45 protein-coding genes, 1 pseudogene and 1 riboswitch (2 of these 47 cut by a window edge) are annotated in these 57,671 nt (G+C 70.0%); of the genes and pseudogenes, 33 read left to right on the forward strand and 13 right to left on the reverse strand.

The genetic code is table 11. The features are described 5' to 3' along the window. The 5 genes from Ate02nite_RS30950 to Ate02nite_RS30970 all read left to right on the forward strand — a co-directional run. Positions 1 to 298: the 3' end of a hypothetical protein gene (locus Ate02nite_RS30950; protein WP_203811389.1), read on the forward strand. It extends 791 nt beyond the left edge of the window; 298 of the gene's 1,089 nt are visible here — the last part of the coding sequence; its start codon lies off the left edge, out of view; its stop codon occupies positions 296 to 298. Between the two features lie 10 nt (positions 299 to 308). After that, the gene (locus Ate02nite_RS30955) at positions 309 to 584 is read left to right on the forward strand and encodes a hypothetical protein (protein ID WP_203811390.1); all 276 of its coding nucleotides are present in this window, start codon (positions 309 to 311) and stop codon (positions 582 to 584) included. Continuing rightward, complete coding sequence (locus tag Ate02nite_RS30960) at positions 581 to 880, forward strand: hypothetical protein (RefSeq protein ID WP_203811391.1); 300 nt, start codon at positions 581 to 583, stop codon at positions 878 to 880. Before Ate02nite_RS30955 ends, Ate02nite_RS30960 begins: the two co-directional genes overlap by 4 nt. A 100-nt stretch (positions 881 to 980) precedes the next feature. Beyond that, positions 981 to 2,030 carry a carboxypeptidase regulatory-like domain-containing protein gene (locus Ate02nite_RS30965; protein ID WP_203811392.1) on the forward strand — a complete coding sequence of 350 codons (1,050 nt, stop codon included), beginning with the start codon at positions 981 to 983 and terminating at the stop codon, positions 2,028 to 2,030. Positions 2,031 to 2,051: 21 nt separating this feature from the next. Then, on the forward strand, positions 2,052 to 2,393 hold the full coding sequence (locus Ate02nite_RS30970) for a phosphatase PAP2 family protein (RefSeq protein WP_275422974.1): 342 nt from the start codon (positions 2,052 to 2,054) through the stop codon (positions 2,391 to 2,393). On the opposite strand, the gene Ate02nite_RS30975 is transcribed toward Ate02nite_RS30970, so the two are convergent. Genes Ate02nite_RS30975 through Ate02nite_RS30985 form a run of 3 tightly spaced genes read right to left on the reverse strand, consistent with a single transcriptional unit; the run spans position 2,320 to position 5,086 of the window. Beyond that, positions 2,320 to 3,594, reverse strand: coding sequence for a TRAP transporter large permease (locus Ate02nite_RS30975; RefSeq protein ID WP_203811394.1), 1,275 nt, complete (start codon positions 3,592 to 3,594; stop codon positions 2,320 to 2,322). The two genes, Ate02nite_RS30970 and Ate02nite_RS30975, sit on opposite strands and share 74 nt — an antisense overlap. Beyond that, on the reverse strand, positions 3,591 to 4,094 hold the full coding sequence (locus Ate02nite_RS30980; protein WP_203811395.1) for a TRAP transporter small permease: 504 nt from the start codon (positions 4,092 to 4,094) through the stop codon (positions 3,591 to 3,593). The genes Ate02nite_RS30975 and Ate02nite_RS30980 overlap by 4 nt, the downstream gene beginning before the upstream one ends. Further along, positions 4,091 to 5,086 (reverse strand): TRAP transporter substrate-binding protein, encoded by a 996-nt coding sequence (locus Ate02nite_RS30985; protein ID WP_203811396.1) that lies wholly within the window; start codon positions 5,084 to 5,086, stop codon positions 4,091 to 4,093. The genes Ate02nite_RS30980 and Ate02nite_RS30985 overlap by 4 nt, the downstream gene beginning before the upstream one ends. A gap of 374 nt (positions 5,087 to 5,460) precedes the next feature. On the opposite strand from Ate02nite_RS30985, the gene Ate02nite_RS30990 reads away from it, so the two are divergent. The 5 genes and pseudogenes from Ate02nite_RS30990 (at position 5,461) to Ate02nite_RS31010 (ending at position 10,331) form a co-directional block, all read left to right on the forward strand. Continuing rightward, positions 5,461 to 6,429, forward strand: a complete 969-nt coding sequence (locus Ate02nite_RS30990; RefSeq protein ID WP_203811397.1) for a pectinesterase family protein — start codon at positions 5,461 to 5,463, stop codon at positions 6,427 to 6,429. A gap of 167 nt (positions 6,430 to 6,596) precedes the next feature. After that, positions 6,597 to 6,788 (forward strand): annotated as a pseudogene (locus Ate02nite_RS30995) (response regulator transcription factor); the annotation flags it as partial. A 79-nt stretch (positions 6,789 to 6,867) separates the two neighbouring features. Next, positions 6,868 to 7,764, forward strand: coding sequence for an ABC transporter ATP-binding protein (locus Ate02nite_RS31000; protein WP_203811398.1), 897 nt, complete (start codon positions 6,868 to 6,870; stop codon positions 7,762 to 7,764). Next, positions 7,761 to 8,828 (forward strand): ABC transporter permease, encoded by a 1,068-nt coding sequence (locus tag Ate02nite_RS31005; protein WP_203811399.1) that lies wholly within the window; start codon positions 7,761 to 7,763, stop codon positions 8,826 to 8,828. The genes Ate02nite_RS31000 and Ate02nite_RS31005 overlap by 4 nt, the downstream gene beginning before the upstream one ends. Before the next feature lie 147 nt (positions 8,829 to 8,975). Then, positions 8,976 to 10,331: an FUSC family protein gene (locus Ate02nite_RS31010; protein ID WP_203811400.1), complete on the forward strand. Its 1,356-nt coding sequence runs from the start codon at positions 8,976 to 8,978 to the stop codon at positions 10,329 to 10,331. A 1,286-nt stretch (positions 10,332 to 11,617) separates the two neighbouring features. Here Ate02nite_RS31010 and Ate02nite_RS31015 read toward each other — a convergent pair. The 3 genes from Ate02nite_RS31015 to Ate02nite_RS31025 all read right to left on the reverse strand — a co-directional run bounded on the left by Ate02nite_RS31015 (position 11,618) and on the right by Ate02nite_RS31025 (position 14,130). Beyond that, the gene (locus Ate02nite_RS31015; RefSeq protein ID WP_203811401.1) at positions 11,618 to 12,175 is read right to left on the reverse strand and encodes an SUKH-4 family immunity protein; all 558 of its coding nucleotides are present in this window, start codon (positions 12,173 to 12,175) and stop codon (positions 11,618 to 11,620) included. Between the two features lie 362 nt (positions 12,176 to 12,537). Beyond that, complete coding sequence (locus tag Ate02nite_RS31020) at positions 12,538 to 13,479, reverse strand: SDR family oxidoreductase (protein ID WP_203811402.1); 942 nt, start codon at positions 13,477 to 13,479, stop codon at positions 12,538 to 12,540. Between the two features lie 27 nt (positions 13,480 to 13,506). Next, entirely contained in the window at positions 13,507 to 14,130 is a 624-nt protein-coding gene (locus Ate02nite_RS31025; protein WP_239147819.1) for an NADPH-dependent F420 reductase, read from the reverse strand. Between the two features lie 128 nt (positions 14,131 to 14,258). Between Ate02nite_RS31025 and Ate02nite_RS31030 the strand changes: the two genes are divergently transcribed. From Ate02nite_RS31030 to Ate02nite_RS31045, 4 genes are all read left to right on the forward strand, one after another. Beyond that, on the forward strand, positions 14,259 to 15,161 hold the full coding sequence (locus Ate02nite_RS31030) for a LysR family transcriptional regulator (RefSeq protein WP_203811404.1): 903 nt from the start codon (positions 14,259 to 14,261) through the stop codon (positions 15,159 to 15,161). A gap of 110 nt (positions 15,162 to 15,271) precedes the next feature. Further along, positions 15,272 to 21,304, forward strand: coding sequence for an RHS repeat-associated core domain-containing protein (locus Ate02nite_RS31035; RefSeq protein WP_203811405.1), 6,033 nt, complete (start codon positions 15,272 to 15,274; stop codon positions 21,302 to 21,304). A gap of 150 nt (positions 21,305 to 21,454) precedes the next feature. Then, positions 21,455 to 21,667: riboswitch (cobalamin riboswitch) on the forward strand. Positions 21,668 to 21,737: 70 nt separating this feature from the next. Beyond that, the gene (locus Ate02nite_RS31040) at positions 21,738 to 24,098 is read left to right on the forward strand and encodes a ribonucleoside-diphosphate reductase subunit alpha (protein WP_438871270.1); all 2,361 of its coding nucleotides are present in this window, start codon (positions 21,738 to 21,740) and stop codon (positions 24,096 to 24,098) included. Between the two features lie 38 nt (positions 24,099 to 24,136). Further along, complete coding sequence (locus Ate02nite_RS31045) at positions 24,137 to 25,132, forward strand: ribonucleotide-diphosphate reductase subunit beta (RefSeq protein ID WP_203811648.1); 996 nt, start codon at positions 24,137 to 24,139, stop codon at positions 25,130 to 25,132. A gap of 9 nt (positions 25,133 to 25,141) precedes the next feature. Here Ate02nite_RS31045 and Ate02nite_RS31050 read toward each other — a convergent pair whose 3' ends face one another. Beyond that, complete coding sequence (locus Ate02nite_RS31050; protein WP_203811407.1) at positions 25,142 to 26,536, reverse strand: short-chain fatty acyl-CoA regulator family protein; 1,395 nt, start codon at positions 26,534 to 26,536, stop codon at positions 25,142 to 25,144. A gap of 152 nt (positions 26,537 to 26,688) precedes the next feature. Here Ate02nite_RS31050 and Ate02nite_RS31055 point away from each other — a divergent pair, with 152 nt between their 5' ends. The 3 genes from Ate02nite_RS31055 to meaB are packed head-to-tail and all read left to right on the forward strand — an operon-like array spanning position 26,689 to position 31,597. Further along, positions 26,689 to 28,461: a methylmalonyl-CoA mutase subunit beta gene (locus tag Ate02nite_RS31055; protein ID WP_239147820.1), complete on the forward strand. Its 1,773-nt coding sequence runs from the start codon at positions 26,689 to 26,691 to the stop codon at positions 28,459 to 28,461. Further along, positions 28,458 to 30,605 (forward strand): methylmalonyl-CoA mutase, encoded by a 2,148-nt coding sequence (gene scpA / locus Ate02nite_RS31060; RefSeq protein ID WP_203811408.1) that lies wholly within the window; start codon positions 28,458 to 28,460, stop codon positions 30,603 to 30,605. The genes Ate02nite_RS31055 and scpA overlap by 4 nt, the downstream gene beginning before the upstream one ends. Then, the gene (gene meaB, locus Ate02nite_RS31065) at positions 30,602 to 31,597 is read left to right on the forward strand and encodes a methylmalonyl Co-A mutase-associated GTPase MeaB (protein WP_239147821.1); all 996 of its coding nucleotides are present in this window, start codon (positions 30,602 to 30,604) and stop codon (positions 31,595 to 31,597) included. Before scpA ends, meaB begins: the two co-directional genes overlap by 4 nt. A 2-nt stretch (positions 31,598 to 31,599) precedes the next feature. Here meaB and Ate02nite_RS31070 read toward each other — a convergent pair whose 3' ends face one another. Next, positions 31,600 to 33,861, reverse strand: a complete 2,262-nt coding sequence (locus Ate02nite_RS31070) for a putative bifunctional diguanylate cyclase/phosphodiesterase (RefSeq protein ID WP_203811409.1) — start codon at positions 33,859 to 33,861, stop codon at positions 31,600 to 31,602. 93 nt (positions 33,862 to 33,954) lie between these two features. Next, the gene (locus Ate02nite_RS31075) at positions 33,955 to 34,845 is read right to left on the reverse strand and encodes a LysR family transcriptional regulator (protein WP_203811410.1); all 891 of its coding nucleotides are present in this window, start codon (positions 34,843 to 34,845) and stop codon (positions 33,955 to 33,957) included. Between the two features lie 72 nt (positions 34,846 to 34,917). On the opposite strand from Ate02nite_RS31075, the gene Ate02nite_RS31080 reads away from it, so the two are divergent. Next, positions 34,918 to 35,796 carry a DMT family transporter gene (locus Ate02nite_RS31080; protein ID WP_203811411.1) on the forward strand — a complete coding sequence of 293 codons (879 nt, stop codon included), beginning with the start codon at positions 34,918 to 34,920 and terminating at the stop codon, positions 35,794 to 35,796. 26 nt (positions 35,797 to 35,822) lie between these two features. On the opposite strand, the gene Ate02nite_RS31085 is transcribed toward Ate02nite_RS31080, so the two are convergent. Beyond that, positions 35,823 to 37,010 carry a hypothetical protein gene (locus Ate02nite_RS31085; RefSeq protein ID WP_203811412.1) on the reverse strand — a complete coding sequence of 396 codons (1,188 nt, stop codon included), beginning with the start codon at positions 37,008 to 37,010 and terminating at the stop codon, positions 35,823 to 35,825. Next, positions 36,997 to 37,530: a SigE family RNA polymerase sigma factor gene (locus tag Ate02nite_RS31090; RefSeq protein ID WP_203811413.1), complete on the reverse strand. Its 534-nt coding sequence runs from the start codon at positions 37,528 to 37,530 to the stop codon at positions 36,997 to 36,999. The genes Ate02nite_RS31085 and Ate02nite_RS31090 overlap by 14 nt, the downstream gene beginning before the upstream one ends. A 262-nt stretch (positions 37,531 to 37,792) precedes the next feature. Between Ate02nite_RS31090 and Ate02nite_RS31095 the strand changes: the two genes are divergently transcribed. The 13 genes from Ate02nite_RS31095 (at position 37,793) to Ate02nite_RS31155 (ending at position 52,720) form a co-directional block, all read left to right on the forward strand. Continuing rightward, positions 37,793 to 38,785: an ABC transporter permease gene (locus Ate02nite_RS31095; RefSeq protein ID WP_203811414.1), complete on the forward strand. Its 993-nt coding sequence runs from the start codon at positions 37,793 to 37,795 to the stop codon at positions 38,783 to 38,785. Further along, entirely contained in the window at positions 38,772 to 39,668 is an 897-nt protein-coding gene (locus tag Ate02nite_RS31100; protein WP_203811415.1) for a carbohydrate ABC transporter permease, read from the forward strand. The genes Ate02nite_RS31095 and Ate02nite_RS31100 overlap by 14 nt, the downstream gene beginning before the upstream one ends. An 18-nt stretch (positions 39,669 to 39,686) precedes the next feature. Beyond that, positions 39,687 to 41,228 carry a DUF3502 domain-containing protein gene (locus Ate02nite_RS31105; RefSeq protein ID WP_203811416.1) on the forward strand — a complete coding sequence of 514 codons (1,542 nt, stop codon included), beginning with the start codon at positions 39,687 to 39,689 and terminating at the stop codon, positions 41,226 to 41,228. After that, positions 41,225 to 41,860, forward strand: coding sequence for a YesL family protein (locus Ate02nite_RS31110; protein ID WP_203811417.1), 636 nt, complete (start codon positions 41,225 to 41,227; stop codon positions 41,858 to 41,860). The genes Ate02nite_RS31105 and Ate02nite_RS31110 overlap by 4 nt, the downstream gene beginning before the upstream one ends. A 26-nt stretch (positions 41,861 to 41,886) precedes the next feature. After that, positions 41,887 to 44,187 carry a glycoside hydrolase family 2 TIM barrel-domain containing protein gene (locus tag Ate02nite_RS31115; RefSeq protein ID WP_203811418.1) on the forward strand — a complete coding sequence of 767 codons (2,301 nt, stop codon included), beginning with the start codon at positions 41,887 to 41,889 and terminating at the stop codon, positions 44,185 to 44,187. 2 nt (positions 44,188 to 44,189) lie between these two features. Next, the gene (locus Ate02nite_RS31120) at positions 44,190 to 45,569 is read left to right on the forward strand and encodes a ricin-type beta-trefoil lectin domain protein (protein WP_203811419.1); all 1,380 of its coding nucleotides are present in this window, start codon (positions 44,190 to 44,192) and stop codon (positions 45,567 to 45,569) included. A 10-nt stretch (positions 45,570 to 45,579) separates the two neighbouring features. Beyond that, positions 45,580 to 46,785: an ROK family transcriptional regulator gene (locus tag Ate02nite_RS31125; protein WP_203811420.1), complete on the forward strand. Its 1,206-nt coding sequence runs from the start codon at positions 45,580 to 45,582 to the stop codon at positions 46,783 to 46,785. Beyond that, a complete protein-coding gene (locus Ate02nite_RS31130) occupies positions 46,782 to 48,260 on the forward strand; it encodes a hypothetical protein (RefSeq protein ID WP_203811421.1) in 1,479 nt (492 codons plus the stop codon). Before Ate02nite_RS31125 ends, Ate02nite_RS31130 begins: the two co-directional genes overlap by 4 nt. Then, positions 48,257 to 49,828, forward strand: a complete 1,572-nt coding sequence (locus tag Ate02nite_RS31135; RefSeq protein WP_203811422.1) for an amylo-alpha-1,6-glucosidase — start codon at positions 48,257 to 48,259, stop codon at positions 49,826 to 49,828. The genes Ate02nite_RS31130 and Ate02nite_RS31135 overlap by 4 nt, the downstream gene beginning before the upstream one ends. Positions 49,829 to 49,851: 23 nt before the next feature. Next, positions 49,852 to 50,775: a serine hydrolase gene (locus tag Ate02nite_RS31140; protein ID WP_239147822.1), complete on the forward strand. Its 924-nt coding sequence runs from the start codon at positions 49,852 to 49,854 to the stop codon at positions 50,773 to 50,775. 165 nt (positions 50,776 to 50,940) lie between these two features. Then, positions 50,941 to 51,321, forward strand: coding sequence for a hypothetical protein (locus Ate02nite_RS31145; RefSeq protein WP_203811423.1), 381 nt, complete (start codon positions 50,941 to 50,943; stop codon positions 51,319 to 51,321). Next, positions 51,318 to 51,839 carry a DUF6036 family nucleotidyltransferase gene (locus tag Ate02nite_RS31150; protein WP_203811424.1) on the forward strand — a complete coding sequence of 174 codons (522 nt, stop codon included), beginning with the start codon at positions 51,318 to 51,320 and terminating at the stop codon, positions 51,837 to 51,839. The genes Ate02nite_RS31145 and Ate02nite_RS31150 overlap by 4 nt, the downstream gene beginning before the upstream one ends. 89 nt (positions 51,840 to 51,928) lie before the next feature. Further along, positions 51,929 to 52,720, forward strand: a complete 792-nt coding sequence (locus Ate02nite_RS31155; protein ID WP_203811425.1) for an alpha/beta hydrolase — start codon at positions 51,929 to 51,931, stop codon at positions 52,718 to 52,720. On the opposite strand, the gene Ate02nite_RS31160 is transcribed toward Ate02nite_RS31155, so the two are convergent. Together Ate02nite_RS31160 and Ate02nite_RS31165 are read right to left on the reverse strand one after the other, a co-directional pair. Then, positions 52,721 to 55,369, reverse strand: coding sequence for a helix-turn-helix transcriptional regulator (locus tag Ate02nite_RS31160; protein ID WP_239147861.1), 2,649 nt, complete (start codon positions 55,367 to 55,369; stop codon positions 52,721 to 52,723). 69 nt (positions 55,370 to 55,438) lie between these two features. Beyond that, entirely contained in the window at positions 55,439 to 56,251 is an 813-nt protein-coding gene (locus Ate02nite_RS31165) for an Lrp/AsnC family transcriptional regulator (RefSeq protein WP_239147823.1), read from the reverse strand. On the opposite strand from Ate02nite_RS31165, the gene Ate02nite_RS31170 reads away from it, so the two are divergent. Further along, on the forward strand, positions 56,211 to 57,176 hold the full coding sequence (locus Ate02nite_RS31170; protein WP_239147824.1) for an MFS transporter: 966 nt from the start codon (positions 56,211 to 56,213) through the stop codon (positions 57,174 to 57,176). The two genes, Ate02nite_RS31165 and Ate02nite_RS31170, sit on opposite strands and share 41 nt — an antisense overlap. Positions 57,177 to 57,282: 106 nt before the next feature. After that, a protein-coding gene (locus Ate02nite_RS31175; protein ID WP_203811429.1) for a metal ABC transporter substrate-binding protein crosses the window boundary here: on the forward strand, positions 57,283 to 57,671 show its beginning. 523 nt of this gene lie beyond the right edge of the window; 389 of the gene's 912 nt are visible here — the first part of the coding sequence; its start codon is at positions 57,283 to 57,285; the stop codon falls past the right edge of the window.

Below are 57,671 nucleotides of genomic sequence, written 5' to 3' on the forward strand. Positions count from 1 at the left end.
GTTCGAGGTGGTCAGTGGGCTGATGAGCCAGCTCATCGACGTCCTGATCATCGTCAACGTCGCCGGCGCGGTCGGCACCGCGACGATCGAGACCGGCGTCGGCCCGGTGATCGGCTACAGCGTGGCCGCCTTCTACATCTGGCAGGCCTACAAACTCTACGAAGAGATCTCCAAGTTCTTCGGCACCGCCGACAACGTCATCAAGGCCCTCGCCGGCACCGTCGAATCGGTCCAGGCCAAACTGGCCGTCGACGACCTGCCCGACACCAAGCCCTACCACCACCCCGCCGGCTACTGAAGGGACGACCATGAACGGTGACATCACCGAACAGCCCCTGGCCAAGGCGGTGCTGAAACACCTGGCCGGCACCCGCGGCAGCAGCGACCCACTCGGCTCGTTCGCCCGCACGGTGCTCAGCGGTGAGGCCACCCTGCGCGGCGCGGCCAACTTCCCCTGGCACAGCGACGCCCTCGCCACCGCGGCCGCCAAAGCCCAACAGGAACAACAAAAAATGACCCCAGAACAACGAGCCGAGTACGACCGTACGGCCCAGCAGTTGCGCGAGAACCAGGACCAGCCGTGAAGACCGCGCACCGGCTCCGCCTGGCCGCCCCGCTGATCGGCCTGACCGGACTCACCTTCGGTGCCGCCCTGATCGGCGCCGTCGGCCTGTGGGACGACTACACCGGCGGCGAGCGCGCCATCACCGCGTTCCTGTGCCTGATGACCGGCCTGACCCTCGGCCTCAGCGTCTGGATCGCCGCCGACCGGCGCGTCGAAAGCGTGCCATGGTGGCGGATCGCCACGATCGCCGGTCTCCTGCTCCTGGCCTGCGGCGTTGCCCTGGTCCGGCGTGCTCTGGTCCTCGACGGCCTGTAGGAACCGGGGTCATCCGGGTCGCGCGATCCGCCCCCGAAGGGGCATAGTGTCGCGCGGCGCCATCGATCGATGTCGTCCTCCTCGGCGAAGGTGGTTGGAAGTGACGACGCGCATAGGTGTCCGATGGGCCCGGGCCGCCGCATTGATAACGCTGGCCGGGGGCACTCTCGCGGTGTCCGCCGGGGCGCCCGCGATGGCCGCTCCGGAGACCGTGAGAATCCTGAGCGTGTCGGCGGAGAACGTGCAGCCCGGCGAGACGGTGCGCGTGCAGTTCCGCGTCACCAACACCGGGAGCGGCTCCGAAACGGCGATCGTGGTGGTCGGCGGGGGCCTGCGCTGCACCGACGGATGCCGGGCCGAGCCCAAGCTGGCACCGGGCGCGAGCCAGACCTTCGACGCGACGCTCGTCGCCCCCGACGCGGCCCCGGGCGAGACCATCGGCCTCAACATCTCGATCGGCGTACGGCTCGGCGGGCAGAACAGCTTCGCCTACCAGATGGTCTACGTCCACGGGCCGGGCGCGGGCGCGTCGACGCCCGGCGCGGACAAGCCGGCCACGGGCGTCAGCCGGGTCTCCGGCCGGGTCCGCGACGCCGACGGGAAGGCGATCCCCGGCGTGGGCCTGACCATCCGGGACAGCGCCGGACACGAATACCGGACGACAAGCGACCGCAGCGGCCAGTTCTCGATCACGTCGAGCGCCGCCAAGACGATCACCGCCGGCACCATCACGGTGGACGCGGCCATGGACGGCTACCGCACCGCCCGCAAAACCGTCCGGGGCACCGACGGCAAGGCCGCGACCGTGCGGCTGACCCTGTCCGCCGTGGCCACCCCCACCACGACGCCGCCGACATCCGCCGCGGCGGCAAGCCCGCTCACCGCCGCGGCCGACGCCCCCGGCACGGTGCCGCCCACCCTCCAGGCCGTCAGCGACGACAGCAGCAGTTCGCCGCTGTTCTTCGCCCTGGGCGGCGTGCTGGTCGCGGCCGGCCTGAGCGCGCTCGCCCTGTTGGCGATCCGCCGGCGGAAGGCACCGCACGAGCCGGCCGAGGCAATGGCGCCGGCCGGCGGATACTCGGCCGACGCCCCGACCGCGATCCTGCGCACCGGTCCGGCCGGCATCCAGCCGAACCGCCACCGAGGGTAACGGCGCAGACATCTGGGGTCATTGGCCGGCTGGGACCTGGTCATGGGGCTGGCGATCGCGGCCGCGTCCCGGCACGTGCTGTTGCGGCTGATCGCGGTCACCCTGCCGGTGGCCATGGTGATCACCGTGCTGTGCACCGCGAACCACTACCTCGTCGACGCGATCGCCGGGGCAACGCTGACCGCCCTGTGCTGGCTGGTCGTCGGATCGGTGCGCCGAGCCGGCCCGGTGGAACCGCGGCCGGTGGAGAACGTCGAGCGGGCGCCGGCCCTGGCGGCCGGCGCTGAGCTCAGCGGACCAGCGAGGGCAGCCATTCGGAGAAGGCCGGTACGTACGCCAGCAGCAGAATGGTCGCGAACATGACGGCCATGAACGGCAGCATCGGGCGGATCAGGTCGACCACCCGGATCTTGGCCAGGCCGGTGACGATGAAGCTGGCCGAACCGAGCGGTGGGGTGACCAGGGAGATGCCGAACACCGCCAGGCTGAAGATGGCGAAGTGCAGCTCGCCCATCCCGGCCTGGGCGGCCAGCGGCAGGAACAGCGGGATCAGTACGACCAGGGCGGGGATGCCGTCGAGCAGGGCGCCGAGAATCCAGAACAGGACCATGAGGATGGTGACGAAGACCAGGTAGTTGCCGGTGAATTGGCTGGTCCACTCGGCCAGTTCGTCGCCGACCTGGTCGTAGGCGAGCATGAAGGCGAGCAGTTGCGCGACCCCGACCAGGGACAGCACCACACCGCTGATGCGACCGGCGTTGACCAGGATGGTCTGCCAGTCGGATCGGGACACGCTGCGGTAGCCGACCGCCAGCAGCGCGGCGTAGAGAACGGCGACCGCGGCGGCCTCGGTGGCGGTGAAGATGCCGGCCAGGATGCCACCGAGAATGATCACCGGGGCGCCGAGCGGCAGCATCGCCGACACCGCAGCCCGGCCGAGCGCTTTCGCGGTGACCTCGACCCGTTCACCGGTCGGCTCGACGTACTTGGCATAGACGTAGATGACCACGCCCTTGGCCAGCGCAACGACGGCCGCCGGGATGAGCGCCGCGAGGAACAGGTCGCGGATCGAGATCTGCGCGACCGTGCCCAGCACGATCATGGTGATCGAGGGTGGGATGAGGATGCCGGTGCCGGACGCGGCGGCCACGATGGCCGCGGCCCAGGGCCGCCGGTACCCGGCCTTGGCCATCGGCGGGATCATGGTGGCGCCGATGGCCGCGGCGTCGGCGTTGACCGAGCCGGAGAGACCGGAGAAGAGCATGGTGGACGCGACCACGCTCATCCCCAGACCGCCGGGCAGCCAGCCGACCAGCATGGTGACGAACCGGACCAGGCGTTCGGCGGCTCCGGAGCGGTGCAGGATCTCGCCGGTGAGCACGAACAGCGGGATGGCCAGCAGCGTGAAACTGTCCAGGCCGTGATAGACCGACTGCGCCGCCGCGGACAGGGGCAGGCCGTCCCACCAGGCCTGGGCCAGTCCGACCGTGCCCAGGGCGGCCACCACCGGGACGCCGATCAGGATGAGCGCGACAATGCCCAGGAAGCCGGCGGCGAGGGTCACACGCCACCTCCGACCATTTCGACGTCGTCGCTGACCTCGTCGGGCAGCGGCTGCGGCGCGATGAGTTCGACGACCGCGTGCAGCACGCCGAGCGCCGAACCGAGCGGGATGGCCAGCAGGATGGTCCACAGCGGAAGCCCGGCCGGAGTGGTCACGTCCCGCTGCTCGAGGATGTATTGGACGGTGCCGACGCCGAGCGCGACCAGGACGCCGCCGAGGAAGACGAGTTCGACCGAGCGGACGACGCGCCGGCCGCGGCCGGACAGCCGGCGTTCGTACAGGTTCAGGGTGACGTGGGCGTTGTCCCGCACCCCGATCGCGAAGCCGACGAACGCCACGTAGAGCAGCAGCCCGGTGGCCACCTCGGTGGACCACGACAGCGGTTGCGACAACGCGTACCGGAAGAGGACCTGGGCGAGGATCACCGCGACGATCGCGATGAGCAGGAGCCCGATGAGGATGTTCTCGGCGAGCGTGACCACCCGCAGTGCCGCTCTCATGCGACCGGAAGAAGCTTCATCAGGTCGCCGAACGTCGGCCGGTACTTGTCGAACACCGGTTTCAGGGCGGTCTGCATGGAGGCCACGTCGACGTCATCGTTGGACGTGGCCCCGGCGTCCTGTGCCTTCTTCACGAAGATGTCGGTCTGCGCGTTCCACAGCTCGCGTTCGTGATCCTGGGTCAGCTTGCCCGCCTGGACCAGCGCGTCCTGCACGTCGGCCGGCTGGTCGGCGAAGAACTTCTTGCTGACCATGAGCACGTCGACGCCTAGTTGGTGACGCGTCCAGGACCAGTGCTTCGCCTCCTCGACCTGCTTGCTGGAGACGTAGTAGATCGGGTTGTTCTCGGCGCCATCGATCACTCCCTGCTGCAGCGCCGAGTAGATCTCGGTGGCCGGCAACGGGGTGGCCTGCGCGCCGAGGGCGTTGAACGAATCGACGGTAACCGGGTTCTGCGGCACCCGGAGACGCAGGCCCTTGAGGTCGGCGGCAGCGTGTACCGGCCGCTTGGTGTTGTAGACGTTGCGGGTGCCGGTGTAGAACCACGACAGTACGGTCAGGCCGACGCCGTCCAGAATCTTCTTGCACTCGTCCCCGAGCGGGCCGGCCAGGGCGGTGAAGCCGTCCTCCGGTTTCGGGAACGCGTACGGCAGGGAGAGCACGCCGAGCCGCTTGTCGAACGCGGTGAGGTTACTGAACAGCGACTTCGACATCTGCAGGGTGCCGCTGCGGACTTGCTCGTTCATCCGGTTCGAGTCGCCCAGGGTGGCGTTCGGGAAGACCTTCACCTCGTATTTGCCGCCGGTCAGCGACTTCACCTGATCGCCGAACCAGCGTTCCGCCGCGATCTCCGGGTTGTCCTCGGCCACGTCGTCGCCGAGCCGGATCGTGGTGGCGCCACTGCCACCGCCACCGCTCCGGGGACGGCTGCAAGCGCTCAGACCGGCGGCCGTGACGGCCAACGAGAGCGACAGCACGCTTCGTCTGTTCATCGAACTCTCCCCACACTCTGTCTACATATGTGGACGGCGTCCTGCATAAGGAATTGAAGGCCAAAGTAGAGACTCGCGTCGATCCGGTCAAGCACAAGCACGTTGGCGTTATCCAGGCCATCGCCCGAGGGCCGCGTGTTCACATATGTGGATGCCGAGCACATGCTGAGCAAATCCGCCGTACGCCCTGGGTCGGGGGTTTGCATTTATTTGCATCGATTGACCTGATCGGTGGGCAGTCGTAGGGTTCGGGTTCTCCCCGACCGGTACCGGCGTATGGCGATGCTCCGCGATCCACCGTCACGAGGCATCGGCCGGCGTAATGCGACGGCGGTACCGCGAGTCCCGCTTCCGCACGACCGAGGAGATCCACCGTGTCCAGAATTGTGAAATGGTCGGCCGCGCTCGCCGTGGTCGTCAGCGGCACCGCCGCCATCGTCGGCGTGACCGCACTGTCCTCCGCGGCCGCCACCACACTGACCGTCGCGGCCGACGGCACCGGCCAGTACAAGACCGTGCAGGCCGCGGTCAACGCGGTCGCCGCCAACAACTCCAGCCGGGCCACCATCAACATCAAGGCCGGCACCTACCGGGAGATCGTCACCATCCCGTCCAACAAGCCGTACATCACGCTGAACGGCACCGGCTCCGGCCCGAGCAACGTGGTGATCGTCAACAACCGCAGCAATGCCGGCGGTTACGGCACCTTCGGCAGCGCCACGGTGACGGTCAACGCGAAGGAGTTCGTCGCGACCAACCTGACCTTCTCCAACGACTACGGCACCGGCAGCCAGGCCGTCGCGATCAACATGAACGGCGACAAGGGCATCTACAAGAACGTCCGGTTCCTCGGTAACCAGGACACCCTGCTGGCCAACACCCAACGGCAATACATCGCCAACTCGTACGTCGAGGGCACCGTCGACTTCATCTTCGGCGACGCCACCGCGGTCTTCAACGCGACGTCGATCTACGAGAAGCGCTCCACCGGCGGCCCGATCACGGCGGCCCGGACGCCGTCCGGCAACACCTACGGCTTCCTGATCTACAAATCCACGATCACCGGCGCGACGAACAACACCACCCAGCTCGGCCGCCCGTGGGGCGCGTCCGCTCAGGTGCTGTTCCGTGAGTCGTCGCTCAGCGCGACCATCGCGACCGCGCAGCCGTGGATCGACATGTCCAGCAACTCCTGGAAGAACGCCCGTTTCTACGAGTACAAGAACACCGGCTCGGGCGCGACCACCAACAGCAACCGGAAGCAGATGAGCGACTCGACGGCCGCCAGCTACACCCCGCAGAAATACCTGGCCGGATCGGACGGCTGGAACCCGGTCGGCTGATGTTGGACCGGCCGTGCTTTCCTCAGCGCATGAGGGAATGGGTACGGCCGGGGCCGACGGCCGAGCAGCGCCGGGCCGATCTCTGGATCGGCCTCGGCGTGGCCGCCGTGGCCGTGTTCAACGTCTTCGTCACGCGCAGCGCGGGCGTGCTGGCCAGTGCGGATGCTCCCGGTGTCGCCGAGGTGCTGGTGCTGCTGGCCGGCGGGGCCACCAACGCCGAGATCGCGGCCGCCCTGCACCTCGGCGAGACCACCGTGAAGACGCACGTGAGCCGGGTGCTGATGAAGCTCGGCACCCGGGACCGCACGCAGGCCGTCGTGCTCGCGTACGAGCTGGGGGTGGTCCGGCCCGGCTTGTAAGGTCCTCCGCAAGGAGGACCCCGGGTGGTCCTCCCCCGGCCGGACGACGCGCCCGGTCCGCCCCGCCTACGTTGATCACATGACCACCACCGTGCTCGACGTCGGGGCCGTCGACCGGTCGTTCGGTGACCGGCAGGTCCTCAAGGACGTGTCCTTCTCCGTGGCGGCCGGGCGCCTCACCGGTTTCGTCGGCGCCAACGGCGCCGGCAAGACCACCACCATGCGCATCATCCTGGGCGTGCTCGCCGCCGACTCGGGCACCGTGACCTGGCGCGGCGTGCCGGTCACCCGGGAGGCCCGGCAGCGCTTCGGGTACATGCCGGAGGAACGCGGGCTCTACCCCAAGATGACCGTTGCCGACCAGGTGGTCTACCTGGCCCGCCTGCACGGGCTGAGCGCCGCCGACGCGCGCCGGCGTACCACCGCCCTGCTGGACCGCTTGGAGTTGGGCCCGCGGGCCGGCGACCAGGTGGAGAAGCTGTCGCTCGGCAACCAGCAGCGGGTGCAGATCGCCGCCGCGCTGGTGCACGACCCGGAGCTGCTCGTCCTGGACGAGCCGTTCTCCGGCCTGGACCCGCTCGCCGCCGACTCGGTGGTCACCGTGCTGCGTGAGCGGGCCGCCGCCGGCGCCGCGGTGCTCTTCTCCAGCCACCAGCTGGAACTCGTCGAGCGCCTCTGCGACGACCTGGTGATCATCGCGGACGGCACCATCCGGGCCGCCGGCTCCCGCGACGAACTGCGCGGACAGCACACCCTGGCCCGGTACGCGATCGAGGTCGAGGCCGACGCCGGCTGGCTGCGCGACGAGCCCGGCGTCACGATCGTCGACCTGGACGGCGCACACGCGGTCCTGGAGCTCGCCCCCGGCACCGACGACCAGCACATACTCCGGGCCGCACTGGCCCACGGCCCGGTCCGCTCGTTCGGGCCGGTACGCCCCTCGCTCGCCGAGATCTTCCGAGAGGTGATCAAGTGACCACGTTCGCCGCCGCCCGGCTGGTCCTCGGCCGCGAGATCCGGGCCAAGCTGCGGGACAAGGCGTTCCTGTTCAGCACCGTCTCGTTCCTGTTCATCATCATCGCGTCGATTGCCATCCCGACCCTGATCGGCGGCGGTGCCACCAAGGTCGCGGCGGTCGACAGCGCCGCCGGTGCGGCGCTGCGGCAGGCCGGGTTCGAGATCGTGGAGGTCCCGGACGCGGCCGCCGCCGAGCGGCTGGTCCGCGACGGCGACGTGGAGGCGGCCGTCGTCGCCGGGCCACGCGTGATCGCCCTGGACGAGCAGCCGGACGAGGTGGTGAAGGCGCTCAGCACGGCGCCCGAGGTGCAGTTGCTCGACGAGCTCCCGTACAACCGGGCACTGGCGATCATCGTGCCGCTGGCCATCGCGATGCTCTGCTACCTCACCTCGCTCCTGTTCGGTCTGCAGATCGCGCAGAGCGTGGTCGAGGAGAAGGCGACCCGGATCGTGGAGATCCTGGTCTCCAGCGTGTCGCCGCGGGCCCTGCTGGCCGGCAAGGTCGGCGCCATGTCCATCCTGGCCTTCGCCCAGATCGCGCTGCTGGCGGTGGTGACCGTGGTGGGGCTGAAGGTGACCGGCACCGACGCCGGCCTGCTCGACGTGATAGCGCCGGCGCTCGGCTGGTTCCTGCCGTTCTTCGTGCTCGGCTTCGTCATGCTGGCCACCATCTGGGCCGCGGTGGGCGCGCTCGCCGCCCGGATGGAGGATCTCGGCAGCACCTCCGGGACCGCGCAGATGATCGTGCTCATCCCGTTCTTCGCGGTGATCTTCCTGCGCGACAACCCGGCCGCGCTGACGGCGCTTTCCTACTTCCCGCTCTCCTCGCCGATGGCCATGCCCATCCGGATCTTCCAGCAGGACGCGGCGGGCTGGGAACCGTTCCTGGCGCTGGCGATCGTCGCGGTCACGGCCGCCCTGTTGCTCGGCGTCGGCGCCCGGATCTACGAGGGCTCGCTGCTGCGCACCAACACCCGGACCTCGATCCTGGCGGCCTGGAAGACCCGCCCGACGGCCGGCTGAGCCGGCTCAGCCGGCCGAGCCGGCTCAGCCTCAAAAGCGCACATTGGCGACGCCCGTCACAGATCCTATATTTCCGGCATTTGGGGCGGCACGGTTGAGGATACTTTTCGCGTCCGGATCAGCCGTCGTGAAGAGGATGCCCCAGCGTTGCCGCAGTCGCCGATCGCGATCGTCGCCGCGAGCCTCGTGCTCTGCGCGGTGACCGCGGCGCTGCTGCGCCACAAGGTCAAGCCGGTCGTCGAGGCGGCGGCCCGGACCCTGCTCGACCGGGTGCGACCGCATCTACCGGCCGGGCTGCGCCGGGTGGCCCGCCGGTGGTACGAGCGGATCGACCCCGCCAACGCCCGCACGGTCCTGGTGGCGGCGATCGCGGCCGGCATCGCCTGGTTCACGGCCGACACGCTGCATCTGGTCGGTGCGGTCACCGCCTCGATCACGGCGATCCTGTCGGTGCACCTGAGTTCGCACGCCTCGGTACGGGACGGCACCCGGCGTCTGGTCGGCACCCTCGCCGGAGTCGGCTTCGCGGTGAGCGTGTGGGGTGTTTTCGGTCCGAGCCCGATGTCGATCGCCCTGATCGCCGGGTGCGGGCTGATTGTCGGCCGGCTGCTGCGCCTGGGCGACGGCGCGGTCACCGTGCCGGTGACCTCGCTGGGCGTACTCGTCGCCGGCGGCGCCGTCACCGGCACCGTCGCCTGGGAACGGGTCGGGGCGACCGGGCTGGGCATCGTGGTCGGCATCATCCTGTCACCGCTGGTCGGCGGGATGACCCCGCTGGAACGGGCACACGGCAAGCTGGCGTACCTGTCCACCGAGATCGCCCGCCTGCTCGGCGACCTAGGGGCCGGCGCGGCCCGCGGTTACGGCCGGGACCAGGCCACCCAGTGGCTGGCGCGGTCGCGGGCGCTCGGCGAGACCCTGGGCGAGGCGGTCGACGCCGTGGAGGACCTCGACCGGCAGGCCCGCTGGTCGCTCACCACCCCGATCGCCGAGGTGGCCCCCGTGCATCACACGTTCCGCGTCCTGGAGCACGGGGTGCAGCAGGTCAACTCGGTGGCCCGGTCGATGTTCGACGCCGCCGCGACCCCGAACCACCCCGGCGTACCGGACGAGATCGGCCCGCTGCTGGAGGCCGCCTCGGAGGCCTTCGCCGCCCACGCCTCCTTGGAGACCGACCCGGACGCCGACCCCACCCAGGACGCCGACAGCCTAGAAGAACTGCTCGACGACCTGCGCGAGGTCCGCCGCCAGACGCTGCACAAGATGCGCACCCGAATAGACGACACCGGCGTGCTGGTCCTGACCGGCTCGATCATTACCAACATCGACCGCATGACAGGCTCCCTGGAACGCTCAGCCCCGGCCCTCACCGTCGGCGCCCGAGAGACGGGCCCAGGCATCCCAGCGGTCTCGGAGGTCGTACCGGTAGTCCGCAGCTTCTGGGAGAAGGCCGTGGTCCCAAAGCCCGACCCAGACACCCCCAGCCGCCGACCAGACCGCTAGCCCCTCTGTCCTCGCCGGCAGGCTGGTCCTTCTCGTTCGAGTACGTGGCTTCATTCGCGAGACTGGGGCTCTTGGCGCGACATCCGCAGTCACCGTCCTTACAGGCGATCATGAACGACCCGTCGTGCTGGGTGCGCTGATCTGCCGATGTGAGTGCGCCCGGCAGGGCCGGGCGATAAGTCATTCTTGGCCCCCGGAAGAATCGGACCCCACACTCCCGCATAACGCCCTGTCGGAGGCGACGCTTCTCCACCAATTCTTTCACGTGCGGATCATTCCCTCCATTTCCTGGGAATCGCACCGGATAATTCAGCGGCGCATGCCGGCAGTGGCCGCGGCGGGCCCCTGGCGGCAGGCCGGCCGCGGCTGGTGATCCTGCGGTGTCGCGGCCGACCAGCCTCGCGGGCCGAGCGGCAACCGGACCCGAGCCGTGCGACAGCGCCGAACAGCTGAGGCTGCCCACCGTGTCCCATCCACCCACCCTGGCTGACCGGTCCGCTCCGGCGCACCGGCTCAACGCCGGCCGTATCGCCCACAGGGCTTGCATCGCGCACCCGGTCGGCCCGGATGGCGGGGCAGACCCGCGGCTCTGCGGCCTGCCGCCCAGACCCGGCCTGAGCAGCAGCATCTTCCTCGTGCGAAGACTCGGACCGGGCGGCAGCATCAGCCCGATGGCCGGCCGACTGCTCGCCGCCCGGCGACAGGTCGTTGTCGGTCGCAGCACCATGGCTGGGCGTCGCGGGTGACGGCTGCTGAAGGCAGGTCGCCTCCTCCGGCCAGATCAACGGCGGAACAGCCTCAAAATCATCGTGCAGACCCAACTCGCCGCACTCACGGGAGCAACCATCCGAACGGCATCGCTTCAACGCGTAACGGCGAACGAGTCCCCACCGCCGCTGCGGTGCCCGATCACGGCGGAATTCGTCGCCGGCCGGTGAATAGTTCCGTGCTTTTGTGCGGTCTCGCAGCGCAGTAGTTGTGGACCGATCGAATAGCTGAAGCTGCTGGTACCGCATGCCTATATTCTCGCGCGCTCGAATCGCGGCCGCTAAGAGTCGATCATGCCAATCCCGGAAATCATCGGCACCGAGAAAATAGGTTGCGTGACCAATCAACGAAACAGTTAGCCGCCGGTACGAGACCAGGAGTCCGAGTGCCGGTCGGAGCAACCGGATCGCTGGGATGCACGGACGCCAGCACCGTCTCGGCGAGTGGTCAATCTGCTGGGGGCGAACGACGAGGCCCCCGTAGCGCAGTCGATCACACCTTCCTGGTACGCAACACCGTCATCCCCAGGGGCGATCGAAGACGTAGCCCCAGAAATTGTCCGCACCACTCGTCAGAATCGGATCTCGCTGGATGAGGCGTCGCATCACAGTCTCTGCCCGTTTCATAGACTGTCGCTCTGGAATATCGGAGTTTTGTTGGGGCGATGATCCAGCTACTTTGTCGAGAAAGTAGTAGAAGAGCGCCAGAGTGGTGTTGACCGGGAGCCCGCCGCCGTCCCCGAACACCTGCCAGACACCACCATCGGCAGCACTAAGACCGAAGTATCCACACCCGCAGCGGAGATCGATGAACGGCTCGTGCTGATGTTCCTCAACCACCTCCCTGCCGAGGATGTAGAACGGCGGATACAACGGTTCCCCTGCCTCTTGAGGGCATCTCGCAAAGAAGGAATCCCATGCAGGCAGGCCAACCTCCGACAGGAGGATCCTTGCCTCGTCGTCCACGCGCCAGCCACCCACGGTGGCGTCATCAAGCTGTTCGACGATGCCACCGTCGGACCACCGGGCCATTTCCGCCCGCCAAGCCGATGGCGCCTTGCCTAGTACCTTCGCCACGACATCACTCTATGCGCGCGTCGGCAGCTGCCGTTCCCCGGCCGGAGATGATTTGGCATCCGCTTCTGCTGCGGACAAGGCGCGTCCTGCCTCTCAGCGCCATCACAGATTGTGAGCGAGGGACCAAGGACGGCCCGTACGGGGTCCCCACCTCGGCGTATTCGTCGCCTGCCGCCGACTGTCGGTCAGCTCGCCCGCGTCCACCACGTCGTACCCGATGGATTCGATGAATGCGGTTGCCGCCGCCTTCGGCTGCGGAGTCCGAGCATGGCGCCCAGGAGACAACGCAGCAGCTCACTCGAAGTGAGCGACTTGCTGTCAAGGTCCGGAATGGGCCCGTCACGCTCGGGCCGTTATTGCCGTCAGCCAGCGGGGAAGTAGTGGCCGTTGTCCAGGTCGGTGAGCAGGTCGGGCTGAGTGGGTTTCCAGCCGAGGGTCTGGCGGGTGATTTGGTTGGACGCCGGGTAGGTCTGCGTGACGATGTTCGCGAGGAAGCCGAAGTAGCCCGGCAGGACCAGTTCGTCCAGCGGGACGCTCACGGCGGGCAGGCCCAGACGGCTGCCGATGGCCTCGGCGATCTCGCGGAACGGGAGGCCCTCGTCCTGCACCGCGTGCCAGTACCGGCCGGCCGGGCCCTCCTCCAGCGCCAGGCGGAACAGGGAAGCCACATCGCGGATGTGCACGGCGTTCCAGCGGTTCGTGCCGTCTCCGGGGTAGCCGGCGAAGCCCTTCTCCTTCGCGAGCGCGATCAGCGCCGGGAGGAAGCCGGCCCGATCGGTCGTGTCGTGCGCGATGTTGGCGATCCGCACGATCGACGAGCGCACTCCCCGCTCGGCGAGGCCGATCACGGTGGTCTCCACGACGTTACGAGCGCGCAGGGTGCCGTTGTGCTCGTCGCCGCTGGGCAGGGCCGGGTCCTGCTCGGTGGCCGTCCGGCCCAGGAAGCCCTGCCCGGGCGAGCCGATGCTCCCCGCCGCGACCAGTGGCTTTCCGGTGCCCGCCAGGGCCTCGCCGTACGCCAGCATGATCGGGACCTCGGCGGCGGCCACGGCCTGGATCCCGCCGGAGAAGAGCAGGTCCTGCCGGTGCGCGACGTGGATGACGCCGTCGGCGGCCGCGGCCGCCTCCTTGAGCCCGTCGAGATCCTCGAGGTCGCCGCGACGCACCTTCGCGCCGAGCGCGGACAGCGCCGCCGCGGCCGTGTCCGACCGGGCCAGGCCGGTGACCTCGTGCCCGGCGGCGATGAGTTCGGGGACGATGTGCGAACCGGAATGGCCGGTCCCGCCAGTGACGAAAACGCGCATGCTGCTGTTCCTTATCAGTGCTGCTGCTCAGTGAAAATTGCTGACGCCGAGGGCGAAATTGAAGTCGCCTGCGCTGTGCCGGGCCAGGCTGACCATCAGCAGGCCCGTCCCTTCCAGCCAATGCGCCATGTCCAGTCCGCCGGCATCCAGCGGGCGTAGCCCCAGGCTCTCGATGAACGCCGACACGCTCGCCTTGGCCTGCGCGTCGTCGCCGGCGAAGAGCACGTCCAGCCGGCGGCCCGGGGTCAGGACGTGGCCGAAGACGGTGTTGAACGCCTTCACGACGTGCGCGCTCGCCGGGGCGGCCGTGGCGATCTCCTGCGCGGCGGACGTGCCGTCGGAGGTGGTCAGCCCGCTCGCGTCGGCCTTCATGGGGTTGGTGATGTCGACGATGACCTTGCCGGCCAGCGCGTTCCCGTACCGGGCGACGACCGGTACGGCGGCGGCGTTCGGCACGGCGAGGATGACGATGTCGCCGGCCGGGGCGGTGCCGAATGTCCCGGCCGTGGCGCCGCCGCCGAGCGCGGCGGCCAGGTCCTTGGCTTTGGCCGCGTCGCGGCCGACGACCTCCACGGTGTGGCCGCTCCCGACCGCGCGGGCGGCGATAGCGCGGCCCATTCCGCCCAGGCCGATAATGCTGATACTGCTCACGGATTTCCTGCTTTCCGGCGCGCTGATTCTCTTTATGGAATTCGAGAATGCCATTGGCCGGAATTAGTGTCCAAGACCTATTTCAGTGATCGCGATACCCTGAAGACATCGCCGTACCGGGAGGCCGCATGGACCTGGACCTGCGCAAGCTGCGCTACTTCGTCGCCGTCGCCGATCGGCTGCACTTCGGCCGCGCCGCCGAGGACCTGCACATCGCGCAGCCGGTGCTCAGCCGGCAGATCCGCGCGCTGGAACACGATCTGGGCACCCCGCTGCTGATCCGGGACAGCCACGGCGTGGCGCTGACCGACGCCGGCCGGCAGTTGCTCACCGACGCCGGCCCGCTGCTGGCCTCCGCGCACGCGGTCCGCCGCCGGGTAACCGCAGCCGCGGGCGGCAGCCGGCGGCTGATGGTCGGCTTCCGGGCGGGCATCACGGTCACCCCGGCGGTGCAGCGGTTCGCCACCCGGCATCCGGACGTCGTCGTCGACATGCAGCGCATCGAGTCCGACGACCAGGCCGCCATGCTGCTCGACGGCCGCATCGACATCGGCTACGTGCGGCTGCCGATCGACGAGACCGGGCTGCGGGTCACCCCGCTCTACACCGAGCCCTGGGTGGCGGTGCTGCCCACCGGCCACCGATTCGCCGGCAAGGAGCGGATCACCGAGGCCGACCTGGCCGGCGAGCCACTGCTCTGGCCTCCCGACCCCGGCACACAGCCCACCAAACACCCGCACCCCAACGCCGGATACCTGGTACGCGGGGTGGACGAAACGCTCGAACATGTCGCGGCCGGCCGGGGCATCTCGTTCCTGGCCCGCTCGGCCGCCGTGTTCTATTCACACCCGGAAGTCAGCTACGTGCCCGTCCCAGACCTGGCACCCGACCAGGTGTGCCTCGCGGTGGCGGCCGCACGGACCTCCTCGGTGGTCAGCGACTTCCTCGCCGCGGCGCACGCGACCGCCGAGATCACCGCCGAATGCGGGAACGACGAAATGTGGCAGCTCGCCCGCGACGCCGCTTCCTAGCGCCTGGTCCGGTCCTCCGGCGGGCCAATATATCGATCAACAACGATCCCACATGAAAACCGCAGGGACGGCGCGCGACGCTACCTCCACTTTGGAACATAGGGGGAACCGTGCACCTACCCAAGCACCGCTTCTATCGAGCATTCGTCCCGGCGGTCGCGTTGGCGACCGCGATGGCACAGAGCGTCTTCGTCCTGCCCGCACGGGCCGAGGCCACGCCGACGGTCCCGACGGCCACCACCGCCACGACTGCCACCCCGCCGCAGGTCCGGGACGACCTGGCGGCGGCCCGCATCACCGCGCGTGCCACCGGCCGGCCCGTCGAGGTCCTTCGCGAACGCACCGACGCGACGCAGGTTCTCGCGAATCCGGACGGAACGCTGACCATGGCGACGTCGGCCCGCCCGACCCGGGTGCGGCGCGGCGACGGCACGTGGGCTTCGATCGATACCACGCTCGCAGCCTCCGGGGACCGGGTCCGGCCGGCGGCCACGACCGTGGACATGACGTTCTCGCGGGGCGGGACCGGGGCGCTGGTGACCATCGCGTATCGCGGCGTGACGCTGGAGGTCCGGCCGCCGGCGCCGTTCGGGGCGCTGCCCGAGCCGGTGCTGGCCGGTGACAGCGCCACCTACCCGGAGGTGCTTCCCGGCGTCGACCTGCGGCTCACCGCGGACGGCCAGGGTTACTCCGAGGTGCTTGTCGTCAAGAACGCCGGGGCCGCCGCCGACCCCCGCCTGGCGAAGATCACCTTTCCGGTCTCGGTGACCGGCGGCGCGCTGACCGCCGACGCCCACGGCAACCTGCGGGTCCACGACAAGGCGCGGAAGCCGGTCTTCACCGGGGCCAAGCCGAGCATGTGGGACTCCTCCCCCGCGCGCCGCACGTCCTCCCTCCGAACCGCAATCGCTAAGAAGGCGCTCAGCATCACGCCGGACCGGGCGCTTCTCACCGATCCGGCCGCGGTCTACCCGATGTACATCGACCCGGGCGTGACCGTGGACACCGCGGCCTGGTCGCTGCTGGAGTCCGACGACCCGGACACGGCGTACTTCAACACCTCGTCGCAGGCGACGGTCGGTACCTACAACGACGGCGAGAGCATCTTCCGCTCGCTCTTCGGGATGGGCACGAACCCGCTGAACGGCACCCACGTCCTGTCGGCGTCGTTCCGGATCCACCAGACCGGCGCCTGGGACTGCGATGCGACGCCGTTCGAGCTCTGGTCGACGTCGGCGATCTCCTCGGCGACGACCTGGAACAACCAGCCGGCCTGGAACTCGCTGCTGGGCACCCAATCGTCGGGCGCGGGTGGCGACGCCTGCCCGGCCGCGGACGTCACCTTCCCGGTCACCTCGGCCGTCCAGGCCGCCGCCGACGCCGGCTCGTCGAGGACCTGGCTGGGGATCCGGGTGAATGCCGCGCACGAGTCCGACGTCGAGTACTACAAGCAGTTCGACAACAACCCGGTGCTGGACGTCACCTACAACACCAAGCCGACGCAGCCGCGCGGCCTGACCCTCTCGAACTGCTACATCAACTGCACGGACCCGCGGAAGATCTCGTCGGCCACGCCGCAGTTCTCGGCCATCGTCAAGGACGGCGACGCCGGGCAGCGGGTGCAGACCGAATTCCAGGTACGCCAGGGCAGCACCGTGATCACCAGCGGCCTGTCGGACTCGGGCACGAACGGCTCCTGGGTCTACTGGACACCCGCCACCGCGCTGACCGACGGCCAGTCGTACGCCGTACGCGTGCGGGGTTTTGACGGGGTTGACTATTCGGCGTGGTCGGCCGACGCCACCTTCAGCGTGGACACCACCGCCCCGGCCGCCGCCACGGTGACCAGCACCGACTATCCGTCCGGCGGGTGGTCGAAGGGCGCCGACCAGGCCGGCTCGTTCACGCTCGGCACGAGCAGCGACTTCGAGGGCTTCGTCTACGGGCTCGACCAGAACCCGCCGGCCACCGAGGTCCGCGCGATCTCCGGGGCGGCCACCGTCTCGCTGGCCCCCGACAGGGACGGCGCGCACACCCTCTACGTGCGCTCGCGGGACGCCGCCGGCAACTACGGGCCGCTGACCACGTACGCGTTCAACGCCGGCCAGGCCGCGCTCACCCTGCCGGTCAAGGGCCAACTGGTCACCGGCTCGACGGGGGTGCAGGCGGCAGCGCCGGCCACGGTCACCGGTTACACCCTGCAGTGGCGGCGTTCGGAGACCGACACCTGGGCGAACGTCCCGGTCACGGAGGTGAACGGGGCGACCTGGCCGCAGTCCCGGGAGTCGGGCACGTTCCCCAGGCTGACCTGGGACGTCGCGAAAACCGTCAACGACGCCGAGGCCGGCCCGACGGCGATCGACGGTCCCGTGCAGGCGCGGGTGCTGGCCTCGGACGGCTCGGGCGCCGCTTCCTCGCCGGTCAACTTCACGCTCGACCAGACCGCCGCGAACGCGGGTACCGCGGACGTCGGCGCGGGCACGGTCAACCTCATCACCGGCAACCTGGCCGTCTCCGCCACCGACGTGAGCGTCAACTCGTACGGCTCGGACCTCACCTTCGGACGCACGTTCAACTCCCGGCAGGCCGCCACCGCCGACCCGTCCGGCATGTTCGGTGCCGGCTGGATCAGCACCGCCGCGGTAAGGGCCGCCCAATCCGACTACACCGGGCTCGCGGTGACCGGATCGGTGGTCCAGGTCGGCCTGGCCGACGGAAACTCGATCGGCTTCACCGCCCGCAGCGGCGGCGGATACCACCCTCAGCTCGGCTACGAGACGATGACCCTCACCCACCCCGACGCGAACACCTATCGGCTCGCCGACCTCGACGGCAACGTCACCCGGTTCACCCTTCCGACCGGCTCGGCCGCCTGGAAGCCCACCGCGATCGACGTGCCCGGCAACGCGCAGACCACCACGACCTCGTACGAGACGGTGACCGCCGGCTCGACGACGGTGACCCGGCCGACCCGGATCCTCGCGCCGGTGCCGGCCGGGGTGACCTGCGGCGCCAGCACGTCCGGACTGGTCAAGGGCTGCCGGGCGTTGACCTTCACGTACGCGACGGCGACCACCGCGACCAGCAGCGTCGCCGGTGACTACGCCGGCCGGGTCGCGCAGGTCAGTCTCGTCGCCTGGGACCCCGACCTGGCCACTCCGGCGATGCGCACCGTGCCGGTCGCGAAGTACGCCTATGACAGCACCGGCCGGCTCGTGTCCGGGTGGGACCCGCGCCTGGACCACGACTCGGGTCAGCACCTGGCCGTGACGTACGCGTACGCCGGCGACGGGATCCTGACCACCGTCACCCCGGTCGCGCAGGAGCCGTGGCAGCTCAGCTACACCACGATTCCCGGCGACCCCGGCGCGGGCCGCCTCCACCAGGTCAGCCGTTCCGCCCTGGCGGCGGGCACCGCCACCACGAGCGTCGTCTACCAGGTGCCCACCAGCGGCAGCGGCGCGCCGTACGACCTGTCCGCCGCCCAGACCGGCCGGTGGGGGCAGGCCGACGCGCCGACCCAGGCCACCGCGGTCTTCGGCCCGGACCAGGTGCCGGACGGCAATCCGAGCGACGGCACCATGCCGACGTCCTGGACCCGCGCCGCCCTCACCTACATGGATCACTCGGGACAGGTGGTCAACACCGTCGAGCCGGGCGGCCACACCACCACCATCTGGCAGGACGCGACCGGGAACGTCGTACGGTCGCTGACCGCCGCGAACCGGGACCGCGCGCTGAACGCCGGCACGACGGACACGGCCGTGGACGAGGCGGCGTTCGCCGAGCGGCTCGCCACCGTCAACCGCTTCGAGGCGGGCGGGCGCCGGCTGCGGGAGACCTTCGGGCCGGAGCACGACACCGCGGTCCCGGACGGGTCCGGCGGGTGGGTCGAGCGGCGGGCCCGGACGCACACGGTCTACACGTACGACGAGGGTGCGCCCACCACCGGCACCTACGACCTGGTGACCACCGAGGTCACCGGCGCCCGCCTCGCCGACGGCTCCGATGTGGACACGCGCACGACGAAGACCGGCTACGACTGGACGCTGCTCGCACCGACGTCGGTGACCACCGATCCGAGCGGCCTGAGCCTGACGACCCGGATGACGTACGACGCGACGACCGGGTTGCGGACCTCGACGACCGACCCGGCCGGCGGCACCACGACCAACACGCCGCGCACCACCCAGACGATCTACTACTCGACCGCGGCCAACTCCACCTACAGCGAATGCGGCAACCACGCCGAATGGGCCAACCTGCCGTGCCTGGTCCGGGCCGGCGGCGACCCCTCGTCCGGCGCGGCGATCCCGGTCACCCGGATCACGTACGGCCTCTACCACCAGCCCGCCGTGGTGACCGAGCGCACGTCGTCCGGCACGACGCTGCGCACCAGCACGACGACCTACGACGCGGCCGCCCGGCCGGTGACCGTCGCTCAGACGGCGAGCACCGGAACCGCGGTGCCGACCACGAGAAGCGTCTACGACGCGTCGACCGGGCAATTGTCGGAGACCCAGTCGCTCTCCGGGACGACGGTCACCGCCAAGCTCAGCCGCTTCTACGACGCGCTGGGCCGCACCACCAGCTACGTCGATGCCGACAACAACACCACCACCACGACGTACGACGTGGACTCCCGGGTCGCCACGGTCAATGACGGCAAGGGTACGCAGACGCGCGGCTACGACGACCGTGGTCTGGTCGCCTCCGTGGCCGACTCCCAGGCGGGCAGTTTCACGGCCGGGTACGACGCCGACGGCAACCTGATCTCCACGGCGATGCCGAACACGCTGACCGTGACGACCGGCCGCGACGAGACCGGCACCGCGACGACCCAGTCGACCACCGCGCCGGGGTGCACGCCGGCCACCGACTGCATCGACATCGACGAGCAGGTCAGCACCACCGCGCACGGTCAGTGGGCCACCCACTCCACCGATCTGTCCGGCCAGCAGTACACGTACGACAGGGCCGGCCGGCTCACCAACACCCAGGACTACTCCCAGCCGATCTCCGGCTACGCCGGCTGCACGACCCGGTCGTACGGCTTCGACGCCGCCAGCAACCGGACCAGCTTCAAGAGCTACGGGCCGGCCGACGGCGGCGAATGCCAGACCACCACGCCGACGACGTCCCGGACCATGACGTACAACACCGCCGACCGGGCCACCACCAGCGGATACACGTACGACTCGCTCGGCCGCACGACCACCGTGCCGTCGGTCGAGACGTCCAGCCGGTCCGGGGACCTGACCGCCAGCTACTACACCAACGATCTGGTCCGCAGCATCACCCAGAGCGGATCCACCACGACGTACGCGCTGGATGTCAACCTGCGGCGGGTGCGGTCCTCGACCACCGGCACCGAGCACTACGGCGACGACTCCGACTCGCCGTCGTGGAGTTCGTCCGGTGAAGCCTGGACCCGCTACATCGACGGGCCGGACGGGCTGCTGGCGTACACCTACTCGTCCAGCGGCGACCTCCGGATGCGGATCACCAACCTGCACGGCGATGTCCTCGGCATGGCCACCGGAAACAGCACACCCGAGATCCTGGCCACCTTCGAGACCGACGAGTACGGCGTAGCGCGCGATGCCGCGGACATCGGCGACGTTCGCTACGGGTACCTCGGCCAGCACCAGCGCGCCTCGGACAACCCGGCCGGCGTCACGCTGATGGGCGTGCGCCTCTACAACCCGTCGAGCGGTCGCTTCACCTCGGTCGACCCGGTGCCGGGCGGAAGCGCCAACGACTACGACTACTGCAACGCGGATTCGGTGAATTGTTCCGACACCAGCGGACTGATGTCATGCCGCTCCACCATGAAGCGGACCGGTTCGATCCTGCACCGGAAATACGCCCTCGACATGACCTGCAAGATGAGCCACAAAGAAATTACCTATATCGTGGCCGGGCTGGCGATCGGGGGCATCGTCATCGGGGCCATCGGCGGGCTCGTGGGCGGGTGGTCCGCGCCGGTCTGGGTCGTGGCCGGCGCCGTGGTCAGCATCGCGGGAATCGTCATCGGGGCGGTCTATACCGCGCACTGCACGAGAAACCGAGGAATCACGATAAACGTGAAAACCACGCTCGGACAGTACGCCGGAGCCAGGGTCTCCCTTCGATGCACGTAAGCACGCGGATTTGCGGAGCGGGCACGGGGTACCGTGCCCGCTCCGCCCGCAGCGCCGTACCCGACTACCGAAAGCCAGCACAGGGTGACACGCAGCGGCGACACGCCGAACACGACATCTGGTGTTGTCGTTTCGACCCGACACCCATATATGGTGTTGTCCGCAGCTGGTTCGGTCGTCCTTTTCGGAGGGCGGCCGAGGCAACAGGGAACCCGGTGTGAATCCGGGACTGCCCCGCAGCGGTAAGTGGGAACGAAAGCCGTCAACGAAGCACTGGGCGTTTTAACGCCTGGGAAGCGACGGCCGGTAGGAACAAGCAGGATGCCCGCGAGTCCGAAGACCTGCCAGCGCGCCGTGCACCAACCAGGGTGCACGGCGGTCGGAAGCCGCGCGGGACGGCTGACGCCAGGGAACCGGACCAGCATCAGGTCCGATGGCGTCCTCCTGCGCGCGTAGGCATTTTGGGGGGACGCGGGAGATGCAGGTGCGTAAGCGCAACGGCGACCTGGAGACGGTCGACGTCAACAAGATCGTCAAGGCGGTCGAGCGGTGGGTCGCCGACCTCGACGAGGTCGACCCGCTGCGGGTCGCGACCAAGACGATCAGCGGGCTGTACGACGGTGCCACCACGGCTGAGCTGGACAAACTGTCTATCCAGACGGCGGCCGAGCTGATCGGCGAGGAGCCGCAGTATTCGAAGCTGGCCGCGCGGCTGCTCGCCGCGTACGTGGACAAGGAAGTCCGCCAGCAGGAAGTGGCGAGCTTCAGCCAGTCGATCCGGTACGCCCACCAGCAGGGCCTGATCGGCGACCAGACGGCCGCGTTCGTGCGCCGCAACGCCCGCAAGCTGGACGACGCCATCGACCTCGACGGTGACCTGCGGTTCGAGTACTTCGGCCTGCGGACCGTCGCGGACCGCTACCTGCTGCGCCACCCGCAGAGCCGGCTGGTCGTGGAAACCCCGCAGTACTGGCTGCTGCGCGTCGCCTGCGGCCTGTCGCAGACCCCGGCCGAGGCGATCGGCTTCTACCGGCTGATGTCGAGCCTGGCCTATCTGCCCAGCTCACCCACCCTGTTCAACTCCGGAACCGCGCACACCCAGATGTCGTCGTGCTTCCTGGTCGACTCGCCGAAGGACGAGCTCGACTCGATCTACGAGCGGTACCACCAGGTCGCGAAGCTGTCGAAGTTCTCCGGCGGCATCGGCATCTCCTGGTCGCGGGTGCGGGGCCGGGGCGCGCTGATCCGCGGCACCAACGGCAAATCCAACGGCATCGTGCCGTTCCTCAAGACGCTCGACGCGGGCGTGGCGGCGGTCAACCAGGGCGGCCGGCGCAAGGGCGCGGCCTGCGTCTACCTGGAGCCGTGGCACCCGGACGTCGAGGAGTTCCTGGAGTTGCGCGACAACACCGGCGAGGACTCCCGCCGTACCCATAATTTGAATCTGGCCAACTGGATCCCGGACGAATTCATGCGCCGGGTCGAGGCCGACGGCGACTGGTCGCTGATCGACCCGTCCGACGCCCCGCAGCTGCCGGACCTGTTCGGTGAGGCGTTCGACGAGGCTTACCGCCGGGCCGAGAAAAAGGCTGTCAAAACCATCAAGGCCCGCGATCTGTACGGGCGGATGATGCGCACGCTGGCCCAGACCGGCAATGGCTGGATGACGTTCAAGGATCCGTCCAACCGGCTGTCGAACCAGACCGGCGCGCCGGGCAACACGATCCACCTGTCGAACCTGTGCACCGAGATCCTCGAGGTGAACTCCGACGACGAGACCGCGGTGTGCAACCTCGGCTCGATCAACCTCGGCGCCCACCTGGACGGCAACGGCGTCGACTGGCCGAAGCTGCGCGAGACGGTGCGCACCGCGGTGGTCTTCCTGGACCGGGTCATCGACATCAACTACTACCCGTCGCAGCAGGCCGCGACGTCGAACCCGCGCTGGCGGCCGGTCGGCCTCGGGCTGATGGGTCTGCAGGACGCGTTCTTCCTGCTCGGGCTGCCGTTCGACTCCGACGCGGCGAAGGAGCTGTCCACCCGCGTACAGGAGGAGATCTTCCTGACCGCGCTGGAATCGTCGGTCGCCCTGGCCGAGCAGTTCGGCCCGCATCCGGCCTACCCGGAAACCCGCGCGGCCAATGGCGACCTGCACCACGAGCTGTGGGGTGCGACGCCGGCGCAGACCGAGCGGTGGGCGGCCCTTCGTCAGAACATCAAGAAGCACGGCCTGCGCAACTCGCTGATGATCGCGATCGCCCCGACCGCGACCATCGCGTCGATCGCCGGCTGCTACGAGTGCATCGAGCCGCAGGTGTCCAACCTGTTCAAGCGCGAGACGATGTCCGGCGAATTCATGCAGATCAACACCTATCTGGTACGCGAGTTGAAGGCGCGCGGCCTGTGGACCGCGCCGATCCGTGAGCAGATCAAGCGGGCCGAAGGGTCGGTGCAGGGCATCGCCGAGCTGCCCGAGGACGTCCGTGAGTTGTTCCGCACCGCCTGGGAGCTGCCACAGAAGGCGCTGATCGACCTGGCCGCCGCCCGGGCGCCGTACATCGACCAGTCGCAGTCGCTGAACCTGTTCCTGAGCGCGCCGACCATCGGCAAGCTCTCCTCGATGTACCTGTACGCGTGGAAGGCCGGCCTGAAGACGTCGTACTACCTGCGCTCGCGCCCCGCGACCCGCATCCAGCAGGCCACCGTCGCCATCGCGCCCGTCGCGGCCGTCTCGGACGACGAAGCGCTGGCCTGCTCCCTGGAAAACCCCGAATCATGTGAGGCCTGCCAGTGACCACCATTCCCGCCCCCCGCAACGAGATCCGGCACCAGATGCTGCTCGACCCCGGCATGGACCTGACGCTGCGGCCGATGCGGTACCCGCACTTCTTCGACCGGTTCAAGGACGCCATCAAGAACACCTGGACCGTGGAGGAGGTCGACCTGCACTCCGACCTCGCCGACCTGGCCAAGCTCTCCCCGGCCGAGCAGCACCTGGTCGGCCGGCTGGTGGCGTTCTTCGCCACCGGCGACACCATCGTCGCGAACAACCTCGTGCTCAACCTCTACCAGCACGTCAACTCGCCCGAGGGCCGGCTCTATCTGTCCCGGCAGCTGTTCGAGGAGGCCGTGCACGTCCAGTTCTATCTGAACCTGCTCGACACCTACGTGCCGAACGAGCAGGAGCGGTTCGAGGCGTTCGCGGCGGTCGAGAACATCCCGTCGATCGCCCGGAAGGCCGAGTTCTGCTTCAAGTGGATCGACTCGATCTATTCGCTCCGGGAGCTGCGCAGCCGCGAGGACCGCCGGGCGTTCCTGCTCAACGTGATCTGCTTCGCCGCCTGCATCGAGGGCCTGTTCTTCTACGGCGCCTTCGCGTACGTGTACTTCCTGCGCTCCCGCGGCGTGCTGCAGGGCCTGGCGTCCGGCACCAACTGGGTGTTCCGCGACGAGAGCATGCACATGGCGTTCGCGTTCGACGTCGTCGACACCGTCCGGCAGGAAGAGCCCGACCTGTTCGACGCCGAGATGGAGCAGCAGGTCCGCGACATGCTGGCCGAGGCCGTCGAGTGCGAGGTGCAGTTCGCCGAGGACCTGCTCACCCAGGGCGTCTCCGGCATGTCCCTGGCCGACATGCGCGAATACCTGCAGCACGTGGCCGACCGCCGCTTGCAGGTGCTCGGCATCGACCCGATGTACGGCAGCAAGAACCCGTTCGCGTTCATGGAGCTGCAGGACGTACAGGAGCTGTCGAACTTCTTCGAACGCCGGGTCTCGGCCTACCAGGTCGGCGTAACCGGCAGCGTCAGCTTCGACGACGACTTCTGACGGTCGCGCTCAGCGCTGGTCCACCGCGTACGGAATGACGGTGTGCCGGTTCTCGTCGACCACCAGGCGGCCGGCCGCCGGGGGCCGGGCGCGCTGGGCGCAGTCGCGGCGTTCGCAGATGCGGCAGCCCAGGCCGATCGGGGTGGCGGCGCGGGGGTCGTCGAGGGCGAGGCCGTCGCTGTAGACCAGCCGGTGAGCATGGCGCAGTTCGCAGCCGAGCGCGACGGCGAACGTGCTGCGCGGGCTGTGGTGGCCGCGGCCGCCGTGCTCGATGGTGCGGGCCAGCCAGAAGTAACGCTTGCCGTCGGGCATCTCGGCGACCTGGGTGAGGATCCGGCCGGGCGAGCTGAACGCCTCGTAGATGATCCACAGCGGGCAGGTGCCGCCGAGCCGGGAGAAGTGGAAGTCGGTGGCGGACTGCCGCTTGGAGATGTTGCCGGCCCGGTCGACGCGCAGGAACGAGAACGGCACCCCGCGCCGGGTGGGCCGTTGCATGGTGCTCAGCCGGTGGCAGGCGGCCTCGAAGCTGACCCCGTAGCGCCCGGCGAGAAGTTCCACGTCGTACCGCAGCTGTTCGGCGGTGGCGTGGAAATCGCCGTACGGCATCAGCAGCGCGCCGGCGTAGTAACTGCCGAGCCCGATGCGGGCCAGTTCGGCGGACTCCCCCGCGCCGGCCGCCAGCTCGCTGATCAGCTCGCCGTGGGCGAGGAACCCCAGCTGGGTGGCGAGCTGGAAGGCCCGCTGGCCGTCGGTGTAGTTGGCCGACAGGGACAGCACCCGGGTCTGCGGGTCGAACCGGCGCGTCTCGCCACTGCCCGGCGCGAGGTCGGCGACCCGGATCCCGAACTGCCGCAACAGGTACGCACCGAGGGTCTCGGCGGCGCGGCCGGGAGTGAGGCGCAGCTCGGCGGCGAGGTGCTCGGCGGCGGTGTCCAGCGCGTCGAAGTGGTTGTAGTTCTCGTAGAAGAAGTCGCGGACGGTGTCGTGCTGCTCGCCCATGCCCGGCGGCAGCCCGGCCGGACCGGCCAGGGCGGCGACCCGGGCGGCCGCGTCCCGGTAGCGCTGGTGCAGGGCGACCAGGGCGCGGGCCGCGGCGGGATGGTCGCGGACCAGATCGATGGCCTCGACCGGGTCGACGGTCACGCCGCTTGCTTCGTCGGCGAGGGCGGCCCGCACGTCGGCGCCGAGCCGTTCCACATCGGTGTCGGCGAAGAACTCGGGATCGACGCCGAGCACCTCGGCCAGGCCGAGCAGGACCGGCGCGGTCAGGGTGCGCTGATTGTTCTCGATCTGGTTGAGATAGCTGGTCGAGATGTCCAGGCGGCGGGCCAGGTCGGCCTGGGTGAGGCCGTGCTCGCGGCGTAGCCGGCGCAGTTTGCCGTGCGCGTACAGCTTGGCCGACATCGTGCGAATATAACACTCACAAAGTTTGCAAAGTTCGCAGTTTCCCCGGCACCGAAGTGAAAAGTACGCGTCGGCGTGCGCCGGTCCGCAGTGCTTTACTCAGCGGTAGTTAGCCTCAAAAAGGTCCGCGCCAGGCGGACGGGAGGAGCATCGTGACAACGTCGGCGGTTTTCCCCGCGGCCACCGCGGAACAGTGGCGCCGCCTGGCCCTGGCCGCCCTGCGCAAGTCCGGCGCGGCCGCCGAGACCGCCACCCCGGACCAGGTGGACGACCTGCTCGCGTCGGTCACCTACGACGGGCTGCGGATCGCGGCGCTGCACACCGCGGCCGACCTGCCCGGCGAATTCCGGTACGTCCGGGAGGCTCGCGCCGCCGGCGGCTGGGACATCCGCCAGCACCACGCCGGTCCGGAGCCGGGCGAGATCCGCGAAGCGGTGCTCGGTGACCTCGAGAACGGGGTGACCTCGCTGTGGCTGGCGGTCGGCGGCCACTCACTGCCGCCGGCCGCCCTGCCCGAAGCCCTCGACGGCGTATTCCTCGACCTCGCCGGGGTGGTTCTCGACCCGGGACCGGAGTTCGTCGCGGCCGCCGACGCGTGGTTCGCGCTGCTCGCCGCCCGGGGCGTCGATCCCCGGCAGGCCACCGGCGGGCTGGGCGCCGACCCGCTCGGCTGGGTGGCCGGCACCGGTGACGCGGCCGGTCTCGCCGGGGCCCTGCGCGACGCCGCCGGCCTGGCCGGGCGGTGCGTGGCCGAGGCGCCGGGGCTGCGGGCGGTCACCGTGGACGCGACCGTCTATCACGAGGCGGGCGGCTCGGACGCCGAGGAGCTCGGCTGCGCCGCGGCCGCCGGAGTCGCCTACTTGCGGGCCCTCACCGACGCCGGCCTGCCGATCGAGGCGGCCCTGGGACAGCTCGAATTCCGGTACGCCGCCACCGCCGACCAGTTCGCCACCATCGCGAAGCTGCGGGCCGCGCGGCGGATCTGGGCCCAGGTCGCCGAGATGTGCGGGGCCCCGGACGCCGGCGGGCAGCGCCAGCACGCGGTGACCTCGGCGGCGATGATGACCGCCCGCGACCCGTGGGTGAACCTGCTGCGGACCACGCTCGCCTCCTTCGCCGCCGGGGTCGGTGGCGCGGACGCGGTGACCGTGCTGCCGTTCGACCACCGTCTCGGCCGGCCGGACGCGTTCGCCCGGCGCCTGGCCCGCAACACCCAGATCCTGCTGGTCGAGGAGGCCAATGTGGCCCGGGTCGTCGACCCGGCCGGCGGCTCCTGGTACGTGGAGCGGTACACCGAGGACCTGGCGCACGCCGCGTGGGACGTCTTCACCGGCATCGAGCAGGCCGGCGGGCTGGCCGCCGCGCTGCGCTCCGGCCTGGTCGCCGACCGGATCGCGAGCACCTGGGAGCGCCGCGAGGCCAACATCGCGCATCGCCGCGACCCGATCACCGGGGTCAGCGAGTTCCCCAACCTCGGCGAGGAACTCCCCCGCCGCCGGCCCGCCCCGGATCGGCCGGGTGGCGGCCTGCCCCGGCGCCGCTACGCGGAAGCGTTCGAAGCGTTGCGCGACCGCAGCGACGCGCACCTGCTCGCTACCGGCAGCCGGCCGACCGTCACCCTGGCCACCCTCGGCTCGGCGGCCGCGTCCGGGCCACGGGTCACGTTCGCGACCAACCTGTTCGCGGCCGGCGGCATCGCGGTCACCACCGACCCCGGTTCCGCCGTGGTGTGCCTGTGCGGCCCCGACAAGGCGTACGCCCAGGAGGCCGCAACCACCGCCGTAGCCGCAAGGGAGGCGGGCGCGCAGCGCGTACTGCTGGCCGGTCGCGGCGATTATCCCGGCGTCGACGGGTACGTCCATGCCGGCGGCGACGCCGTCGCCGCGCTCACCACCGTCCTGGCCGACCTCGGAGTGCAGCCATGATCCCCGACTTCTCCACCGCGAAACTGACCGATCCGGCGCCCGGCCCGGCCGGGCCGCTCAGCACCGGGCCGGCCTGGGAGACGCCCGAGGGCATCACGGTGCCGTCGCTGTACACCGCCGCCGATCTGGCCGGCCTCGACTTCCTGGACACCTATCCGGGCATCGCGCCGTACCTGCGTGGTCCCTACCCGACCATGTACGTCAACCAGCCGTGGACCATCCGGCAGTACGCGGGTTTCTCCACCGCCGAGGAGTCCAACGCGTTCTACCGCCGCAACCTGGCGGCCGGGCAGAAGGGCCTGTCGGTCGCGTTCGACCTGCCCACCCACCGCGGCTACGACTCCGACCACCCCCGGGTCACCGGGGACGTCGGGATGGCCGGGGTCGCGATCGACTCCATCTACGACATGCGGCAGCTGTTCGACGGCATCCCACTGGACCGGATGAGCGTCTCGATGACCATGAACGGCGCGGTGCTCCCGGTGCTCGCGTTGTACATCGTCGCCGGTGAGGAGCAGGGCGTCGCGCCGGAGCAGCTGTCCGGCACGATCCAGAACGACATCCTCAAGGAGTTCATGGTCCGCAACACCTACATCTATCCGCCGGCGCCGTCGATGCGGATCATCTCCGACATCTTCGCGTTCACCTCGCAGCGGATGCCGCGCTTCAACTCGATCTCCATCTCCGGGTACCACATCCAGGAGGCCGGCGCGACGGCCGACCTGGAGCTCGCCTACACCCTGGCCGACGGCGTCGAATACCTGCGGGCCGGCCGCGACGCCGGACTGGACATCGACGCGTTCGCGCCGCGGCTGTCGTTCTTCTGGGCCATCGGGATGAACTTCTTCATGGAGGTCGCCAAGCTGCGGGCCGGCCGGCTGCTCTGGGCCAGGCTGGTCCGCGAGTTCGGGCCGAAGGATCCCCGTTCGCTGAGCCTGCGCGCGCACTGCCAGACCTCCGGCTGGTCGCTGACCGCCCAGGACGTCTACAACAACGTCATGCGCACCTGCGTCGAGGCGATGGCCGCCACCCAGGGCCACACCCAGTCGCTGCACACCAACGCCCTGGACGAGGCCCTCGCCCTGCCCACCGACTTCTCCGCCCGGATCGCCCGCAACACTCAGCTGCTGCTGCAGCAGGAGTCCGGCACCACCCGGGTCGTCGACCCGTGGGGCGGCAGCGCGTACGTCGAGCGCCTCACCCACGACCTGGCCGCCCGCGCCTGGGAGCACATCACCGAGGTCGAGGCGGCCGGCGGGATGGCCCGGGCCATCGACGAGGGCATCCCCAAGATGCGCATCGAGGAGGCGGCCGCCCGCACCCAGGCCCGAATCGACTCCGGGCGGCAGCCGGTGATCGGCGTCAACAAGTACCGCCCGGCCGTCGACGAGCCGATCGACGTGCTCAAGGTGGACAACGCCGCCGTCCGCGCCAGCCAGATCGAGAAACTGCGGCGGCTGCGCGCCGACCGCGACGAGGCCGCCTGCCAGGCCGCCCTCGACGCCCTCACCGAGGCCGCCGGCCGCGACGGCAACCTCCTCGAACGGGCCGTCGACGCGGCCCGGGCCAAGGCCACCGTCGGGGAGATCTCCGACGCGCTGGAAAAGGTGTACGGGCGGCACACCGCCCGCATCCGTACGATCTCCGGGGTGTACGGCAGGGAGGCCGGTCAGGTGACAAACATCGAGCGGGCCCGCGCCGTGGCCGCCGCGTTCGCCGAGGCCGAAGGCCGCCAGCCCCGCATCCTGGTGGCCAAGATGGGTCAGGACGGCCACGACCGCGGCCAGAAGGTGGTCGCCACCGCGTTCGCCGACCTCGGCTTCGACGTCGACGTCGGCCCGCTGTTCGCCACCCCCGCCGAGGTCGCCCGGCAGGCCATCGAGGCCGACGTGCACATCGTCGGCGTCAACTCGCTCGCCGCCGGCCACCTGACCCTGGTGCCGGCGCTGCGCGACGAGCTCGCCGCCCAGGGCCGCCCGGACATCATGATCATCGCGGGTGGGGTGATCCCGCCGCAGGACTACGACGCCCTGCGCGCGGCCGGCGCGGCGGCCATCTTCGCGCCGGGCACCGTGCTGGCCGACGCCGCGCTGGAGCTGCTCGCCGACCTGTCCGCCCAGCTCGGCCACCCCGCCCCGGCGTGAGTCCCGACCTTCCGGCGATGGCCGCCGGGGTGCGTGACCGCGCCCCGGCCTGGATCGCCCGCGCCATCACCCTGGTCGAATCCACCCGCGCCGACCACCAGGCCGACGCTCAGCGGCTGCTGGCCATGCTCACCCCCGATGCCGGGCGCTCGCACCGGATCGGCATCAGCGGGGTCCCCGGCGTCGGCAAGTCCACCTTCATCGACGCGTTCGGCAGCGACCTCACCGCCGCCGGCCACCGGGTCGCGGTCCTCGCCGTGGACCCGTCGTCCACCCGCAGCCGCGGCAGCATCCTCGGCGACAAGACCCGGATGGCCCGCCTGGCCGCCGACCCGGACGCGTACATCCGGCCGTCGCCCACCGCCGGCACCCTCGGCGGCGTCGCCAAGGCCACCCGCGAGGCCATCGTCGTGGTGGAGGCGGCCGGCTACGACGTCGTGGTGGTCGAGACCGTCGGCGTCGGACAGTCCGAGACCGCGGTCGCGGACATGGTCGACTCGTTCCTGCTGCTCGCGCTGGCCCGCACCGGCGACCAGTTGCAGGGCATCAAGAAGGGCATCCTGGAGCTCGCCGACGTCATCGCCGTCAACAAGGCCGACGGCCCGCACGAGGCCGAGGCGAAACGCGCCGCCCGCGAACTGTCCGGCGCCCTGCGCCTGCTGCGCGGCGGCGACGAGACATCGTGGGTGACGCCGGTCCTGACCTGCAGCGGCGCCGAGGGCACCGGGGTGGCCGAGGTGTGGGCGCAGCTCACCGCCCACCGCGCCGGCCTGGACTCGAGCGGCGAACTCGCCGAACGCCGCAGCCGCCAGCAGGTCGGCTGGATGTGGGCGCTGGCCCGCGACGCCGTCCTCGGCCGCTTCCTGACCAACCCCGCCGTCCGCTCAGCCGCCGGCCCCGCCGAGGAGCAGATCCGAGCCGGCACGCTGACCCCGGCCCAGGCCGCGGAACACCTCCTCGCCGCCTACGACGCCCGGCTCAAGGGTGGCTGAGCTCAGGCGGCGGCCTGGTGGTCGCCTTGGAGCATCGCCGTGATGGCGCTGGCCGGCAGCGGGCGGGCGAAGTGGAAGCCCTGGGCGTGGTGGTAGCCGAGTTCGAACAGGCGGTGTGCCTGGTCGGCGGTTTCGACGCCCTCGGCGACGGTTCGCAGGCCCATGGTGTCGGCGATGCCGACCAGGGCGGTGACGATGGCTTCCTGCTGCGGGGTGCCGCCCAGGCCGTCGACGAACGATTTGTCGATCTTGATGGCGTGTACCGGGCAGGTGCGCAGCAAGCCGAGCGAGGAGTGCCCGGTGCCGAAGTCGTCCAGGGAGATGCTGACGCCCAGCTGGGCGAGGGCGTTCACGGTGGCCAGGGCCCGGCCGCCGCCGAAGACGGCGGTCTCGGTGATCTCGATGGTGAGCTGGTCCGCCGGGATGTCGTACCGCGCCAGGGCGTCCGCCACCACCTGCGGGAGGCCGGGATCGAGCAGTTGCCGGGCGGACACGTTGACGGCCACCGACCGCAGCACCTCGGCGCCGGGCCGGCTCCGCCAGTCGGCGGTCTGCGCGCACACCGTGTCGATGATCCATTCGCCGAGCTCGACGATCAGTCCGGTGTCCTCGGCGACCGGGATGAAGTGTTCGGGTGAGACCACCTGGCCATCCGGCCGGACCCATCGGATCAGTGCCTCCACGGCGACCATCCGGCCGTGCGGCAGTTCGACGATCGGCTGGTACCGCATCTGGAACTCGCCGGCCGCCATCGCCCGGCGCAGGTCGGCGGCCAGGGTCGCCTGCTGGGTCAGTTGCCGTTCCAGGGACGCGTCGTAGCGGACCAGGCGGCCACCGGCGGTGGTCATCGCTTCCCGCAGCGCGATCTCGGCCTGCCGGTACACGTCGGCGGAACCGTCGTCGGCGCGGTCCGCGACGCCGATGGACGCGTCGACCAGGACCTCGTGGCCGGCGGCGTGCAACGGCTCGGTGCCGGCGGCCAGCAGCCGGTCGAGCACGGAGACCGCCGGCGCCTCGGCCAGCAGGAGCCCGAACTCGTCACCGCCGAGACGGGCCACCACCGACTCCTCACCGGCCAGCCGGGTGAGCCGCCGGCCGTACGCGATGAGCAACGCGTCGGCGGCGTCGGATCCCAGCCCGTCGTTCAGAGCCCGGAAGTCCTTGAGGTCGATCAGCACCACGGTGCACGGGCCGGCGGTGGCGGCGACGGCGGCCGTGAAGTGCCGGCGGTTGACCAGCCCGGTGAGGTCGTCGTGCATGGCCAACTGCCCGACCGTGCGCAACAGGGTGGCGTTCTCGGCGAGGGCGAGGGCCTGCCGGGCGACCACCAGCACCAGCAGCACCGTCATCCCGGCCACCTCGACCATCGCCAGCCGGCCGGTGCGGACGAAGACGGACACCAGCGAAACACAGGTCACCACGGTGGCGACAAGCGGCACCGCGGTGCCGCGTACCGATACCACCAGAGGCATCGTCAGCGCGCGACGCGGGCGGCTCCGGGTGAGATGGCGGTGCTGCGCGTGCGCGGCGAGCGTGCCGAACAGGCCGACGAACGGCAGCACCGCGGCGCTGCCGTTGAGGTACGGCCAGGGGCTCAGCGCGGACATCAGGACCGTGGACAACGGCCCGGCCAGCCCGATCGGCGCCAGCCACCACAGGGCGACCGGGGGCACCGGACTACCGCGCGAGGCCATGATCTTGACGACGACCACGACGCCCGCGACCGCGATCGCCATCATCGCGATGTTCAGCCACCACGCCGAGGCGCTGACCCCGAACCGGTCGACGAACCAGCCGGTGTACTGCGATCCGGCGATCCCGGCGGTCACCGCCACCACCGCCACGTCGAGCACGGCGGTGGTCAGTTGCCGCCAGCTGCGGCCGCCGGCCGGCAGCCGCAACATCGCGGTGATGGCCAGGATCGTGCCCACCACATAGAGCAGGAGGGTACGGGCGCCGATCGGCGGCATCCCGGTGTAGGAGGTGGTGACGACCTCGAAGGTCTGGCTCAGCCCCGCCACCAGCACGAAGCCCATGGCCACCGCCAGGCGCCGCCAGAAGACCAGCAGCACCCCGCCGGCCAGCACCGCGCCGCTGCGGAAGGAAGCGACCGCGACCGCCACCCCACCGGTGGCCGACAACCACACCAGCAACTTCGGGAAGGCGGTGTGGGTGCCCAGCACGATCAGCAGGATCTGCGCGGCCGCCAGCACGACAGCGACCGGTACGAACCAGGCCCGCCACCGCTGCGCCGTCCGAGCCACCTCGCCTCCTCGCGCCAGGCCCACCGTCAACCCTCGATAGATCGGCAGACACGACACCAACCTGAACGAGCCGACAAACCGGGCACCGAGGGGTCAGCGCCCCGGTTCGGCCGCTAGCTCGCGCAGCGCGGCCAGGACCGCGCGCACCGCGGCCCGGTGCAGGCTCTCCGGGCGGGCGAGAACGTCGATGTGCCGGCCGGCCGGCAGGTCGGCCAGTGGCCGCAGCACCACGCCGGGGTCGGGCCGGCTGGTGTAGCCGGGCAGCAGCGCGAGCCCGCCGCCGGCGGCCACGATCGCGGCCACCACGGTGAACTCGTTGACCCGGTGGACGATCTCGAGGGGCCGGCCGGCGGCCGGCGCGATCGCGGTCAGGACACCCTCCAGCGGGAATCCCTCGCGGACGCAGATCCACGGCTCGGCGCCGACGTCGGCGGCGGTGAGCGCGGTCCTCGCGGCCAGCCGGTGACCTGCGGGCATCGCGACGTACAGCGGCTCGTAGACCAGCGGCACCACCGTGAGCCGGTCGGCCGGCCAGGGCGGGCTGTGCGCCAGCCGGTGCGCCAGCACCAGGTCGTAGTCGGCGACCAGGGCCGGGAAGCCGGCCTGCGGCACGTCCTCGTCCGAGAACCGCACCGGCGGCAGGCCGGCCCGGCCGAGCAGCGGGCCGAAATAGGTGGCCCCGGCGCTGTGGAAGGCGGCCACCGTGACCGGCGCGGCCGGGTCGTCGAGGTAGGCGTCCACCGCCCGGCCGGCCCGGTCGAGCGCGGTGGAGACCTCGATCGCCGCGGCGGCCAGGGCCCGGCCGGCCTCGGTCAGCACGAGACGACGGCCGCGGCGCTCGGTCAGCGGCACCCGCGCCGAGCGTTGCAGCGACCGCAGCTGCTGGGAGACCGCCGACGGCGTGATGTGCATCGCCCGGGCGACGGCGGCGAGGCTGCCCCGGTCGCCGAGTTCCCTGAGCAGGCGCAGGTGGTGCAGATCCATTAGGTCTGACTACACCATGAGGTGAGCAGCACGCATCTTGTCTTCACGATAGACCGGCGCCAGGCTGCGCTCATGTCGATACGTCGCAGTGACCTGTTGCTGCTGGCCGTGGCGGTGGTGTGGGGCAGCAGCTATCTGACCGCCCGCACCCTGGTCCTGGCCGGTGGGGTGCTGGCCGTGCTGGCGCTGCGCTTCGTCATCTCGGCGGTCGCACTGGCGCCCGCCATGATCGTGCGGCGGCCGACCCGGGCCGAGTTGTCGGTCGGGGCGCTGCTGGGCCTCACCCAGGCGTCGGTGCTGGTGCTGGAGACGTACGGGGTGTCGATGACCAGCGCGACCAACGCCGGGGTGCTGATCAGCCTGACGATCCTGCTGACGCCGGCGCTGGAGGGCGCCGTGCAGCGGCGGTGGCTGCCGGGCCGGTTCTTCGTGTCCGCGGCGGTGGCGGTGACCGGCGTGATCCTGCTCGTCGCCGGCCCGGGCCTGCGCGCACCGACGGCCGGTGACGCGCTGATGCTTGCCGCGGCCGTCGTCCGCGCCGCCCACGTCACCCTGTCCGGCCGGCTGACGACCGGCCGGCCGTACGACACGGTGACGCTCACCTGGCTGCAGACCGTCGTCGGCGCGGTCCTGTTCACGCTGGTCGCGGCGCCCGCCCTGCCGTCGGCGGTGCGGGCCTTCGAGCCGGGACACTGGCTCGGCCTGCTGTACCTCGCGCTGGGCTGCAGCGTGTTCGCGTTCCTGGTGCAATTGTGGGCGATCCGCCGCACCTCGGCGGCGCGCGCCAGCCTGCTGCTGGGCACCGAACCGGTGTGGGCCGTGCTGATCGGGGTGGGCATCGCCGGCGAGCACCTGACCGCGGTCGGCGTGGCCGGGATCGCGCTCGTGCTCGCCGGCACCTACTACGGGCAGCGCGTCGAGGCCGCCCATCGCGCGCTGGTCCCGGTCTGAGCCGACCGGGACCAGCGACGCGGTTGTTACTGCCGCAGGGCCGTGGCGGCCGGAGTCCAGGTGGACTCGTCGGCGACGTCGGCCACCTTGATCGAGCCGGCGATCTTCTGCAGCTCCGAGGACGGCAGGTTCGCACCCGTGCCCTCGGCGCTGACCTGAACCTGCACCTTGCCGTCGGCGCTCCACACGTTGCAGAAGCCGCCGGCGTAGCACTTGGCCTTGCCGGCCTGCGCCTTCTGGTTGGAGTTGTGGCTGGGCGTGACGTAGATGCTGAAGCTGTTCTCGACGAAGCCGTCGGAGTTCTCGAACGGCTGGCCCAGGCCGGTGGTGGCCGGGGCCGGCTTCGCGTAGGTCGCCCCACCGAAGTCACCGTCGCGCGCCGCGGCGATGCCGTTCAGGCCGGGCAGGGCGTGGATGCCGATCTGCACCGGCTGGTACCCGCTCGGCACGTAACCCACGGTGAACGGCAGCGCGGCCGGCTTCGGCGTGCTCGGCTTCAGGCCGGCGACCAAGGTGCTCAGGTTCGCGAACGACGGGTCGTTGTCATCGCTGGAGACCGACGTCACCGCGGCCCACGCCTTGTCGGCGTACTCCCAGGCGAACGCCTTGTTGCCCGGGTCGGCCGGGTTCTTCGGGTCGAGGCCGACCGGCAGCGTCGCCTGCACCGCCTTGTGCCCGTCCACGACCAGCGCCTTACCCCCCTTGATCTTGGACGGGTCGAACGCACCCGGCCGGTAGACGGTCAGGTAGGCGTACAGCGTCGGTTTCCGCTTCCCGTCCTTGCCCGGCGGGGTGATCTCGCTCGCCGGGACCGACTTGTCGTTGGTGGTCCGGCCGTCCTCGTAGATCGAGGCGATCTGATAGGCGGTGGACGCCACGATGGGGTTCTGCACGTGGAACTTACCCACGTCGTACCCCTGGAAGGTGAAGGTGAACGGCTCGGCCGCGACCCACTGGGCCTCGGCGGCCTTCGACGGCGCCGCGGCAGTCGTGGTGGCCGCTGCGGTCGTGCCGTCCTTCTGCTCGACGCCGGACGACCGCAGGACGAACGCGCCCGCCACCGCGACGAGGACCAGGCCGGCCGCCCCGGCCGAGGCGAACCCGGTCCGGCGGCGGCGCTGTGCCCGCCGCCCGGCGGCGACGATGTCGTCGGCCGTCCGGAGCATCGGTGGCTCGTCCGCGGTCACCGCGTCCACCAGGTCATGCAACTGCATTGGTCCACCCCTCGGTCGCTTCCCCAGAAAGATTGATGCGTTCGGCGGTCAGCAGCTCGCGGAGCTTGGCCAGCCCCCGCGAGGTCTGGCTCTTCGCGGTCCCGACCGTGCAGTTCAGGACGCCGGCCGTGTCCTCCAGGCTCAGGCCCAGGTAGTGCCGGAGAATGACCGCCGCCCGCTGACGGGCCGGCACGGCATAGAGCGCCGCCCGGATGTGCAGTCGCTCGTCGGTCGCGCCGGCCGGATCGGTCAGCGGACGGTCCGGCATGGCGTCGCCGGCCGACCGCTCCCGCCGCCAGGGGCGACGGGTCTCGTCGATCGCCGCCCGGTAGACCATGGTCTTGGCGTACAGATCGGGCCGCTCCAGGCTGCGCCAGCGCGGGTACAGCTTGATCAGCGCGTTGGCCACGGCGTCCTCCGCCGCGTGCCAGTCCCCGCAGGTCAGATAAGCCAGCTTGCGCAGTGACGGCATCTGGAACGTCACGAACTCACGAAACGCTTGCTCGTCTTCGGCCTTCAAATCGGCTGCCTCCCTAGTGACGGAGGTAGAACGGTGGCGACCCCGCCGGATGTTGCACGGCCCGGCGAAGTAGTCGGGCGGTCACACTGGGGCATGGCCGCGGTGATCGAGGAGCGGCAATACGGTACGGCCTCTTCTTGACCTTGTGAACAGCGTTGACGCACCCCGCGAAGACTTCCTAAGACCCCTTGACGAAGGGGTAGGCGAACCCTACGCTTTGCGCAATTTACCTGGTGTTAACAATCACACCAGTCTATGAAACATGCGGAAGGGGGCCGTTTTGGCGATGCAGCTGGACGCACGGCGGGCCCGCCCGGCTACGGGTATTCCGGCCGAGAAGAAGCACTCTCGGCTCCGGCGGATCGGGCACAGCAAGACGTTGATCATCATGTGCCTGCCGGCGATCCTGTTCTTCCTGGTGTTCGCCTACGCTCCCTTGCCGGGCTCGTGGATCGCATTCACCAACTTCAACTACCACGACGGCATCTTCGGCAGCCCGTTCGTCGGCCTGCGGAACTTCGAGTTCCTGGTGAAGTCGGGCCAGCTCTGGAAGCTGACCCGCAACACGCTGCTCTACAACCTGGCCTTCATCGTGCTGGGCAACATCGTCCAGATCGCGCTGGCCGTCATGCTCAACGAGATCCGCTCGAAGTACTTCAAGAAGGTCAGCCAGGCGCTGCTGTTCCTGCCGTACTTCATCTCCGTGGTGCTGGTCGGCGTGATCGCGTTCAACCTGCTGAACTACGACACCGGGGCGATCAACACGCTGATCGAGAAGACCGGCGGCGACCCGATCAAGATCTACTCCGAGGCCGGGCTGTGGCCGATCATCATCATTCTGTTCCACCTGTGGCAGAGCACGGGGTACGGCTCGATCGTCTACTTCGCGGCGATCCTGAGCATCGACACCTCGCTGTTCGAGGCGGCCGCGATCGACGGGGCCTCGGCCTGGCAGCGCACCCGGTACGTCATCCTGCCCAGCCTCAAGCCGACCTTCTTCATCCTGCTGCTGTTCTCGCTCGGCGGGATCATGAAGGGCAACTTCGGGCTGTTCTGGAACCTGGTCGGTAACAACGCGACCGTCTACGACACCACCGACATCATCGAGACCTCGGTCTATCGAATGATCATCAGCCAGAACAACTTCACGACCTCGACGGCGGTGGGCCTCTACCAGTCCCTGTTCGGCTTCGCCCTGGTCATGTTGTGCAACTGGATCGTGCGAAGGGTCAACGAGGACTATGCGCTCTTCTAAGGACGCCGATCCCAGTGACCTCGCGCTGCGGGGCGTCTCCTATCTCGTGGTCACGATCTTCACGATCTTCTGCCTGCTGCCGTTCGTGCTGATCGTGTCGGCCTCGGTCTCCGACGAGAACGAGATCGTTCAGCACGGTTTCAGCCTGCTGCCGCGCGGTTTCTCGCTGGAGGCCTACGAGTTCATCGCCCGGTCGCCGCGGCAGCTGATCGGCTCCTACGTCGTCACCGTCACGATGACGGTGTTCGGCACCGCGATCGGCCTTCTCATCATCGCGATGACCGGCTATGCACTGCAGCGCAAGGACTTCCCGCTCCGCAACGGCATCTCCTTCTTCATCTACTTCACCACCCTGTTCTCGGCCGGTCTCGCCCCCACCTATCTGTGGGTGGCACGGGAGCTCGGCCTGAAGGGCAACTACCTCGCGGTGTTCCTGCAACTGCTCATGACGCCGTGGCTGATCATCCTGATGAAGAACTTCGTCCGGTCGGTACCGGCCGAGATCACCGAGTCGGGAAAGGTCGACGGCGCCGGCGACTTCCGGATCTTCCTGCGGCTCGTGCTCCCGATGATGAAGCCGGCGCTCGCCACCACGGGACTGTTCCTGGCGCTCGGTTACTGGAACGAGTGGTATCTCTCGTCGCTCTATCTGGGCAGCACCGTCGAGTTCAAGCCACTGCAGTACTACCTCTACAACGTCATCAATACGGCGAACGCGCTGAAGAGCTCCATGGCCGGCAACAACGTCTCGGTCACCGAGCTACCGACCAACACCCTGAAGATGGCCAGCGCCGTGCTCGCGACCGGCCCGATAGTCCTGCTCTACCCCTTCGTACAGCGATATTTCGTCAGTGGAATCACGGTCGGAGCCGTAAAAGGCTAGGGCTAGAAGGAGATCGCGTTGAGAAAAACAATTGCGGCGTTCGCCGCCTTGACCCTTGCACTCGGTACGACAACCGCCTGCTCCGACTCGGAGGACTCGGGCAAACCTGCCAAGATCACGATGCTGGTGCTCGGTGACAAGCCCAGCAACGGGCGGCTCGAGGCGATGCTCAAGGTGCTCAACCCGCGCCTCACCGAGCAGGCGAACGCCACGCTCGAACTGCATTACATCGAATGGGCCGACTGGCAGACGCAGTACAACGTCCAGCTGCTGTCCGGCGACAGCAGCATGGACCTGATCACGACCGCCACCGACTGGCTGTTCGCCTGGGAAAATGCCCAGAAGGGCGCGTTCCTGCCGCTCTCCGACGACATTCTGAAGAAGAACGCCCCGAAGACCTGGGCACAGGTCGACGCGAAGGGCGACTGGGACCTCACCAAGCTCGACGACGGCCAGATCTACTTCATCCCCGAGGACAATTACACCCAGTGGACGAACCACGGTTTCATGTACCGGGGTGACTGGGCCAAGGCGGCCGGCATCCCGGACGCGACGATCACCAAGTTCGAGCAGTTCACGCAGTACTTCACCTGGGTCAAGAAGAACAAGCCCAAGGCCTACCCGTGGGACGTCGCGAAGCAGAACGAGGCCGCACTGACCGGCTATCTGCAGGGGCACAGCGACTGGGTCACCCTGCAGGAGGTCTCGACCAGCAGCTATTACCCGTTCCAGGTCGACAACTCCGGCGCCGCCCCGAAGGTCACGTCCTGGTACTACAACAGCGACCAATTGCTGGCCGCGGCCACCGAGGCGAAACAGTGGAACGACCTCGGCGTCTGGCGCGAGGACGCGCTGAACTACGACGGCAATACCCGCGAGGAGATGTACGCGGGGCTGTCCGGCGCCGAGCAGCACCACACCCAGACGTTCGTGACCCAGGTCGTCGACACCATGACGAAGAAGCAGCCCGGCTCCGACCCCAAGATGTTCTATTGGGGCCGGGAGAACGGCAACGTCTACCGCGACATCAAGACGCACGGCGCGATGGCGGTGTCGGCCAATTCCAAACACCCCGACAAGGCCCTGCAGGTGTACGACCTGATCCGTAACGACAAGACGGATTACGACCTGCTGAACTTCGGTATCGAGGGCACCGACTACGTGCTGACCGGGGGCAAGCTCGACCGCCCGAAGGGCTGGGACATCTCGACGGACGCCCTGGACTCCAATTTCTGGGCCGGCCGGATGGACGAGTTCGAGCCGGACAAGGTCACCGACGCGCCGAACAAGGCCGACATCTACAAGGGCCTCGACTCGGTGGCGAAGGTCTATCCGTTCTCGACGCTGCGGGTGAAGAAGGACCAGATCGACCCGACCCTCACCGCGGTCGGCGGGGTGCTCTCCCAGTACATCCCGCAGCTGCAGTACGGCAAGGCCAAGGACCCGGCCGCCACCATCGCCGAGATGCGCAAGAAGCTCAAGGACGCCGGTTTCGAGGACGCCCTCAAGTCCATTCAGGCCGACATGGACGAGTGGAGCAAGACCCACAAGGCCAAATGATGTTCGCACTCGATTCGCCGCTCGTGCGGTTCCTCAACCGGTTCGCCGATCTGATGATCCTGAACCTGCTGTTCCTGGTCACCGCACTACCCATCGTCACGCTCGGCGCCGCTCTCACGGCGCTGAGCGGGACGGCGATGCGGCTGGCCCGGGGCGAGAGCGAGTCGGTGACCGGCGACTACCTGCGCGCCCTGCGCCGTGACCTGCGGCCGGGCATGCTCCTCGGCCTGGTGGTCGCCGGGCTCGGCCTGGTGCTCGCGGCGTGGTGGACGGTGATCGGCGGGCTCGCCGTACCCGGCCTGGTCCGGATCTTGCTCTATGCCGTCTGCGGCGTCCTGGCCTTCCGCCTCACCGTCGTCGCGCTTTTTGCCTTTCCCTATCTGGCCACGTTCGACGACGGCCTGCGCACCGTGCTGCGCAACGCGCGGCTGATGTCCGTCCGGCACGCCTTCGCCTCGCTGGCGCTGCTGATGGTCACCGGTCTGCCGGTCGTCGTCACCGTCTTCTACCCGCAGGTCGTGGTGTTCGGGCTGCTCTGGTTCCTGTTCGGCTTCGCGGGCGTCGCGTACCTGGCCGGGATCGTGCTGACCGGGGTCTTCGCCACCTACGCGCCCAAGCTCGCCCTGTCCTGACCCTTCCGACCGAAGGTTCCTCGCCTGTGCGTACCTCCCCCATCCGTCAGTGGTCCTTCCTCCTCGCCGATGAGCCGGACGCCTGGGCCAAAGGCTTCGACGATTCCGCCTGGCGCCCGGTCGTCGTGCCGCACGACTGGAGTGTCGAGCACGACTTCGACCCGTCCTGTTCGAGCGGCACCGGCTACCTTCCCGGCGGAGTGGGCTGGTACCGCGGCCACCTCTCGCCGGCCGCTCTCGGCCTCACTCCGGGACAGCGGCTCCGGCTGGTCTTCCACGGCGTCTACAAGAACGCCGACGTCTGGGTGAACGGCTACCACCTCGGTTCGCGGCCGTCCGGCTGGGCGCGTTTCTCGTTCGACCTCACCGAGATTCTCGGCTACGCGCCCGACGACGACCTCGTGGTCGCGGTCCGCGTCGACCGGACCGAGGTGTCCGATTCCCGCTGGTACAACGGCTCCGGCCTGACCCGGCCGGTGGACCTGGAGGTCACCGAGGCCGTCCACCTGGCCGAACACGGCACCACCGTGGCTTTTCAAAAGGCCGAAGCGACAGTACGGGTACGGCAGACCGTAGTGAACGACTCCGGCGAGGACACGACCGTCACGATCGACCACGAGTTGCGTTCGCTGACGTCGGATCGGGTCCAGCGGTTCACGTCGGAAGTCAGCGTGCCGGCCGGGGCGACCCGCGAGGTCGAGACGGCCGAACGCGTCGACGAACCGGAACTCTGGTCGGCCGAACACCCGCATCTGTACCGGCTGACCACCGTGCTCGGGCCCGGCGGCGACACGTCCGAGCTGGTCGTCGGCTTGCGGAGCATCCGCTTCGACCCCGAGCACGGGTTCTTCGTCAACGACGAGCCGCAAACGCTGAAGGGTGTCTGCCTGCACGAGGACGCGGGCGTGCTCGGCACGGCGGTGCCCGCGGCGGTCTGGGCGCGGCGCCTGCTCGCCCTGAAGGCGATGGGCGCCAACGCCGTCCGGATGGCGCACAACCCGCACTCCCCCGAGCTCTACTCGCTCTGCGACACCCTCGGCTTCTACGTGATCGACGAGGCGTTCGACGAGTGGGAGAACCCGAAGAACAAGTGGTGGCAGGGGCACAACGTCTACCCGCCCCGGCACGAGGGACCGGCGACCAGCTTCCCGGCCTGGCACGCCGCCGACCTGACCGCGATGGTCGAGGCCCATCGGCACCACCCGTCGGTCATCGCGTGGAGCATCGGCAACGAGGTCGATTACCCCAACGACCCGTACGCCAGCCCGCTGTTCGCCGAGATGACCGGCAACAACGACGCGTCCAAGCCGGCCGCCGAGCGGGTCTACGATCCGGCCCGGCCGGACATGCGCCGGCTGACGACGATCGCGGCCCGGCTGATCGACCTGGTGCGGGCCGCGGATCCGACCCGGCCGGTGACGCTCGCGGCCGCGTTCCCCGAGCTGTCGAGCGTGACCGGGCTCCTGGAGGGACTCGATCTGGTCGGTTACAACTACAAGGAGCAGCTGTACGAGGATGACCACGCCCGCTTCCCGGGGCAGCCGCTGGTCGGCTCCGAGACCGGGCACTCGTATGAGGCGTGGCGGCACGTGGCCGAGAAGGACTACGTCGCGGGCCAGTTCCTGTGGACCGGGATCGACTACCTCGGCGAGGCGCGCGGCTGGCCGGTGCACGGCTCGCCGGCCGGCCTGCTCACCACGGCCGGCTTCGACAAACCGGCCTACCACCTGCGCCGGTCCTGGTGGTCCGCCGAGCCGATGGTCTACCTCGTCACCGGCGCGCTCTCCCGGCGATGGGACCACGAGCCCGGCGAAGAGGTCGAGGTGATCTGCTTCGCGAACACCGAGGAACTGGTCCTGACCTGCGGCGACGAGGAGTTCCCGCTGACCTTCGACGACACCGCCGGGTGGTGGCGCGCGACCGTGCCGTACCGGGAGGAGCCGTTGACCCTTGTGGGGCGTACGCGCGAAGTCTCGGTTTTTGATGCTCTTGGATCTCGCGGCAAAGCCGCGTCCATCGACGCCCAGATGTGGAACCTCCCGGCCGGATTGGCTCCCGCCGACGTGATCCAGGTCGAGGTCACCCTGCGCGACGGGGACGGGAACCTCGCCGCCGACGACCGGCTGGTCACCGCCGAGGTGTCCGGCGGCGTCCTGCTCGGTCTGGACAACGGCGACCTGGCCGACCCGACGCCCTACTCGCAGCCTTCGCGGTGCACCCATGACGGCCGGTTGATCGTCTACGTGCGCGGCGACTCGTCAACGGTTCTGACGCTGAGTGCACCCGGCGTTGCCGACGTCCGCCTCGACCACTCCGAATGGAGATGACCATGCGTTCTCTGATCCGGGCGGTGGCGCTCGGCGCGCTCGCCTCCCTCATGCTGGCCGGCACGGCCCACGCGAAACCTCCGTCGCCCGGGGGAACCAGCGACTTCCGCGGAGTCAACTGGGCCGATCCCCGGGACAACTACGCGAGCGACGCGGTGGTGCCGAGCGGCCTGTCCACCGCCGACGACTACCGCACCGTCTATCGCGTCACCACCCGCATGGTCGGCGACTTCCGCCGGAACCTCGGCGCCAACACGCTGCGCCTGCCGATCAACCCGGCCAGCGTGGGCACCGCCTGGTGGCGCTCCTACCGGGCGGCGATCGATGCCGCCACCGCGGCCGGCGACAAGGTCATCCTCAGTTACTGGGAGGCCGACACCAGCAAGGACGGGCTGATCGACGACGTCGCCGCCTGGGACCGGATGTGGGACACGGTGGTCCGGGAGTACGGCCGCAACCCGCGGGTCTACTTCGAGGCGATGAACGAGCCGCACGGCTACACCCTCGACCAGTGGGTGGCGGTCAACACCGGCTTCATCGCCCGGCACCGGTCGGTGCCCCGCGGCCGCGTCGTGGTCAGCGGCACCGGCTACAACGACAACGTGACCGGGGTCGGCGCAGCGCCGGAACTCCGCGGCACCCTGCTGTCGCTGCACTTCTACGGCTTCTGGGCGAGCGACACCGAGAAGTCGGCGTGGCTGGCCAACCTGACGCCGCGGATCGGCTCGTACGGGTATCGCACGATCATCGACGAGGCCGGCGCGCCGATGACGATCGGCTTGAACTACGGCGCCCACAACGGCAACACCTCGACGGCGTACTTCGCCGCGCTCACCGAGACCGCGCGCGCTCAGCACATGGGCATCGTCTACTGGCCCGGCCTGCGCTTCGGCGACTCGTACTCGATCACCTCGGTCGGCGCCGACGGTCATCTGGTGAACAACAGCGCGTCCGGCGTCGCCCAGCTGCGCTGGGGCTGGGGGTTCGGCACCACCGAGCCGGCCAACGACGACCCGGCCGCGCCCCCGGGCGAGCCTCTGGTCAACCTGGCCTCCGGCCGCTGCGTGGACGTGCCCGGTTTCAGCACCACCGACGGCACGGCGCTCGGCATCTGGGACTGCAACGGCGGCGGCAACCAGTCGTTCAACGCCTCGCCGACCGGGGAGCTCACCGTCTACGGCAGCAAGTGCGTGACCGCCGGCAACCCGGTGACCATCGGCGCCTGCACCGGCGCGGACACCCAGCAGTGGACATTCACCGCGGAGCAGACCGTGACCAGCGGGGCCTCGCTCTGCCTGGACGCACCGGACGGCAGCGCGGTGGTGGTCGCCCCCTGCTCCGGCACGGCCACGCAGACCTGGGCCCGCGTTCCGACTCCTTAGGATCAGGATCATGAAACGCACCTCTCGCGATATCCGGGTCGCCAACCGTTTCGAGGTGCTTCGGCGCATCCTCGCGGACGGCCCGGTGTCGCGGCAGGAGGTGGCCGCCGACACCGCCCTGAGCCTCGCCACCGTGTCCAACCTCGTCGGCGAGCTGCTCCAGGCCGGGCTGCTCGAGGAGGTTGGCTACCAGGACTCCGGCGGCGGGCGGCCGCGCGCCCTGGTCACCGCACGCCGGTCCGGCGGCTTCCTGGCCGGGGTCGACGTCGCCGAGACGTACGTGCATGTCGAGCTGTTCGACACCGGGCTGCAGGTGCTGGCCAGCGTGGAGGAGCCGCTCGACCCGCGCGACGAGAGCAGCCCGGCGCAGGTCGTCGCGCACATCGTGTCCAGCCTGCGAGCGGTGACCGCCCGGGCCGAGGTCGGCTTCGACCAGCTGCTGGGGGTCGGGGTGAGCGTGCCCGGCCAGGTCGACCGGGACGGCGGCGTGTCGATCTTCGCGCCCAACTGGGACTGGCACGACGTGCCCCTGCGGGACCAGCTGGCGGCGCACCTGAACGTGCCGCTCTACCTGGACAACCCGCTGCGCGCCGGGGTGCTGGCCGAGCTCTGGTTCGGGGCCGGCCGCGGCCACGACGACGTGGCCGTGCTGACCCTGGGCACCGGGGTCGGCGCGGGACTGGCCTTCCACGGGCAGCTCCACCGGGGCGCGACAAACAGCGCCGGCGAGTGGGGCCACACCAACCTGGTGATGGACGGGCGCCCGTGCCGGTGCGGCAGCCGGGGCTGCGTCGAGGCGTACATCGGGGCGCCCGGCATCATGGCGCAGCTGCGGGAGATCGCGCCGGACAGCCCGCTGCTGCACCCCGACGACCAGACCGCCACCATCAGCGCCCTGGCCGACGCCCACCGGGCCGGCGACCCGGTGGCCGTGGCGGTGCTGGACGAGACCGCCCGCTACCTGGCGGTGGCCATCGCCGATCTGATCAACATCGTGAACCCCGAGGTGGTCGTGCTCTCCAGCTGGGTGGCGGCCAAGCTCGGCGAGCCGTTGCTGACCGGGGCGCGGGCCCGGCTGGGCCAGCACGCCCTCAGTCGTCCGCTGACCCACACCGAGATCACCCTGTGCCGGATCAACGGCAACCCGGTCAGCCTCGGTGCGGCGACGTTCGCCCTGGAGGGGCACCTCGCCGCGATCGGCGTCACCCGGCGATGACTTTCCACTTCCCGGCCGGGCCGGTCTTCCTGCTGGACTCCGACGACGGCGGCCGGTACGTGCTTCCCTTGCTTCCGGCCTTGCTTCCGGCCTTGCTTCCGGGCGACAGCGCTACCGGACGGGGCCGCTGCTGGGTGCTGCCGCCGGAACCGGATTCCGCCGAACCCGCCTGGATGATCACCGCCGACGGCCCGATCACGGTCCGATACTCCGGCGGGATCGTCGTGGACGCCCCCGGCGGCACGCTCACCGCGCATCGGGCCCGGCCGCACGCCGACGTCGACGGCCACGAGTTCACCCTGGACTTTCCGGGCGCCGAGCCCCTCGCCGACGCGCTGGCCGGCTTCTACTGGGGCACGATCCTGCCGTGCGTGGTCGAGCGCACCCGGGCCAAGGACTACCCGGACGCCGACGGCTACGTGCTCAGCACGCTGGCCGACACGTACGCCGGCACCTACCCGGACGTCGACCACGAATTCCAGATCAAGGGCCGGCTCGCCGCCGGTAGCCGGGTGGACCTGGACGTCGTGCGCCGGATGATCGAAATGCAGTTGATCTTGATGCGGGAGGATCCGGCCCAGCTCTGGCGCGACCCGTGCGCGGTGCAGCCCGGCGGCGAGCGCGAGTACCACGTGCGGCGCAACAGCCTGGACGGCACTGCGAACGCGGTGATGTTCCTGGTCACCGGCAACGTCGAGGTGCTCGAGTCGATCTGGTTGTACGTCGCGCGCACCAAGGATCTGGCCTGGCTGCGCGCGCACATCGAGGACATCGAGGGCGCGGCGTCGTGCATCGAGGACTGCATCGATCCGCTCGGGCGGCTCTGGTCCGACGTCTACTACGAGGACCAGGTCATCAAGGACGGCCGGGAAACCATGGCCGCGTCGCTGGCCGCCCGCTCGTTCTCGTTGCTGGGCTCGCTGGAAACGATGCTCGGCCGAAGCGACCGATACTCCGCTCTGGCGGAACGGCTCGCCGCCACCATCGCGCAGCCGCTGCCGACCGGGTACTGGGATCCGGCGGCGGGCCGATTCGTCGGCTGGGTGGACCGCTCCGGCGTCGTGCACGACCACATCCACCTGCTCGCGAACGTGCTGCCGGTGCTGTTCGGCCAGGCTGGGGTTGTGCAGGCGGAGAGCGTGGCCGCCCTGGTCGACCGGGAACGTGAGGAGTTCCAGCGGTTCCCCACGTTTCTGGCCGCGCGGATCGCCGAATACACCGACAGCGAGATCGGCGACGGCGGGCCCTACGACCTGTGCGCGGCCGGCCGCTATTGGTGCTGGGACGCGGCGTACTGGTCGTGGCGCCGCGACGGCCGCATGTTGCTCGACCAGCTGGGCGCGGTTGCCCGGCAGAGCGCCGCCGACGGGTACGTGATGGGCGAGCGCTACGACCGCACCTTCCGGCTCGATCTCGGCCCGGCACCCCAGGTGGTGCGGGTCGCCGCGGGCGGAGAGGTCACGGTTCCCCGATGATCGACACACCTTTCTCGCGGCGCGGCTCCTACTTCGCGGTGTCGGCGCTCCCGGACGGCGTCTACCTGCGCACGGTCCGCGGCGACGCCCGGAATCGGGAGCTCCTGCGCCTCGGCGCCGGCATTTCTTCGGTACGCCCCGGCCGGCTCACGCTGACCGACGGCACCGAGGTGGCTCTCGCCGGCAGCGGCCGCGCCCTGATCCGGACCACCGGCCCGCCGGCCCTCGACATCCAGGTGCGCGACCAGTACGACGTGGTCGTCGAGGAGAGCCCGGTCGCGTGGCGGTTCGTCGCCGCGGGCGCCAACCGCAACTACCGGATCCGTCTTGCTCATGGCACCGCCCGGTTGGACGCGACCTGGGACGGCGAACGCACCACCCGGGCCCGGCTGCTGGTCACCGGGCCGGCGTTGGTGGTCGTCGACGAGTACGGCAGCGCCGCCCCGGCCGGCCCGGTCGAGGATTTCGATGCCGTGGCGGCTTCCGCCGACGAGGACTTCACCGCCTGGCTGGAGAAGCACGGCGGTTCTCATCGGCTCGCGGCCTTCGTCACCTGGGCGGCGATGGTGCCGGCCGGTGGGCTGCTGCGCCGCGAATCGATGCTGATGTCCAAGAACCGGATGACCAACATCTGGAGCTGGGACCACTGCTTCAACGCGATGGCCCTGTGGCGCGACCCGGCGGGCGCCGCCGACCAGATCCGCACCCTGTTCGACCACCAGGACGAGCACGGTTGCCTGCCCGACTACGTCAACGACGCCGTGGCGGAACGCAACTTCGTGAAGCCGCCGGTGCACGGCTGGGCCATCGCCTGGCTGATGGACCGGGACGGGCTGCCCGACGACGCGATCGCCGCCCTGTACGAACCGCTCGGCCGGTGGACCGACTGGTGGTTCGAGCACCGGGTCTACGGTGGCGACGGGATCCCCTCGTACAACCACGGCAACGACTCCGGGTGGGACAACGCCACCGTGTTCGCCGCCGGGGTGCCGGTGCAGAGCCCCGACCTGCTCGCCTTCCTGAGCCTGCAGATGGCCGCCCTCGCCCGCATCGCCGACCGCCTCGGCCGGCCGGACGACGCCCGGCGCTGGTCGGACCGGGCCGCGGCGACCCGGCGCACGATGTCGGAGCGATTCTGGGTCGGCGGCCGGTTCGTCGCCCGGCACACCGTCTCGCAGCGGGTCATCGAGTCGGACAGCCTGCTCACCCTGATGCCGCTGGTGCTCGGCGACCTGCTGCCGCCGGATCAGTTCGAAGCCTCCGTGCAGCGGCTGCTCGACGGCGGCTACCTGACCGAGCACGGCCCGGCCACCGAGCCCCCGCACAGCCCCGACTACGTCGCCGACGGTTACTGGCGCGGCCCGATCTGGGCGCCCACGACCCTGCTGCTCGTCGACGGTCTGCGCCGGGGCGGCCGCGCCGACCTGGCCGACGACATCACCCGGCGTTTCCTGGCCACCTGCAGCGCCGCCGGCATGGCCGAGAACTTCGACGCGCTCACCGGCGCCGGCCTGCGCGACCCCAGCATGACCTGGACGGCGTCGGTGTTCCTGGTGCTGTCCGTTTGAGAGTTCGACCTTCGCGGGGCAGTATGCATCGGGTGCAGCGTTCCCGCTACGTCGTCCTAGCCCCCGCCCTGGCCTTTGCCGCCCTGCTCGCCGGGTGCGGCCCCGACGCCGACAAGACGCCGTCGGCCGCCTCGTGGGTGAGCGCGGCCCCATCCGTCTCGCCGTCGTCCTCACCCTCCGCGTCCGCTTCCCCATCCGCCGCTTTGTCGCCGAGCGCCACCGCCGCGGCGCTCGACTGGTCGGCGAATACCAAGAAGCTGAACGCGGCGCTGGCCAAGGTGCCCGGTTCCTTCTCGGTGGCCGTGCTGGACAAGAAGACCGGCCAGAAGTACGCCTACCGCGGCACCGTCAGCTTCGACACCGCGAGCATCGTGAAGGCGCAGATCCTCGCCTGCATGCTGCTGCACGACCAGGCCGCCGGCCACGCCCCGACCTCGGGCGAGATGGCACTGGCCAAGCCGATGATCCGGCTGAGCGACAACAACGCGGCGTCCAGCCTGTTCCAGCACGTCGGCGGCCGCTCCGCGGTGACGGCCTGCAACCGCAAGCTGGGCCTGACCCACACCGCGGTCAACAGCCGGTGGGGCCTGACCAAGACCACCGCCAACGACCAGATCCGCCTGCTGAGCGAGTTCGTAGACACCGCCGGCCCGCTGAACGCAGCCTCCCGCAAGACGATCTACACCCTGATGAGCACGGTCTCCGAGGCGCAGGACTGGGGCGTCCCGTCGGTAGCCACCTCCGGCGAGACTGCAACGGTGAAGAACGGCTGGGACACCCGCTCCGCCGACGGCGGCCTGTGGGCCATCAACACGATAGGCCGGGTAACCGACGACGACGTAAACGTCTCGATAGCCGTCCTCTCCCACGACAACCAATCCATGTCGTCCGGCGTAACCCTGGTCCAGAAGGTAGCCAAACTGACCCGCCAAACCCTCGGCTACTGAAATCCCCCAGTACGCGATCGGGCCGCAGGCCGCTGATCGGTCTCCGGGCGGTAATGTCGCAAATATCCAAAAGCTCCGGGTGGTAGGTGCGGGCGCGGCCGAGCTATCACGTCTCCGCCCCTCCTAAGATTGGTCTTGCATAAGGTGAGCGAGGGGAGGTCGGCGATGGCCTATGAGGCGATGACGCTTGCTGGGCTTGCCCGTCATCTCTCCCGCCAGCCGGACGAGAAGATCCAGTGGAAACACGTCTGGGAGTTTCTCGAGGAGTACCGGTGGGAGCTGGCTGAGAGGCGAGCTGAACTCCTGGCCGAGGAACCGCCGCCGACCGGAGACCCGCGATGGGACGCTCTCCTCGGGGCGCTGGCCGAACATCTCGCATCCGAGGTTGACTGCGCTCCGCCCGACTGGACGCGGTCGCGGGTCCTGGCGACTCCATGGTTCCCCTCGTCGCTGCCGTCCAAGCGAATGGAAGCTCTCGTCTGGGCGCCGGCGGCATTCCGCAAGCACGGCGTATATCTCTCCGCGCATGACCTGGAAGCCGCGTGAGCGACGACGGACTACTCGGCCGGGCCGAGCTGGAACGCGCCTTCACCGCACTCGGAGATCGTCTGGTCCGCCGAGGTGTCGTCGCCGACCTGTTCATCGTCGGCGGAGCGGCCATGGCACTCGCCTACGACTCACAACGCGTGACCCGAGACGTCGACGCCACCTTCGTCCCGCACGGCGTGGTCCTGGAAGAGGCCCGCAACGTGGCAGAGGCTATGGGCTTACCGCCGTGGTGGCTCAACGAGCAGGCCAGCGCCTACGTCTCCACCCAGAAAGACCCGGGCAAACGCGAAGTCTTCGACCACCCCGGCATCAGGGTGATGGCCGCCTCGCCGGAACATGTCTTCGCCATGAAAGCCTTCGCCGCCCGCAGCCGTGACGAAGAAGATCTGCGTGCCCTGGCCGCCATCATCGGGATAACCACGATCGACGCGGCCCTCGAACTCTGCACACAATTCTTCCCGAGCGAGCAACTTGGCGTCAGATCACGAGCCATGCTCGAGGACTTGTTCGCCTGAAGGCAGCGACGCTGCGAGCCTGCCTGCAGGTTCTGTGTGCGTCAAAAGACGTACGCGAAGGGCTGGTTGTCGTCTCTAGCGTTCTTGGTATGCGGAAACCAGTCATCTTCATCCATGGCCTCTGGCTGCACGCGTCGTCGTGGCTGCCCTGGATCGATCTGTTCGCCGAGCGGGGCTACGAGCCCTCGGCCCCGGGCTGGCCCGGTGACGCCGGCACCGTCGAGGAGACCCGGGCCAACCCGGACGCGGTCGCCGGTCACGGCATCGACGACGTCGTCGCCCACTTCGCCGGCATCTTCGAGTCGCTGCCGGTCAAGCCGATCGTGATCGGTCACTCGTTCGGCGGCATGATCGCCCAGAAGCTGCTCGGTCTCGATCTGGCGGCGGCCGCCGTGGCCATCGACGCCGCCCAGATCAAGGGTGTGCTGCCGCTTCCGTTGTCGACGCTGCGGTCGGGCTTCCCGATTCTCAGCAACCCGGCGAACGGCAGCCGGGCCGTCTCGCTGACGGCCGAGCAGTTCCGGTACGCCTTCGGCAACGCGATCCCCGAAGCGGAGTCCCAACAGCTGTACGACCGCTGGTCCATTCCGGCGCCGGGCAAGCCGCTGTTCGAGGCGGCCGCCGCCAACTTCAACCCGCACTCCCCGGCCAAGGTCGACACCGCCAACGAGTCCCGTGGCCCGCTGCTGCTGATGGCCGGCGGCAAGGACCACACCGTGCCGGAGACCATCGTGCGGGCCACCCTCAAGCAGTACCGCCACTCGCACGCGGTCACCGACATCGTCGACTTCCCCGACAAGGCGCACTCGCTGACCATCGACGCCGGCTGGCGCGAGGTCGCGGAGACCGCGCTGACCTGGTTGAAGGAGCAGGGCCTGTAATCACATTCCGGAAGTGAGCAGAGCCTCGGCGAGACCGGCCCGGGAGCGTACCCCGACCTTCGGAAAGATGCGGTAGAGATGGGTGCTGACCGTCCGTGGAGAGACATAGAGCTGCCGGGCGATCTCCTGGTTGCTCAGTCCGCGGGCGGCCAGCTGGGCGATCTGCAGCTCCTGGGCGGTCAGCTGCCCGGTGCGGTCCTCGCCGCGGTTGACCGTCTCGCCGGTGGCCCGCAGCTCGCGGCGGGCCCGCTCGGCCCACGGGGCCACGCCGAGGGCGGTCAGGGTCTCCCACGCCGCCCGCAACACCGGCCGTGCCTCGGCGGGGCGGCGCTGACGCCGCAGCCACTCGCCGAGGGCGAGCTGAATCCGGGCGCGCTCGAACGGCCACCCCGCGAGATCGGCCTTGAGCGCGTCGCGGAAGTCCTGCTCCGGGTCGGTGGCCAGCAACGCCTGGGCGTAGCTCAGATGCACGGTCAGCACCGGCCACGGCGCGGAGGCGGCCAGCGACCGGCACTCCTGCACGATCAGATCCAGCTCCGGCAGGCGTTCGGCCAGGCGGCCCGCCTCGGCCAGGTGGGCGAGAGCAACCAATCGGACGTACGGATGGTAGGCCTCGTCCTGCGGATCGAAGATCCGGCGCAATTGCTCGTACGCGTCCAGGGGTTTACCGTCCGCGAGCATCGCGACCCCCCGCACCATCGTGATCACCGACTGGAACGGGTGCCGGCCGCCGGAGTGCAGGGCCTGATCGGCCTGATCGGCGTGGGCGGTGGCGGCCGTGACGTCGCCGCGCAACGCCTCGGCCAGACCGAGGCAGAGCTTCGCGCTGATCGCCCCGACGAAGTCCTTGACCTCGAGCGAGAGCCGTTGCGCCTCCTCCCCCGCGACCACGGCCAGCCGTACCTCGCCGGAGTGCGCCGCGATCCACGCCTGCGATTTCAGCGCGAACAACAGCGTGTTGAAGTGACCGTTGAACCGCGAGCCGGCGATGGCGTCCGCCAGCAGCAACGCGGCCGAGGGGTGATCGCCGATCGCGGTCGCGGCCTCGCCCAGCTCGAACAGCCGATCGGGCCGGCTCGGCGGCGCCGCCACCTTCTCGGCCAGTCGTTCCACGAGCTGCGCCGCCCGCTCGGTGGGCGCGTTGTGCGCGAGCACCCGGATCAGGCGCGGGTCGTCGGCCGGGATCGCCAGCCGCTCGATCAGCGCGAGGATGTCGGCCCGGCGCTCCGGTGGCGGCGGATCCCACCAGTTGCGCAGGGCGAACAGGGTGAGGGCGTCCAGGGCGAGCTCGTCGTCGCCCTCGTCGATGATCCGCTCGACCACGTCGAACAACCGGGCGTGCCGGGTCTGGCCGGACCAGCCCTCACCGAGGACGGCCTCGCGTATCCACAGGAACCGGACCTGCTGGCTCGCGTCCAGCTCGTACCCGGCGATCGTCCGGAGCAGGTTTTCGCTGCGGCGCCGGTCGCCCATCTTCATGGCCGTGGTGACGGCCCACATCAACCGATCCACCCGGACATGCGGGTCCTCGGTCAGCTCGGCGGCACGCTGCCAGGCCACGACGGCGGTGTCGATGGCGCCGCCCCGCCCGGCTCGTCCGGCCAGCTCGGCCATCCGCCGACCCAGTTCCTCGTCGATGCCCAGGGTGGCCGCGGCCCGGTGCCAGGTGTTCCGGTCGCCGTCGGCCGGCAGCACCCGGGCCAGGGCGGCGTGCGCGGCGAGGCGCTCGGCCTCGGTCGCCGCCTGTCGAACCGCCGAGCGGATCAGCGGGTGCCGGAACTGCACGCTGACCCCGTCGCTGGTGAGCAGGCCCGCGTTCAGCGCGGGTTGCAGGGTTTCGGTCGTGGCCGGGCCGGCGGCCGACAGCACCTCGTCGAGCCGGTCATCGTCGTCGACCGCCGCCACCAGCAGCAGCGACCGGGTGGGCGCCGGCAAACCGGCCACCACCGTCGCATACGTACGCTCGAGCCGGGCGGTCAGCGGCAACGAGCCGGGCGGCGCGTGCTGATCCAGCTCGCCGGCCGTGCCCGACAGCTCGATCAGGCCCAGCGGGTTCCCGCCGGCCTCCGCGATCACCCGGTGGCGCAGGGCCGGAGACAGATCGGCGGCGACCCGGTCGAGCAGCGAGGCGACCGCGTCCGCCGGCAGCGGGCCCACCTCGACCTCGGCCAGGCCGGCGCCGGCCAGCCGGGCCGCGGCTTCCTCGCCCTCCCGCACCGCCACCAGCAGGATCAACGGCTCGTCCGCGAGCCGGCGCCCGACGAACGCCAGCGCCTGCCAGCTCTGCCGATCGATCCACTGCGCGTCGTCCACCACCAGGCAGATCGGCCGGGCCGAGGCGGCCGAGCTCAGCAGCTCCAGCGCCGCCAGCCCCACGGTGTGTGGTTCACCGTCCGTGATCGTGTCCCGGCTCAGCGGCGCCAGCAGCTGCCGGAGCGCCACGAACGGCAGGCGCGTCTCGGCCTGCACGCCGGTCACCGACAGGACCCGGATCTCCTGCTCCTCCGCGAGCTCCCGGGCCGTACGCAGCAGTGCGCTCTTGCCCATGCCCGGCGCCCCGCGCAACACCAGCGCGTCGCCCGCGGAATCGGACACCCGGGCCAGTACCGACGTGATCCGACCCAGCTCGGCATCCCGTCCGAACAGCACTTCCTCCAAGATCCCCACCCCCAGCCGGCCCAGCCTCGCACATCCGTCCCGAGCCGGCTCGGATGAGCATCACGGACGTACTGTGCCGAGCTGCTTGACGTTTCGTAGCAGCGGCTCCGACTCGACCCGCTGCACACCGTCCAGCGAGCCCAGCTTCTCGGTCAGGTACCGGTAGAACGCCGGCATGTCCCGGCAGATCGCCAAGGCCTGCACATTCGTCGGCCCGGTGATGGCCGCCGCGTAGACGATCTCCTCGTGCTCGCGAAGCGCCGCACCGACCGCCGCCAGCCGGGACGGGGCAACCGTCAGCCACAGCAGGACCGCGGCGCGGAATCCGTACATCTCCGGTTTGCTCTCCACGTCGGTGTAGAGCGAGCCGGACTCGAACAGCTCCTGCATCCGGCGGCGGGCGGTCGACTCCGGCCAGCCGGTCGTGGCCGCCAGCTCCGCGTAGCTGAGCCGCCCGTCCCGGGCGAGCGCCTCCAGCAGCGGCGCGTCCGCGGGGGTGAGACGCGCCGCCGGCCGAGCACCGCCCGGCGCCGCCCAGACCGGGGTCAGCGCCTCGATCTGCTCGGCGGTCAGCGCGTCGTCGTGCAGGTCCGGGCCGACCGCCTGACCGGCGAACTGGTGGACCACGCAGTGCGCGCTGACCGAGGTCACCCGCGGGGTCCGGGGCAGCTTCTGCAGCAGCAGGGTCTCCCGGTCGGCCGAGGCGGGCACTCGCACGGTGCAGGCGATCTCGGTGCCACCCGAGGTGATCGACACCCAGCCGGTGTCCGGGCGGCGGGCCAGGGCCCCGGCGATCGGCAACGCCGAGTCGGGGGCGGGCGCGGTCAACGGGGTGGCCGCGGCGGCCGGCCCGCTCGCCGGCGGCCTGCTCACCGAGCACCTCAGCTGGCGCTGGGTGTTCCTGGTCAACCTGCCGATCTGCCTGATCGCGATCTGGTTCACGGTGCGCGGGGTGCGCGAGTCCCGGGCGCCGGCCGGTGGCCGCCTCGACCTGCCCGGCACGATCAGCTTCACCGTGGCGGCGGCCGCCGTGACGTACGGCCTGATCCGCGGCGGCGAGGCCGGCTGGACCGACGGTGTCACCCTGGCCGCGTTCGCCGCCGGGCTGGTCGCGCTGGCCGGGTTCCTTGTCGTCGAAGTCCGCTCGGACCACCCGATGCTCGACCTGACCCTGTTCCGCCGGGTGCCGTTCACCGTACTGATCGTCGCCGCGTTCCTCGCCCAGGCCGCCGCGTTCGCCTACCTGCCGTTCAGCACCGTCTGGCTGCAGCAGGTGCTCGGCAACGGCCCGGTCGACGCCGGCCTGTACGGCGCCCTCCCCTCGGCCGCCGCCGCCCTGCTCGTCGGCGCTTCCGCCGGCCGGTACCTGCAGCGGATCGCCCCGCGCTGGACCGTCGGCATCGGCCTGCTCCTGATCGCCGCCGGTAACCTGATGCAGGCCCGGATCGGCACGGACAGCACCGGCTCGGTCCTGATCCCCGGACTGATCGTGGCCGGTCTCGGCATCGGCTGCGTGCTGCCCGCCAACGCCTCGGCGGTGCTGGCCGAGGTGCCGCGCGAACGCAGCGGGATGGCCGGCGGGGCACTCAACACGTTCCGCCAGCTCGGGCTCGCATTCGGCATCGCGGTCTTCGGGACCGTCTTCACCAACCGGATCGCCGACGGGCACGGCACGCCGGCCGCGGTCGCCGACGGGTTGAACACGACCCTGCTGATCGCCTCCGGAACCGCCCTGGCCGCCGCGATCCTGGTGCTCGTCCTGCTCCGCAAGCCCGCCGCCGTACCCGCGTCTTCCTGAAGAAGATGAAAATCACTTCCAGTAGGATTGCCAGCGCGGCTCGCCTCACCCTACGGTTCTTAACGGATTTGAAAACCGTTCCCAGTACGAACCTAAGGGTGATCTTGTGTTCACACAGCGAAAAACCGTGGGCGCGCTGTCGCTGGTCCTGGCGCTCTCCGCCTGCGGCTCGTCGGGCTCCGGCGATGCGGCGAGCGGCAGCAAGGCGACGACGCTGTCCGTGGTCGCCTCGACCAATGTCTACGGCGACATCGTCAAACAGATCGCCGGCGACCGGGTGACCGTCACCTCGATCATCAGCGACCCGGCGGCCGATCCGCACTCCTACGAGGCCGACACCCGCACCCAGCTCGAGCTGTCCAAGGCCGACGTGGTCATCGAGAACGGCGGTGGCTACGACGACTTCGTCGACACGATGCTCAAGGCGGCCGGTAACAGCGACGCCAAGGTGATCGACGTCGTCGACATCTCCGGCCGGAAAGCCCCGGCCGGAGG

The sequence above is a fragment of the Paractinoplanes tereljensis genome (assembly GCF_016862435.1).
In the GTDB taxonomy this organism is placed as follows: domain Bacteria; phylum Actinomycetota; class Actinomycetes; order Mycobacteriales; family Micromonosporaceae; genus Actinoplanes; species Actinoplanes tereljensis.

Coding starts and splice junctions, on each gene's coding strand:
- Ate02nite_RS31030 (WP_203811404.1), top strand. CDS start 14,259: ATGGACCTGGACCTGCGCAAGCTGCGCTACTTCGTCGCCGTCGCCGAT.
- Ate02nite_RS31040 (WP_438871270.1), top strand. CDS start 21,738: ATGGCGTCCTCCTGCGCGCGTAGGCATTTTGGGGGGACGCGGGAGATG.
- Ate02nite_RS31125 (WP_203811420.1), top strand. CDS start 45,580: ATGAAACGCACCTCTCGCGATATCCGGGTCGCCAACCGTTTCGAGGTG.
- Ate02nite_RS31110 (WP_203811417.1), top strand. CDS start 41,225: ATGATGTTCGCACTCGATTCGCCGCTCGTGCGGTTCCTCAACCGGTTC.
- Ate02nite_RS30985 (WP_203811396.1), bottom strand. CDS start 5,086: ATGAACAGACGAAGCGTGCTGTCGCTCTCGTTGGCCGTCACGGCCGCC.
- Ate02nite_RS31135 (WP_203811422.1), top strand. CDS start 48,257: ATGATCGACACACCTTTCTCGCGGCGCGGCTCCTACTTCGCGGTGTCG.
- Ate02nite_RS31075 (WP_203811410.1), bottom strand. CDS start 34,845: ATGGATCTGCACCACCTGCGCCTGCTCAGGGAACTCGGCGACCGGGGC.
- Ate02nite_RS31145 (WP_203811423.1), top strand. CDS start 50,941: ATGGCCTATGAGGCGATGACGCTTGCTGGGCTTGCCCGTCATCTCTCC.
- Ate02nite_RS31085 (WP_203811412.1), bottom strand. CDS start 37,010: ATGCAGTTGCATGACCTGGTGGACGCGGTGACCGCGGACGAGCCACCG.
- Ate02nite_RS31000 (WP_203811398.1), top strand. CDS start 6,868: ATGACCACCACCGTGCTCGACGTCGGGGCCGTCGACCGGTCGTTCGGT.
- Ate02nite_RS30980 (WP_203811395.1), bottom strand. CDS start 4,094: ATGAGAGCGGCACTGCGGGTGGTCACGCTCGCCGAGAACATCCTCATC.
- Ate02nite_RS31095 (WP_203811414.1), top strand. CDS start 37,793: ATGCGGAAGGGGGCCGTTTTGGCGATGCAGCTGGACGCACGGCGGGCC.
- Ate02nite_RS31130 (WP_203811421.1), top strand. CDS start 46,782: ATGACTTTCCACTTCCCGGCCGGGCCGGTCTTCCTGCTGGACTCCGAC.
- Ate02nite_RS31080 (WP_203811411.1), top strand. CDS start 34,918: ATGTCGATACGTCGCAGTGACCTGTTGCTGCTGGCCGTGGCGGTGGTG.
- Ate02nite_RS31050 (WP_203811407.1), bottom strand. CDS start 26,536: ATGTCGGCCAAGCTGTACGCGCACGGCAAACTGCGCCGGCTACGCCGC.
- Ate02nite_RS31045 (WP_203811648.1), top strand. CDS start 24,137: ATGCTGCTCGACCCCGGCATGGACCTGACGCTGCGGCCGATGCGGTAC.
- Ate02nite_RS31100 (WP_203811415.1), top strand. CDS start 38,772: ATGCGCTCTTCTAAGGACGCCGATCCCAGTGACCTCGCGCTGCGGGGC.
- Ate02nite_RS31155 (WP_203811425.1), top strand. CDS start 51,929: ATGCGGAAACCAGTCATCTTCATCCATGGCCTCTGGCTGCACGCGTCG.
- Ate02nite_RS31140 (WP_239147822.1), top strand. CDS start 49,852: ATGCATCGGGTGCAGCGTTCCCGCTACGTCGTCCTAGCCCCCGCCCTG.
- Ate02nite_RS30955 (WP_203811390.1), top strand. CDS start 309: ATGAACGGTGACATCACCGAACAGCCCCTGGCCAAGGCGGTGCTGAAA.
- Ate02nite_RS31120 (WP_203811419.1), top strand. CDS start 44,190: ATGCGTTCTCTGATCCGGGCGGTGGCGCTCGGCGCGCTCGCCTCCCTC.
- Ate02nite_RS31020 (WP_203811402.1), bottom strand. CDS start 13,479: ATGCGCGTTTTCGTCACTGGCGGGACCGGCCATTCCGGTTCGCACATC.
- scpA (WP_203811408.1), top strand. CDS start 28,458: ATGATCCCCGACTTCTCCACCGCGAAACTGACCGATCCGGCGCCCGGC.